The organism is Acidisoma cellulosilyticum (assembly GCF_020621385.1).
In the GTDB taxonomy this organism is placed as follows: Bacteria; Pseudomonadota; Alphaproteobacteria; order Acetobacterales; family Acetobacteraceae; genus Acidisoma; species Acidisoma cellulosilyticum.
The window spans coordinates 619,691-676,228 of record NZ_JAESVA010000001.1; the positions used below are offsets into that span (position 1 = coordinate 619,691).

General features: G+C 63.6%; 54 protein-coding genes (2 of these 54 only partly in view). 26 read left to right on the forward strand and 28 right to left on the reverse strand.

The genetic code is table 11. The features are described 5' to 3' along the window. Window positions 1-329, forward strand: partial view of a D-2-hydroxyacid dehydrogenase gene (locus ACELLULO517_RS02900; RefSeq protein ID WP_227305706.1) — the end only. It extends 661 nt beyond the left edge of the window; 329 of the gene's 990 nt are visible here — the last part of the coding sequence; its start codon lies beyond the left edge, outside the window; its stop codon occupies window positions 327-329. 226 nt (window positions 330-555) lie between these two features. On the opposite strand, the gene ACELLULO517_RS02905 is transcribed toward ACELLULO517_RS02900, so the two are convergent. The 4 genes from ACELLULO517_RS02905 to ACELLULO517_RS02920 form a co-directional block, all read right to left on the reverse strand. Then, a complete protein-coding gene (locus ACELLULO517_RS02905; protein WP_227305708.1) occupies window positions 556-1,299 on the reverse strand; it encodes an SDR family oxidoreductase in 744 nt (247 codons plus the stop codon). A gap of 30 nt (window positions 1,300-1,329) precedes the next feature. Further along, on the reverse strand, window positions 1,330-2,778 hold the full coding sequence (gene pyk, locus ACELLULO517_RS02910) for a pyruvate kinase (protein WP_227305710.1): 1,449 nt from the start codon (window positions 2,776-2,778) through the stop codon (window positions 1,330-1,332). A gap of 153 nt (window positions 2,779-2,931) precedes the next feature. Beyond that, window positions 2,932-3,249: a DUF167 family protein gene (locus tag ACELLULO517_RS02915; protein ID WP_227305712.1), complete on the reverse strand. Its 318-nt coding sequence runs from the start codon at window positions 3,247-3,249 to the stop codon at window positions 2,932-2,934. A gap of 38 nt (window positions 3,250-3,287) precedes the next feature. Beyond that, window positions 3,288-3,713, reverse strand: a complete 426-nt coding sequence (locus ACELLULO517_RS02920; RefSeq protein ID WP_227305713.1) for a GNAT family N-acetyltransferase — start codon at window positions 3,711-3,713, stop codon at window positions 3,288-3,290. A gap of 155 nt (window positions 3,714-3,868) precedes the next feature. On the opposite strand from ACELLULO517_RS02920, the gene ACELLULO517_RS02925 reads away from it, so the two are divergent. The 4 genes from ACELLULO517_RS02925 (at window position 3,869) to ACELLULO517_RS02940 (ending at window position 8,375) form a co-directional block, all read left to right on the forward strand. After that, entirely contained in the window at window positions 3,869-5,725 is a 1,857-nt protein-coding gene (locus ACELLULO517_RS02925) for a tetratricopeptide repeat-containing sulfotransferase family protein (RefSeq protein ID WP_227305716.1), read from the forward strand. Window positions 5,726-5,846: 121 nt separating this feature from the next. Then, window positions 5,847-7,466: an electron transfer flavoprotein-ubiquinone oxidoreductase gene (locus ACELLULO517_RS02930; protein ID WP_227305717.1), complete on the forward strand. Its 1,620-nt coding sequence runs from the start codon at window positions 5,847-5,849 to the stop codon at window positions 7,464-7,466. A gap of 24 nt (window positions 7,467-7,490) precedes the next feature. After that, window positions 7,491-7,796, forward strand: a complete 306-nt coding sequence (locus ACELLULO517_RS02935; RefSeq protein WP_227305719.1) for a DUF1244 domain-containing protein — start codon at window positions 7,491-7,493, stop codon at window positions 7,794-7,796. 306 nt (window positions 7,797-8,102) lie between these two features. After that, window positions 8,103-8,375: a DUF2312 domain-containing protein gene (locus ACELLULO517_RS02940; RefSeq protein ID WP_227305721.1), complete on the forward strand. Its 273-nt coding sequence runs from the start codon at window positions 8,103-8,105 to the stop codon at window positions 8,373-8,375. A gap of 47 nt (window positions 8,376-8,422) precedes the next feature. Here ACELLULO517_RS02940 and ACELLULO517_RS02945 read toward each other — a convergent pair whose 3' ends face one another. Further along, window positions 8,423-8,902 carry a peroxiredoxin gene (locus ACELLULO517_RS02945; protein ID WP_227305723.1) on the reverse strand — a complete coding sequence of 160 codons (480 nt, stop codon included), beginning with the start codon at window positions 8,900-8,902 and terminating at the stop codon, window positions 8,423-8,425. Window positions 8,903-9,048: 146 nt separating this feature from the next. On the opposite strand from ACELLULO517_RS02945, the gene ACELLULO517_RS02950 reads away from it, so the two are divergent. Continuing rightward, on the forward strand, window positions 9,049-9,717 hold the full coding sequence (locus ACELLULO517_RS02950) for a YqgE/AlgH family protein (RefSeq protein WP_406566225.1): 669 nt from the start codon (window positions 9,049-9,051) through the stop codon (window positions 9,715-9,717). 131 nt (window positions 9,718-9,848) lie between these two features. On the opposite strand, the gene ACELLULO517_RS02955 is transcribed toward ACELLULO517_RS02950, so the two are convergent. Together ACELLULO517_RS02955 and hisD are read right to left on the reverse strand one after the other, a co-directional pair. Continuing rightward, window positions 9,849-10,304, reverse strand: a complete 456-nt coding sequence (locus ACELLULO517_RS02955) for a MarR family winged helix-turn-helix transcriptional regulator (RefSeq protein ID WP_227305725.1) — start codon at window positions 10,302-10,304, stop codon at window positions 9,849-9,851. A 230-nt stretch (window positions 10,305-10,534) separates the two neighbouring features. Next, a complete protein-coding gene (hisD, locus tag ACELLULO517_RS02960; RefSeq protein ID WP_227306061.1) occupies window positions 10,535-11,848 on the reverse strand; it encodes a histidinol dehydrogenase in 1,314 nt (437 codons plus the stop codon). 164 nt (window positions 11,849-12,012) lie between these two features. Here hisD and ACELLULO517_RS02965 point away from each other — a divergent pair, with 164 nt between their 5' ends. Beyond that, entirely contained in the window at window positions 12,013-12,816 is an 804-nt protein-coding gene (locus ACELLULO517_RS02965) for an SDR family NAD(P)-dependent oxidoreductase (RefSeq protein WP_227305727.1), read from the forward strand. A 490-nt stretch (window positions 12,817-13,306) separates the two neighbouring features. Here ACELLULO517_RS02965 and rbfA read toward each other — a convergent pair whose 3' ends face one another. The 5 genes from rbfA to rimP form a co-directional block, all read right to left on the reverse strand. Next, the gene (rbfA, locus tag ACELLULO517_RS02970; RefSeq protein ID WP_227305729.1) at window positions 13,307-13,702 is read right to left on the reverse strand and encodes a 30S ribosome-binding factor RbfA; all 396 of its coding nucleotides are present in this window, start codon (window positions 13,700-13,702) and stop codon (window positions 13,307-13,309) included. Beyond that, window positions 13,699-16,398, reverse strand: coding sequence for a translation initiation factor IF-2 (gene infB, locus ACELLULO517_RS02975; RefSeq protein WP_227305731.1), 2,700 nt, complete (start codon window positions 16,396-16,398; stop codon window positions 13,699-13,701). The genes rbfA and infB overlap by 4 nt, the downstream gene beginning before the upstream one ends. A 2-nt stretch (window positions 16,399-16,400) precedes the next feature. Further along, window positions 16,401-17,141: an RNA-binding protein gene (locus ACELLULO517_RS02980; protein WP_406566226.1), complete on the reverse strand. Its 741-nt coding sequence runs from the start codon at window positions 17,139-17,141 to the stop codon at window positions 16,401-16,403. Beyond that, complete coding sequence (gene nusA / locus ACELLULO517_RS02985) at window positions 17,104-18,627, reverse strand: transcription termination factor NusA (RefSeq protein ID WP_227305735.1); 1,524 nt, start codon at window positions 18,625-18,627, stop codon at window positions 17,104-17,106. The genes ACELLULO517_RS02980 and nusA overlap by 38 nt, the downstream gene beginning before the upstream one ends. A 78-nt stretch (window positions 18,628-18,705) precedes the next feature. Further along, window positions 18,706-19,239, reverse strand: a complete 534-nt coding sequence (rimP, locus tag ACELLULO517_RS02990) for a ribosome maturation factor RimP (RefSeq protein ID WP_227306062.1) — start codon at window positions 19,237-19,239, stop codon at window positions 18,706-18,708. Window positions 19,240-19,551: 312 nt separating this feature from the next. Between rimP and ACELLULO517_RS02995 the strand changes: the two genes are divergently transcribed. Both ACELLULO517_RS02995 and ACELLULO517_RS03000 read left to right on the forward strand, forming a co-directional pair. After that, the gene (locus tag ACELLULO517_RS02995; RefSeq protein WP_227305737.1) at window positions 19,552-20,163 is read left to right on the forward strand and encodes a YbhB/YbcL family Raf kinase inhibitor-like protein; all 612 of its coding nucleotides are present in this window, start codon (window positions 19,552-19,554) and stop codon (window positions 20,161-20,163) included. A gap of 70 nt (window positions 20,164-20,233) precedes the next feature. Continuing rightward, on the forward strand, window positions 20,234-21,442 hold the full coding sequence (locus tag ACELLULO517_RS03000) for an acyltransferase family protein (RefSeq protein ID WP_227305739.1): 1,209 nt from the start codon (window positions 20,234-20,236) through the stop codon (window positions 21,440-21,442). On the opposite strand, the gene trmB is transcribed toward ACELLULO517_RS03000, so the two are convergent. The 5 genes from trmB to ACELLULO517_RS03025 form a co-directional block, all read right to left on the reverse strand. Then, complete coding sequence (gene trmB / locus ACELLULO517_RS03005) at window positions 21,393-22,013, reverse strand: tRNA (guanine(46)-N(7))-methyltransferase TrmB (RefSeq protein WP_406566227.1); 621 nt, start codon at window positions 22,011-22,013, stop codon at window positions 21,393-21,395. The genes ACELLULO517_RS03000 and trmB overlap by 50 nt on opposite strands. A 77-nt stretch (window positions 22,014-22,090) precedes the next feature. Further along, window positions 22,091-23,278: a methionine adenosyltransferase gene (gene metK / locus ACELLULO517_RS03010; protein WP_227305741.1), complete on the reverse strand. Its 1,188-nt coding sequence runs from the start codon at window positions 23,276-23,278 to the stop codon at window positions 22,091-22,093. A 94-nt stretch (window positions 23,279-23,372) separates the two neighbouring features. Further along, window positions 23,373-24,134 carry a 4-hydroxy-tetrahydrodipicolinate reductase gene (gene dapB / locus ACELLULO517_RS03015; protein ID WP_227306064.1) on the reverse strand — a complete coding sequence of 254 codons (762 nt, stop codon included), beginning with the start codon at window positions 24,132-24,134 and terminating at the stop codon, window positions 23,373-23,375. Between the two features lie 27 nt (window positions 24,135-24,161). Beyond that, on the reverse strand, window positions 24,162-24,884 hold the full coding sequence (gene phbB, locus ACELLULO517_RS03020; RefSeq protein ID WP_227305743.1) for an acetoacetyl-CoA reductase: 723 nt from the start codon (window positions 24,882-24,884) through the stop codon (window positions 24,162-24,164). A gap of 129 nt (window positions 24,885-25,013) precedes the next feature. Then, window positions 25,014-26,072 (reverse strand): glycosyltransferase family 4 protein, encoded by a 1,059-nt coding sequence (locus tag ACELLULO517_RS03025; RefSeq protein WP_227305745.1) that lies wholly within the window; start codon window positions 26,070-26,072, stop codon window positions 25,014-25,016. Window positions 26,073-26,304: 232 nt separating this feature from the next. Here ACELLULO517_RS03025 and ACELLULO517_RS03030 point away from each other — a divergent pair, with 232 nt between their 5' ends. The 3 genes from ACELLULO517_RS03030 to ychF are packed head-to-tail and all read left to right on the forward strand — an operon-like array spanning window position 26,305 to window position 28,714. Next, the gene (locus ACELLULO517_RS03030) at window positions 26,305-27,003 is read left to right on the forward strand and encodes a 50S ribosomal protein L25/general stress protein Ctc (RefSeq protein ID WP_227305747.1); all 699 of its coding nucleotides are present in this window, start codon (window positions 26,305-26,307) and stop codon (window positions 27,001-27,003) included. 38 nt (window positions 27,004-27,041) lie between these two features. After that, a complete protein-coding gene (gene pth / locus ACELLULO517_RS03035; protein WP_227305749.1) occupies window positions 27,042-27,620 on the forward strand; it encodes an aminoacyl-tRNA hydrolase in 579 nt (192 codons plus the stop codon). Then, window positions 27,620-28,714: a redox-regulated ATPase YchF gene (gene ychF, locus ACELLULO517_RS03040; RefSeq protein WP_227305751.1), complete on the forward strand. Its 1,095-nt coding sequence runs from the start codon at window positions 27,620-27,622 to the stop codon at window positions 28,712-28,714. Before pth ends, ychF begins: the two co-directional genes overlap by 1 nt. Before the next feature lie 289 nt (window positions 28,715-29,003). Here the strand turns inward: ychF and ACELLULO517_RS03045 are convergent, their stop codons facing one another. From ACELLULO517_RS03045 to ACELLULO517_RS03055, 3 genes are read right to left on the reverse strand one after another with little or no spacing between them, the layout of a single operon-like run. Beyond that, window positions 29,004-29,609, reverse strand: coding sequence for a pyridoxamine 5'-phosphate oxidase family protein (locus tag ACELLULO517_RS03045; protein ID WP_227305753.1), 606 nt, complete (start codon window positions 29,607-29,609; stop codon window positions 29,004-29,006). An 11-nt stretch (window positions 29,610-29,620) separates the two neighbouring features. Next, complete coding sequence (locus ACELLULO517_RS03050; protein WP_227305755.1) at window positions 29,621-30,571, reverse strand: NAD-dependent epimerase/dehydratase family protein; 951 nt, start codon at window positions 30,569-30,571, stop codon at window positions 29,621-29,623. Window positions 30,572-30,580: 9 nt separating this feature from the next. Beyond that, window positions 30,581-31,555 carry an alpha/beta hydrolase family protein gene (locus ACELLULO517_RS03055; RefSeq protein WP_227305757.1) on the reverse strand — a complete coding sequence of 325 codons (975 nt, stop codon included), beginning with the start codon at window positions 31,553-31,555 and terminating at the stop codon, window positions 30,581-30,583. A 109-nt stretch (window positions 31,556-31,664) separates the two neighbouring features. Here ACELLULO517_RS03055 and ACELLULO517_RS03060 point away from each other — a divergent pair, with 109 nt between their 5' ends. The 11 genes from ACELLULO517_RS03060 (at window position 31,665) to ssuD (ending at window position 42,729) form a co-directional block, all read left to right on the forward strand. Then, window positions 31,665-32,735 (forward strand): helix-turn-helix domain-containing protein, encoded by a 1,071-nt coding sequence (locus ACELLULO517_RS03060; protein ID WP_227305759.1) that lies wholly within the window; start codon window positions 31,665-31,667, stop codon window positions 32,733-32,735. Between the two features lie 59 nt (window positions 32,736-32,794). Then, window positions 32,795-33,322 (forward strand): gluconokinase, encoded by a 528-nt coding sequence (locus ACELLULO517_RS03065; protein WP_227305761.1) that lies wholly within the window; start codon window positions 32,795-32,797, stop codon window positions 33,320-33,322. An 11-nt stretch (window positions 33,323-33,333) separates the two neighbouring features. Continuing rightward, a complete protein-coding gene (gene pncA / locus ACELLULO517_RS03070) occupies window positions 33,334-33,957 on the forward strand; it encodes a bifunctional nicotinamidase/pyrazinamidase (RefSeq protein WP_227305763.1) in 624 nt (207 codons plus the stop codon). Window positions 33,958-34,112: 155 nt separating this feature from the next. Beyond that, entirely contained in the window at window positions 34,113-35,150 is a 1,038-nt protein-coding gene (gene recA, locus ACELLULO517_RS03075; RefSeq protein WP_227305765.1) for a recombinase RecA, read from the forward strand. Continuing rightward, window positions 35,134-35,595 carry a cytidine deaminase gene (locus ACELLULO517_RS03080; protein WP_227305767.1) on the forward strand — a complete coding sequence of 154 codons (462 nt, stop codon included), beginning with the start codon at window positions 35,134-35,136 and terminating at the stop codon, window positions 35,593-35,595. Before recA ends, ACELLULO517_RS03080 begins: the two co-directional genes overlap by 17 nt. Before the next feature lie 106 nt (window positions 35,596-35,701). Continuing rightward, window positions 35,702-37,135 carry a threonine synthase gene (gene thrC / locus ACELLULO517_RS03085; protein ID WP_227305769.1) on the forward strand — a complete coding sequence of 478 codons (1,434 nt, stop codon included), beginning with the start codon at window positions 35,702-35,704 and terminating at the stop codon, window positions 37,133-37,135. Beyond that, the gene (locus ACELLULO517_RS03090) at window positions 37,132-38,397 is read left to right on the forward strand and encodes a M16 family metallopeptidase (RefSeq protein ID WP_227305771.1); all 1,266 of its coding nucleotides are present in this window, start codon (window positions 37,132-37,134) and stop codon (window positions 38,395-38,397) included. The genes thrC and ACELLULO517_RS03090 overlap by 4 nt, the downstream gene beginning before the upstream one ends. Further along, window positions 38,394-39,722, forward strand: a complete 1,329-nt coding sequence (locus tag ACELLULO517_RS03095; RefSeq protein ID WP_227305773.1) for a TldD/PmbA family protein — start codon at window positions 38,394-38,396, stop codon at window positions 39,720-39,722. The genes ACELLULO517_RS03090 and ACELLULO517_RS03095 overlap by 4 nt, the downstream gene beginning before the upstream one ends. A 74-nt stretch (window positions 39,723-39,796) precedes the next feature. Beyond that, window positions 39,797-40,726, forward strand: coding sequence for a TIM44-like domain-containing protein (locus tag ACELLULO517_RS03100; protein ID WP_227305775.1), 930 nt, complete (start codon window positions 39,797-39,799; stop codon window positions 40,724-40,726). Window positions 40,727-40,852: 126 nt separating this feature from the next. After that, window positions 40,853-41,425 (forward strand): HdeD family acid-resistance protein, encoded by a 573-nt coding sequence (locus ACELLULO517_RS03105; protein WP_227305777.1) that lies wholly within the window; start codon window positions 40,853-40,855, stop codon window positions 41,423-41,425. A 104-nt stretch (window positions 41,426-41,529) separates the two neighbouring features. Beyond that, window positions 41,530-42,729: an FMNH2-dependent alkanesulfonate monooxygenase gene (gene ssuD / locus ACELLULO517_RS03110; RefSeq protein WP_227305780.1), complete on the forward strand. Its 1,200-nt coding sequence runs from the start codon at window positions 41,530-41,532 to the stop codon at window positions 42,727-42,729. A 105-nt stretch (window positions 42,730-42,834) separates the two neighbouring features. On the opposite strand, the gene clpA is transcribed toward ssuD, so the two are convergent. The 3 genes from clpA to ACELLULO517_RS03125 form a co-directional block, all read right to left on the reverse strand. Further along, a complete protein-coding gene (gene clpA, locus ACELLULO517_RS03115) occupies window positions 42,835-45,168 on the reverse strand; it encodes an ATP-dependent Clp protease ATP-binding subunit ClpA (RefSeq protein WP_227305782.1) in 2,334 nt (777 codons plus the stop codon). Between the two features lie 189 nt (window positions 45,169-45,357). Continuing rightward, window positions 45,358-45,690 (reverse strand): ATP-dependent Clp protease adapter ClpS, encoded by a 333-nt coding sequence (gene clpS / locus ACELLULO517_RS03120; protein ID WP_227305784.1) that lies wholly within the window; start codon window positions 45,688-45,690, stop codon window positions 45,358-45,360. A gap of 513 nt (window positions 45,691-46,203) precedes the next feature. After that, on the reverse strand, window positions 46,204-46,827 hold the full coding sequence (locus ACELLULO517_RS03125) for a phasin family protein (RefSeq protein WP_227305786.1): 624 nt from the start codon (window positions 46,825-46,827) through the stop codon (window positions 46,204-46,206). On the opposite strand from ACELLULO517_RS03125, the gene ACELLULO517_RS03130 reads away from it, so the two are divergent. Together ACELLULO517_RS03130 and ACELLULO517_RS03135 are read left to right on the forward strand one after the other, a co-directional pair. After that, the gene (locus tag ACELLULO517_RS03130) at window positions 46,826-47,026 is read left to right on the forward strand and encodes a hypothetical protein (RefSeq protein ID WP_227305787.1); all 201 of its coding nucleotides are present in this window, start codon (window positions 46,826-46,828) and stop codon (window positions 47,024-47,026) included. The two genes, ACELLULO517_RS03125 and ACELLULO517_RS03130, sit on opposite strands and share 2 nt — an antisense overlap. 120 nt (window positions 47,027-47,146) lie before the next feature. After that, the gene (locus ACELLULO517_RS03135; protein WP_406566228.1) at window positions 47,147-48,364 is read left to right on the forward strand and encodes a D-alanyl-D-alanine carboxypeptidase family protein; all 1,218 of its coding nucleotides are present in this window, start codon (window positions 47,147-47,149) and stop codon (window positions 48,362-48,364) included. Window positions 48,365-48,369: 5 nt separating this feature from the next. Here ACELLULO517_RS03135 and ACELLULO517_RS03140 read toward each other — a convergent pair whose 3' ends face one another. The 5 genes from ACELLULO517_RS03140 to ACELLULO517_RS03160 are packed head-to-tail and all read right to left on the reverse strand — an operon-like array spanning window position 48,370 to window position 55,454. Then, a complete protein-coding gene (locus ACELLULO517_RS03140; protein ID WP_227305789.1) occupies window positions 48,370-49,803 on the reverse strand; it encodes an FAD-binding oxidoreductase in 1,434 nt (477 codons plus the stop codon). 24 nt (window positions 49,804-49,827) lie between these two features. Continuing rightward, the gene (locus tag ACELLULO517_RS03145) at window positions 49,828-51,321 is read right to left on the reverse strand and encodes a Ppx/GppA family phosphatase (RefSeq protein ID WP_227306066.1); all 1,494 of its coding nucleotides are present in this window, start codon (window positions 51,319-51,321) and stop codon (window positions 49,828-49,830) included. Window positions 51,322-51,324: 3 nt separating this feature from the next. Beyond that, window positions 51,325-53,568 (reverse strand): RNA degradosome polyphosphate kinase, encoded by a 2,244-nt coding sequence (locus tag ACELLULO517_RS03150; RefSeq protein ID WP_227305790.1) that lies wholly within the window; start codon window positions 53,566-53,568, stop codon window positions 51,325-51,327. A 9-nt stretch (window positions 53,569-53,577) separates the two neighbouring features. After that, the gene (locus tag ACELLULO517_RS03155) at window positions 53,578-54,321 is read right to left on the reverse strand and encodes a P-loop NTPase family protein (protein WP_227305792.1); all 744 of its coding nucleotides are present in this window, start codon (window positions 54,319-54,321) and stop codon (window positions 53,578-53,580) included. Next, on the reverse strand, window positions 54,318-55,454 hold the full coding sequence (locus ACELLULO517_RS03160) for an AI-2E family transporter (protein ID WP_227305794.1): 1,137 nt from the start codon (window positions 55,452-55,454) through the stop codon (window positions 54,318-54,320). The genes ACELLULO517_RS03155 and ACELLULO517_RS03160 overlap by 4 nt, the downstream gene beginning before the upstream one ends. A 183-nt stretch (window positions 55,455-55,637) precedes the next feature. Here ACELLULO517_RS03160 and purM point away from each other — a divergent pair, with 183 nt between their 5' ends. After that, window positions 55,638-56,538, forward strand: the 5' portion of a protein-coding gene (gene purM / locus ACELLULO517_RS03165) for a phosphoribosylformylglycinamidine cyclo-ligase (protein WP_227305795.1). It continues 176 nt past the right edge of the window; the window shows 901 of its 1,077 coding nt (coding positions 1-901); its start codon is at window positions 55,638-55,640; its stop codon lies beyond the right edge, outside the window.

Below are 56,538 nucleotides of genomic sequence, written 5' to 3' on the forward strand. Positions count from 1 at the left end.
TCCTGAATAAGGACCGCATCGCCCTGATGCCGAAGGGCGCCTACGTCATCAATATCGGCCGCGGCCCGCTGATCGACCAGGACGCGCTTTGTGATGCTCTGGACGATGGCTTTCTGGCGGGCGCCGTTCTCGATGTCTTCGATCCCGAGCCGGTGCCGGCGGATGATCGCGTCTGGACCACGCGCAACATGATCATGACGCCGCATGTCTCGGTCGATGACGCAATCAGCTACGTGCCGCGCTCGCTCGACATCTTCTTCGCCAATCTCGCTGCTTTGGAGACAGGCAAACCGCTGCTGACGCCGGTCGACTTTTCGCGGGGATATTAGAGTCCGTCAGGTTTACTTGGAAACGCCACCAAATCTGTCGTGCGCGGGCCTAGCCGGCCGCACCCCGACCCGCGCATCTACCCGGCGGAGCAAGCGACCGGCCGGCTGGCGCCGCGGCGGGTAGGTCCGGGGCGCGTAGCCCGCGCAACAAGTGCGCGGATGACAAATTATCTATTAAAACCTGACAGACTCTAGGGTTTCGCTCGCGGCGTCAGCCAGACCGCGCCTACCGTCCGCCGGAGACAGTCACGACAGTCCCGGTGACATAGGACGAAGCCGGGGAGATCAGCCACAGCACCGCCTCGGCAATCTCCTCCGCCTCGCCGACACGCGCCATGGGAATGCCGGTTTTCTGCGCCTGCTCGCGCATCTCGATCGTGGTCATGTCGGTGGCCGTCATGCCCGGTGCGACGGCATTCACACGGATGCCGTCGCGCGCCACTTCATTGGCCAGACCTTTGGTCAGGCTCTCCACCGCGCCCTTGGTCGCCGCATAGGGCACGACACCGGAGAGACCGCCGAGGCGCGCCGCGACCGATGAAACATTGACGATGGAACCGCCCGCGCCGCCATGGGCTTTGGACATGCGGCGCACGGCTTCCTGCGCGCAATAGATTGTGCCGTAGACATTGACGGCGAAAAGCCGCTCGATATCGGCCTGCGGCTGGTTTTCGAGCTTTGCGTTGGCGCCGATCAGGCCGGCATTGTTGACCAGACCACCGATCGGGCCGAGTGCGGCTTCGGCGGCCACGAACATCGCCGCGACGGCTGCCGGGTCAGCCACATCACCGCCGACCGCAACCGCCTGTCCCCCAGCCGCTTTGATCTCAGCGACGATGGCCTCGGCGGCATCCGCCCGGCTCGCGTAGTTCACCGCGACGGCATAGCCCTTCGTCGCCAGAAGACGACAGATGGCGGCGCCGATGCCCCGGCTCCCCCCGGTCACAAGAACGGCTGGGAGCTGGGTCATCGGAACCTCCTTCAGAGAGACAGAGACGGATTAAACTTTGGCGACATGCACCATATTGGTGCCGCCGGACTGGCGGAAGGGCACGCCGGCGACGACGATGATCTTCCCACCCGGCTGCGCCATATTTTCCTTGCGGGATTCCTCGCGCGCCTGATCGGTCGCTTCGGTGAAGGAATCGATTTCCGTCGCGACGACCGCATGCACGCCCCAGACGACCGCGAGGCGGCGGGCCGTCTCGGCGCTCGGCGTCAGACCCAGGATCGGGCAATCGGGGCGTTCGCGCGCGACGCGCAGCGCCGTCATGCCGGTATCGGTGAAGGCGGCGATGGCCGGCGCCTGGATTGTGTGGGCGACCTGACGCGCCGCGGAGGCGATGGCGTCGGACGCCGAGCCTTCCGGCTCCGGCCGGGACGCATCGGTGATCTGACGCCAGCCGGCATCCTGCTCAACCCGCGCCACGATCCGGTCCATGATATTAACCGCCTCGAAGGGATATTGGCCGGCGGCCGTCTCGGCCGAGAGCATCACCGCATCCGCGCCGTCGAAAACGGCGGTCGCGACGTCGGAAGCTTCGGCGCGGGTCGGCGCCGGAGCGGTGATCATGCTTTCCAGCATCTGGGTTGCGACCACGACCGGCTTGCCCATCTGGCGGGCAGTGCGGACGATGCGCTTCTGCGCCAGCGGCACTTCCTCGGGCGGGAGTTCGACGCCCAGATCGCCGCGCGCGACCATGACGGCATCCGCCAGGCGGATGATCTCGTCCAGATTGTCCAGCGCCTGCGGCTTTTCGATCTTGACCATGATCCAGGCGCGACCGGCAGCGATTTCCTTCGCCTCGATCACGTCCTCAGGGCGCTGCACGAAGGAGAGCCCGATATAATCGACGCCCGCATTCAGCGCGAATTCAAGGTCGATCCGGTCCTTCTCGGTCAGCGCCGGGATGGGCAGGACAACGTCAGGGACGTTGACGCCCTTACGGTCGGACAGCGGTCCGCCGAAGATGACCTCGGTTTCCAGGTGATCGTCGCGCTTATGGGTCACGCGCAGGCGCAGCTTGCCGTCATCCAGCAGCAGATGGCTGTTGATGGCGGCGGCGGCGATGATCTCGGGATGGGGCAGATTGACCCGGCGGGCGTCGCCCGGCGTCGGGTTAAGGTCGAGGCGGAAGGCCTGGCCGGTCTGCAGATGCACCTTGCCGCCGGCGAAGCGGCCGACGCGGAGCTTCGGGCCTTGAACATCCGCCAGAATGCCGATCGGACGGTCAAACCGCTTCTCGATCTCGCGGATGGAGGCGATGCGCGCCGCGTGATCCTCATGGCTGCCATGGCTGAAATTCAGACGGAAGACATCGGCGCCGGTCTGGAACAGGCGGGTGATGACTTCGGTCGTCGAGCTAGCCGGCCCGAGGGTCGCGACAATCTTCGTGCGGCGGTGGCGGCGCAGCCGCTGTGAAGCGATCGGCGTACGAGAGAGCGACATTCCAGGCGTCCCAGCTTGATTGATGCGGGGCGGAAGACCCCCGACTGAATTGATAAGGGGCGACAAGCCCCACACTGACGATATTCGCCTCGGATGGAAGCGCTCCCATACCATCGGCGTCGGGCGCCATCAGCCATGAGAGGGGGGCACTAATCAACCCCCCGTCAGAGCAACCCAATCCTTAAGCTTTGCGATAAGCGCAGGGCCATCCCCCTCAATGAACAATATCTTAAATCTCGCGGTCTCCCCCGACCGGATGGAAATACTGGTTTTCCGCAAGCCCAAAGCCTCGGCCAGATAGCCGATCAAGGCCTTGTTCGCGGCCCCCTCGACCGGCGGCGCCGATAGCCGCAATTGCAACATCGGCCTGCCGTCGGCGCCTTGCACGATTCCATCGAGGCCGTTGCGGCTGGCGCGCGGGGTCAACCGCACCGCCAGCCGCACGCCACCCTTTTCAGCGGCGAAAGGCATTGCCGCGGCTGTCATCCGCCCCGACTCAGCAAAAACTCTCAACCATAGCTATGCGCGTATTGGATGAAGCCGGAGCGTTTGGCGACTTTGTTATAGAGCGCCTGGGCCGTGCTGTTCGTCTCATGCGTATGCCAATAGACGCTTTCGCAACCGGCGGCCTTGGCCGTGTCACAGCAATGGGCGATCAGCGCCCGGCCGACCCCGGTGCCGCGCATCGCCGGTAGCGTGAACAAGTCGTTCAGGTAGCAGAGATCGCCGACCGTCCAGGTGTTGCGGTGATAGAGGAAATGAACAAGGCCGACCGCCTTCTCACCGTCCCAGGCGAGGGCCGCGAAGACCGGTTCCGCCGCATCCAGCATCCGCGACCAGAGCGTATCGGTCACAAGGTCCGACAGGCTCACCTCATAGAAGGTCTGATAGCCGAGCCAGAGCGGCATCCAGGCATCCCGGTCTTCTGGCCGCATGGGGACAATCCGCACTGCACTCATCCGATCATTCCTTTTCTCATGTCTGCTTGGCGCGAGCTTAGGGCGAGTGATCAGACGACAGAAGAGGACGCATCGACAAGAACGCGCGGAAATATTATTTCTATATCGAATCTATATATTGAGGGGCCGTCATGGACGGGGACTGTGTTTGCGGCAGCGGACTGAAACGGCTGCGCTGTTGCGGCTGGCGCCTGTCCGACCTGAGCGGCGCGACCGCCGTCGCCCGTTTGCAGCCTTTGGTCGAAGCAGCGGCCCGCCTGATCGCGTCCGGACAGGATGCGGAAGGTGAATGTCTGCTGCTCGACGCGCTGGACCTCGCCCCGGATTGCCTGCCCGCCGTGCTGGAACTGGCAGCGCTGCGGCAAAGACAGCAGAATATCCCAGCCGCCGCGGTGCTATGGCGGCGCGTCTTGCGGCTTGCCCCCAATCACCTGGGCGCCACGCTCTCGCTCGGGATGAGCCTGTTCGGCCAGGCCAGGCTCAGCGAAGCCGAGGCCCAGGCGCGCAACGCCATCCGCATCGCACCGGACAGTGCAGCCGCCCATAATCTGATGGGCATGATCCTGACGGAGGCCAATCGCCCGCAGATCGGCGAATACCATTACCGCCGCGTCTTGGCGCTGTCGGGCAGCCGCGACCCGATCCTGCTCGCGAATCTCGCCTGGAATCTGAAAACCCAAGGCCGGATGGAGGAAGCCCGCAGGCTGTATCACGAATCCCTCCGCACGGCGCCGACGGTTCGGCAGACGCTCCTTGGCTTCGCCCGGCTGGAAGAGGCAGACCGCCGTTTCGATACGGCCCAGGCGGTGCTTGATATCAGCGATATCGCCTATCCGAACGATGCACAGGCGCAGCTGGCCCGCGCCGTCATTTTGGGCCGCATCGGCAAACGCTCGGAGGCGATTGCGGTGATCGACGGGCTGGCCGGGCGACATGACACTGGCCTCGGCCCCGCCAGGCTCGGCCCCGCCGGGCTGGGCCCTGCCGAATTGCTCGAAAAAGGCCGGCTGCTCGACAAGCTCGACCGGTTCGACGACGCCTGGACGGCCTTTGCCGACGGCAAGCGGCGGGCCATGGCGCTTTCCGGTCAGACTTATCTGAACGAGGCGGCGGCCGCGATGATCGCGCGGCTGCGCGGTTTTTTCACGGCCTCCCGCCTGGCACTTCTGCCCCGAGCGACCTTGCGGGCGAACGAGGCACAGCCGATCTTCATCCTCGGCTTTCCGCGATCCGGCACGACTTTGGTGGAACAAAGCCTGTCCGCCCATCCCGCGATCGCGGCGGGTGACGAACTGCCCTTGATCCACGATTTGACTGAGACGCTGCCAAGGCTGCTCGGCAGCCCCCTCGGCTATCCCGATGCGCTCTCGGAACTCTGGATGGGCGATCAGCGTGCGGGGTTGGACCTGCTGCGCGACGTCTATCTGCAGCGCGCCCGTCAACTCGGTGTCGGTCGCACCCTGCCGGGGGAACCCGCGCCGCGGCATTTCACCGATAAGATGCCGCTGAACGAAACCCATCTCGGGCTGATTGCTCTGATCTTTCCGGCGTCACCGTTGATTCATGTCATCCGCCATCCGCTCGACATCATGGTCTCGGCCTTTTCCAACCATTTCACGCATGGCTTCTGCTGTGCGACAGCGCTGGAAACGGCCGCCCTGCACTACGCCCGCATTGTCGATCTTGTTGCCCACTACCGGGCGGAAATGCCCGAAGCCCGGTACCTTTGCGTCCGCTACGAAGACATCGTCGCCCAGCAGGAGGCAAGCATTCGCGGCCTGCTGGAAGCGATCGGGGAAGATTTCGACCCAGCCTGTCTGACCTTCCACCAGAACCAGCGCTACGCCCGCACGGCGAGCTACGCCCAGGTGACAGAGCCGCTGTATGATCGTTCGGTCGGCCGCTGGCGGCAGTATCGCCGTCAATTGGCGCCGGTCCTCCCTATCCTTGCGCCCGCGATGGCGCGGTTAGGCTACGACGTTTCCTGACCGGTTCCTTGGCTATCCTGATCAAGTCATAGCGGCACCGCTTGCGCAGCATGGGGCCGAGAGGCATCACTCTCTGCATTCAGAGTAAATTGCGACGGATCGGACGGGGCTCGGAAAGACTATGCAGCGCGAATCGATGGAATTCGACACGGTGATCGTGGGTGCGGGACCGGCGGGGCTGGCGGCGGCCATTCGCCTCAAGCAGCTGGAGCCCGACGCCACGGTCTGCGTCGTGGAAAAAGGTAGCGAGGTCGGCGCCCATATTCTGTCGGGCGCGGTCATCGAACCGCGCGCATTGGAAGAGCTGCTGCCGAATTGGCGGGAACTGGACAGCCCGTTGCAGACGGAGGCGAAGGACGACCGCTTCTACTTCCTGACCGAGACGAAAGCCTTCCGCCTGCCGACGCCGCCGCAGATGCATAATCATGGCAATTACATCGTCAGCCTGGGCGATGTCGTGCGCTGGCTGGGCGCGCAAGCCGAAGCGCTGGGGGTTGAAATCTATCCCGGCTTCGCCGCCGCCGAGATTCTGGAAGAGAATGGCCGCATCGTCGGCATCGCGACCGGCGACATGGGCATCGGCAAAACCGGTGACGCCGGGCCCAACCATCAGCCCGGCATGGAACTGCGCGCGCCCTATACGCTGTTTGCCGAGGGCTGCCGTGGCAGCCTGTCCAAACAGCTCATGGCCCGCTTCAAGCTGCGCGACGGCGTCGATCCGCAGACCTACGGCCTCGGCATCAAGGAGCTGTGGGAAATCCCGGCCGCCAAGCACCGGAAAGGATTGATCGAACATACCTTCGGCTGGCCGATGGATAACGAGACCTATGGCGGATCCTGGCTCTATCACCTGGGCGACAATCTCGTCTCCTACGGCTTCGTCATCGGGCTCGACTACAAGAACACTTGGATCTCCCCCTTCGAGGAAATGCAGCGGCTGAAGGCGCATCCGCATGTCGCAAAGCATTTCGAGGGCGGGCGGCGCATCGCCTATGGCGCGCGTGCGCTGAGCGAGGGCGGCTTGCAGTCGATCCCGCGTCTCACCTTTCCCGGCGGTGCGTTGCTGGGTGACGCGGCGGGCTTCCTCAACGTGCCGAAGATCAAGGGCACGCATGCGGCCATGAAATCCGGCATGATGGCAGCCGAGGCTGTCGCGGAAGCGCGTGCTGCGGCCAAAGCCGAACCCACAAGCTTCACCGACAAGCTGAAGGCCAGCTGGCTGCATACGGAACTCTCCGCCGTGCGCAATATCCGGCCGTCCTTCGCGAAATTCGGCAATTTCGGCGGATTTCTTTATTCCGCCGTCGACACCATGCTGTTCCGCGGCCGCGCCCCCTGGACCCTCCACCACACCCATAGCGATAACGAAGTGCTGCTTCCGGCATCCGAGGATCGCAAGATTGCCTATCCCAAACCTGACGGCGTGCTGACCTTCGACCGCCTGTCTTCCGTTTTCGTAAGCAATACCAATCACGAGGAAGACCAGCCGGTGCATCTGCGTCTGCGCGATGCCTCGAAATGGCTAACCGAGAATTGGGAGAAGTATCAGAGTCCTGAAAGCCGCTATTGTCCGGCCGGGGTTTATGAGGCCGTGGGCATTGCCGAGGGCAATCCGCATTTGCAGATCAACGCGCAGAACTGCGTGCATTGCAAAACATGCGACATCAAGGACCCCACGCAGAACATCGACTGGGCCGTGCCGGAAGGTGCCGGCGGCCCCAATTATCCCGGCGGCATGTGACCGCCCGTGAAGGGAGTACAGGCGATGGACGATAACACGCGCATCTCGCTGGAGGCGGCTGCCTTCCGCAGCCTTGTCGAGCATCTGCAGACCCGAACGGATGTGCAGAATATCGACCTGATGACTCTCGCCGGATTCTGCCGCAACTGCCTATCGCGCTGGTATCGGGAAGCGGCGGAAGCCCGCGGTCTGCCGCTGACGGATGCCGCCGCCCGCGAGCATGTCTACGGCATGCCCTATAAGGAATGGCAGGAGAAGTTCCAGAAGCCCGCGACGGAGGCACAGAAAGCCGCCTTCGCGGCAGCCGAGAGCCAAAAGCCTTCAGCCTGAAAACTTTGATCGCGCGACATCGGCTGATGTCTTCCGATTAATGATGATCGATCAAAAATCCTCTGCCATTGCGTCATGCCACCCCATGATCGCGGCGAAGTGGGTCCCGTTTGATATGAATTTTGTTATTGATCAATAATGACCCCGCTGATCTCAGCGGGTCCGTGACGATGTGAATTTTCGGTTCGGCCGCGTGCTTGGTCGAAGGCAGACAATCGTGATCCGCTTCCCTGATTGACCCCGGACCACTCGGCGGGTTACCTCGCCCGCCCAGATTAGCCTTTCTGCATTCCAAGGAGTTCGCCCATGGCGTTCGATGCCACTGAGACTACCGACGCCGCTTCCCAGGGCAATATTGCGGCCGACCGCCTGCGCAGCATCATCGAGCGTATCGAGCGCCTGGAAGAGGAGCGCAAGGCGCTCTCCAGCGATATCAAGGACATTTATGCCGAGGCCAAGTCGGCCGGCTTCGACGTCGCGGTGCTGCGTCAGCTCATTCGTATCCGCAAGCAGGAGCCGAACGAGGTTGAGGAGCAGGAGACCCTGCTCGACGTCTACCGCCGCGCGCTGGGCATGTGATCAAGGGATCTGGCCAGGGGCAGCGCCCTGGCCAGATCCTCTGCCGCTTACAGGGCCGCGAGAACCGCCTCGGCCTTGCTTGCCTCGAAAGCACCGCCTTCCTCGACGCCCAGGAAAGTCACGACGCCATCCTTGGCGATCAGCGCGTAACGCTGCGAGCGCATGCCCAGGCCGCGCGACATCAGATCCAATTCCAGGCCCATGGCGCGGGCAAAGTCCCCTGAACCGTCGGCCAGCATGACGACCTTGCCTTCGACGCCCTGATCCTTGCCCCAGGCGCCCATCACGAAAGCGTCATTCACGGCGATACAGGCGATGCTATCCACGCCCTTGTCGAAGAATGCCTGGGCGTTCTCGACGAAACCCGGCAGGTGGCGGGCACTGCAGGTGGGCGTGAAGGCGCCGGGCACCGCGAAAAGCACAACCGTCTTGCCGCTAAAAATCGCATCGGTCGTCGTCTGCTCGGGGCCGCCGGCCGCCGCTGCCGTGACCGTCACGTTCGGAATCCTGTCACCGACCTTGATCATGCGTGTCGTCCTTTGTGGAAGAGGAGACAACTCCTCTAGCCCCCGACAGGCGGCCTGTCACCTGGACTTACCCCGGGTCAGGCGCAAAGCTTGAAGCGGCCCATTGCGCGCTTGCGCAGGCCAACCAAAAGGCCAAATACTATGGGATGAGCAGACGCCCGAAATCCGAGACAGCCGCCCAGGTGGCCGCAAGCGAAGCCGATACCGCCCCCGTCGTCCCGGAGCAGGCGAGCGAGCCGACTGACCTTGCCCATCGCGCAGCCGATCGGCTGGCGGGCCAGATTTTGATCGCGATGCCGAGCCTGACGGACCCCAATTTCAACCAAACTGTCATCCTCGTCTGCGCCCATGGCCAGGACGGGGCGATGGGTCTGGTGCTCAACCGCTCGGTCGAGAAGCCGAATTTCAGCGGTTTGATGAAGCAGCTCGATATCCAGCCGAACCCGCCGGCACGCGAAATCCGGCTTTGCGCCGGCGGCCCTGTCGAGAATGTCCGCGGCTTCGTTCTGCATACGGCGGATTGGATGGCCGAGAGCAGCCTGGTCGTTGACGGCGGCTATGGACTGACCACCAGCCTTGACGTGCTGAAGGCGATCGCGGAGGGCGAAGGCCCGCGGCAGGGCCTGCTAGCCCTCGGCTATGCCGGCTGGGGACCAGGACAGTTGGAGGCGGAACTCAGCAGCAATGCCTGGCTGTCGGTTCACCCGGATGAGGGTTTGATCTTCGACGCCGATAATGCATCACGCTGGCGCCGCGCTATGGGCAAGCTTCATATCGACCCATTGCTGCTGTCGCCCACGGCGGGACATGCTTAGACGCCCGCTACGGTAGGGTGTCGCGGCCCGCGACGCTGGCTTTAACGCCAAAAAGAAACGCCCAGCCTACTCGGCTGGGCGTTTCTTGTTTTACGGCAAAACAGGCTGAGAGGCTGCCCGTCCCCCGGGGATCACTCGCTGGCGGCGGCCTTGGTCCGGCGCGTGCCTTTCGGTGCCGCATCGGTGAGCCCGGCGGCCGCCTTGGAGAGAGAGGTCAACAGGCTGATCAGCATATCGACTTGCTTCGGCGAAAACTCCGCCAGCAGCTGCTGTTCACGGGTGATGGCCGCCTGCGCGATACGATCATGCAGACGACGCCCCTTCGCCGTCAGCGCGGTCGCGCGCGACCGGCCGCTTGTGTCGCGGGACAGAACAAGACCCTGCTCTTCCATCCGCGCGAGGCTGCGGCTGACGGCCGCCTTGTCGAGACCTGCGTTCTTGCAGAGGATCGGAGACGTGATCCAAGGATCCGCAGCCAGAGCCACCAGAATATGCCATTCCGACAGACCGATGGTGTAGTGCTTCCGATAGAAGCGCGATGCGCCACCTTCGAGCTTATTGGCAACGGCGCGCACCAGACCTGGCACATACCGGTCTGCCGCGATAACCGTCCCCGCAGAAGCCTTGCTGGTAGCTGCAGATTCTGTAGCGCGAGACGTTTCAGCGCGCTTTACTTTAGAAGTCTGACGTTCGAGCACGAGCTATTTCCCCTCATTTTGAGTAGTCGCTCTCTCAAATATATCAATCAGAGAGAGGTTAAATCGAAATATGGTCTCTCAACCCGCCGCTAGGGTGAAAGCCAAGTAATCCTTAACACTTAGGACAGTAGTGCATCCCGCTTAGCTGACACCGCAAGCGCATGTCCAGAAAACCCTTCGTACTCTGCCAAGGCTTTTGCGTGTTGAGCGAGGTTATCATAACCTGATTTCGTTACATAACCAACAGAAGATCGTTTCATATAGTCGAAAACCGATAGCGGTGACGCCGTACGCGCGGCACCGCCTGTCGGCAGCACCGCATTGGGCCCCAGGAGATAGTTGCCCAGGGTTATCGGCGTATGAGGACCCAACAGTACTTCCCCCGCATTTTTTATGCGTCCGAGCACAGACATTGGTTGTTCTGTCAGAATCTCCAGATGCTCCGGCGCATAGGCGTTAACAAATTCGACCGCCTGGTCAAAGTCGCGCGTCAAGATCACCCCGCCACGGGGACCGGTAAGCACGGCGCGCGAGAAGGCCACACGTCCTGCCTCCATATCCGCCCAATGCCCGGGCAGGGCGGCAATCGCTTCCCGCGCGACGCGCTCGCTCGACGTGACGAGCCAGGCTGAGGAATCGGGACCATGTTCGGACTCGATGATCAGATCGAGCGCTGCCAAAGCGCCGCTGATGCTGTCATCGGTCAGAATGATGGACTCGCTCGGCCCCGCCGGCACGCCGGGATCAATCCGGGTTGAGAGCAAGCGCTTTGCGGCCACAACCCAGGGGCTGCCGGGACCGACGATTTTGTTGCAGCGCGGCACGGTTTCAGTGCCATAGGCAACCGCCGCGACACCTTGCGCGCCACCGCACTTATATATCTCTTTTATGCCGGTCAGCCTGGCTGCCACCAGCGTTCCTGCGTCAACCAGCCCATCGGGTCCGGGCGGCGTGACGATAATCGGCCGCGCAACGCCCGCGACGATCGCGGGCACCGAGGTCATGATCGTGACGCTGGGAAAGGCTCCCTTGCCGCGGGGGACATAACAAGCAACCGACGCGATCGGCAGGAAACGATCTCCGGCCCAGGCACCGGGATGGATTTCCTTCAGCCACATCTCCTCAGGGCGCTGTGCTTCATGGAAGCGCCGGACAGCGTCGATCGCCACTTCAATTGCGCGCACGACAGTCGGCGGAACTTTGTTGAAGGCATCCTCAACATCCGCATCCGTCGCCCGCAGAGATGCGAGGTCCCCCTCAACTTTGTCGAATTCCCGTGCGAATCGACGAAGCGCGGCATCGCCTTCCGTCCGCACCGCCTCGATAATATGCGCCGCTCCATCAAGGAACTGCGAAAGATCCGCTTCCGTGCGGGTCAAAAGTTCAGCCGGAATAGCCTCACGATTGGAAATATCATGAAAATTCACCGACACCGATGTCAACCCAACCTCACCATTAACCTGAACGACAGGATCCGGAGACAAATGCCCGCTTAAGACAGCGCCGAATCGCCCATGCCGTATTAATGCCTACTCTTGATCGCGAAAGCACGGCATGTTTTCCAGGTTAGCGCTTTTTAACCGCGTTGATCCCGAGCTTGTCCCTTATCAAATGGTTGAGGCTAGCCGCCATGAACTGTCCAAGCTTCTCACTTGATAACAAAACCGCCCTGGTCACCGGGGCATCACGCGGCATTGGCCAGGCCATCGCTTTGGCCTTGGCCCAGGCTGGCGCTGAGGTGATTGTCACCGCGCGCGACAAAAGCAGCCTGGAGGAAACCGCGGCGCTGATCGCAGAATCCGGCGGGATATATCACGTTGACATCTTAGATGTATGCGATCCCGAAAGTATCGCGGCCTGTTTCGAAAAGGCTGGTTCGCGACTTAACATTCTCGTTAACAACGCCGGTATAGAGGAAGTGCGGCCTTCCCTCGATGTTGATTTACTACTTTGGGACAGGATCTTAGGAACGAATCTCCGCGGCGGTTTCTTCTGCGCTCAGGCGGCCGCAAGCCGGATGATCAGGGAGAATAAGGACCCGCGCGGCGGCGTGATACTTAACCTTTGTTCTCTGACCTCCGAAGTTGGCATTCCAACCGCCGTTCCATACGGCGCCTCCAAAAGCGGTCTCCTCGGCATGACCCGCGCGCTCGCCGCGGAATGGGGGCCCATGGGCATTCGCGTCAACGGAATCGGTCCCGGCTATTTCCAGACCGCTATGACAGCGCCTTTCTATGCCGATGCCGATTGGCAGGACCGGATGCTGGGTAAAATCCCGCTCGGTCGCTTCGGGCGCATGGAGGATCTGATGGGGGCAGCCGTTTTCCTCTGCTCGGACGCCGCCGCCTATGTCACCGGTCAAGTGCTCTATGTTGACGGCGGAACACTCGCGGCACTTTAGCCTGACTACGCAGTCACGTGCGAGCGCGACTGAATCTCACCTTTTTTCGATACCAAAACATCCATCGACCTATCAAACACTTTAGCCTCGAATGATTATTTATCCGACTATTGACTGATCTACCGAATGATGCGCGCCTTGACCGCGCAGGATGCCACCGCAAAGGACGACGGGATAAAGCCAAAGCCCCCGCCAAGCCCCCATCATGCCGCCAGAACCGCTGCACGCGCGCCACAGTCCTTCCCATGGAAGACGACCTTACAGAGCACGAAAAAGGCCGCCTGCGGGATGTGCAGGCGGCCTTTCAAGGCAGTTTGAGGACGAAGGTTGAGCGCCGCGTACAGCCCGATACCTTTGGGCCTGCTTAAGTCAAAGCCTGAGCCTGCTCTAGAGCAGATCCCGGTCAGATGGAATCATCTGCCGGGTAAAGATGCTCGCAAAAACAATAAACTAGAGCGGCGCCTGTGAGCGTAAGCGAACAGGAAACGCTCTAGCCGACGGTCTCGCTGTCGCCGTTCAGGTCGCGGACGACTTCCGGGCGATGGAGCAGGCTGTTAACCTCCATGGCATAGTCGATCGAGGTATCGGCCATGAAGGAGATCATAGGGGCCACCCGCAGACGCATCGAGCGCGCCAGCTGGCTGCGCAGGAAGGGCGCGACCCGCTTCAGGGCGGGCAGCAGCTTGTCGACATCGCTCCGCCCCAGGCGGGTGACATAGGCTGTCGCCTGCCGCAGATCCGGGCTGATGCGGACCTCCGTCACGGTGATGACGATACCGCTCAGCTCATGATCGCGGATGGTGTCGCGGGCGAAAATGTCCGCCAGAAGATGGCGGACTTCTTCAGCGACCCGAAGCTGTCGTTGAGAGGGGGCTGCCGCCTTCACGCCGGCACCAGCTCCCGCTCATAGCATTCCACCATGTCGCCCTCGCGCAGGTCCTGGAAGCCCGCGAAGGAGAGACCGCATTCATAGCTGCGGGCCACTTCCTTCACATCGTCCTTGAAGCGCTTGAGCTGGGACAGATCGCCGGTGTGGATGACCACGTTGTCGCGCAGCAGGCGGACACCCGCACCGCGGCGCACCACGCCCTCGGTAACCATGCAGCCTGCGACCTTGCCGGACTTGGTGATGTCGAAGACCTTACGGATCTCGGCATAGCCCAGGAAGTTCTCGCGCACCTTCGGGGCCATGCGGCCACGAACCAGCTTTTCGACGTCATCCGCCACATCATAGATGATGCTGTAGTAGCGGATATCGACATTCTCGCGCTGCGCGAGTTCACGGGCCTGCACCGTCGCACGGACGTTGAAGGCCACGATAACGGCGCTGGAGGCCTTGGCGAGCTGAATATCGCTCTCCGAAATCTGACCGACGCCGGCCAGCAGCACGCGGACCTTGACTTCCTCATTGGCGAGCTTGAGCACGGTCGCCTGAATGGCTTCAGAGCTACCCTGCACATCCGCCTTGATGACGACGCCGACTTCCTTCTGCACACCGGCCTGAATGCGGGCCAGCATCTGATCCAGCGTGCCACGACCGGCAATCTGACCGGCCGCCGCCTTGTCGCGCAGCTTGCGCTGGCGGAACTCGGCCACTTCACGGGCGCGGGGCTCGTCGTCGACGACTGTGAAGGTCTCGCCGGCAGCCGGAACGGCGGAAAGGCCGAGCACTTCCACCGGCATCGAGGGGCCAGCGGTCTTCACATTGGCGCCGTTCCAGTCGATCAGCGCACGAACACGACCGTATTCAGCACCGGCGACAAGAATATCGCCGGTCCAAAGCGTGCCCTTCTGCACCAGCACCGTCGCAACCGGGCCACGGCCACGATCAAGCCGGCTTTCGATGACGACACCTTCGGCGTCGCGAGTCGGATTGGCCTTCAGATCCAGGACTTCGGCCTGAACCAGGATGGCGTCCTCAAGCTTGTCGAGACCGGTGCGCTTCAACGCGGAGACGTGAATCTCCTGCGTATCGCCGCCCAGGCTTTCGACCACGATCTCATGCTGCAACAGCTCGTTGCGCACGCGCTCGGGATTGGCGCCGGGCTTATCCATCTTATTGATAGCGACGATGATCGGCACATTGGCGGCCTTGGCGTGGCTGATCGCCTCGATCGTCTGGGGCATGACCCCGTCATCGGCGGCCACCACCAGGATCACGATATCGGTGACACTCGCGCCGCGAGAGCGCATGGCCGTGAAGGCCGCATGACCCGGCGTATCGATGAAGGTGATCTTCTCGCCACGGGCGGTCGTGATCTGATAGGCGCCGATATGCTGGGTAATGCCACCCGCTTCGCCCGCCGCCACAGTCGTGTGGCGGAGCGCATCGAGCAGGCTGGTCTTGCCGTGATCGACATGCCCCATGATGGTGACGACCGGCGGCCGCACCATCAGATCTTCTTCGTCGTCGACCTCGCCTTCGAGGCCGATTTCGACGTCGCTCTCGGAAACGCGCTTCACGCGGTGTCCGAATTCCTGAACGATGAGTTCGGCCGTGTCGGCATCGATCGACTGTGTGATCGTCGCCATCACGCCCATTTTCATGAGCGCCTTGACCACTTCACCGGCGCGGGCGGCCATACGATTGGCCAGTTCCTGAACCGTGATCATTTCCGGCAGCACGACGTCGCGAACGACCTTCACCTGATCGGTGCGCAGACGCTCGAGCTCGGCCTGACGGCGCTCGCGGTCACGCTGGCGACGCATCGAGGCGATGCTGCGCACGCGTTCGTCATCACCCTCGATGGCGGCTTGGACATTGATCTTGCCGGTACGACGCCGATCGTCCGTGCCCTTCTTGGGGGCGACGACGGGCGGCTTGCGCGCCGGCAGCACAGTGCCACCGGGGCGACGAACCGGACGCGATTCCTCATCTTCCTCACCGGCACGACCGGCGGGCTTCAGGCGCAACGTCTCGGCCGGGGCGCGCGGCGGCTGAGCCGGACGGGCAGCGGCGGGTGCGCCGCCTGCCGGGTTCGGCACCTGACGCTGCGGCTGCGGTGACGATTGCTGCGCACCGCTGGCCGCGACCGGACGACGTACCGGTTGCTCTTCCGCGGCCGGTTTGCGCTCGATCTGCTCGGCGACGCGACGGTCAGCCTCTTCGGCGGCCTTGCGGCCGGCCTCTTCCTTCTCAAGACGGGCCTGTTCCTCGGCCGCCTTGCGCTCTTCATCCTCGCGGCGGCGCGCTTCTTCGGCAGCCGACAGGATCATGATCTTTTCGCGTTCGCGGGCTTCCGCCTCACGCTTCGCGGCGTCGCGCTTCTGATCTTCCAGCACACGCTGGCGGATCGCGAGCTCGCTCGCGGTCAGCGCGCGTCCGGCGCCCCCCGGACTCTGCCGGCCACCGCCCTGCGGACGGCCACCGCCGCCCGAGGCTGACGGACCGGGAGAGGGAGAGGTCGGCGGCGGTGCGCCAGGCGCCCGCTTTTTCCGCACTTCAACCTGTACTACCTTGGAACGGCCATGGCTGAAGCTCTGGCGCACGGAACCCGCGTCCACGGTCCGCCCCAGTTCCAAACGACCCGCGGGTCGCAGGGACAATCTAGCCTTGCCGTCTTGGTCTTTCGTATCGCTCAATGTCATCCGCCCGGTTGATCAGCATCGGCCCTGGTGCGGCTCATACCGGCCAGGCGCTCACTCTCAGTCAGCAGCATCGTCGCCAGCCGCCCAGCTGATACCGCTATATGCACAGCCTGGTCTCGCCCGAAGATCTGCCCCAATGCCACTGCGGGCAGAGGGGTGACGACGGGAACCACGCGTCCATTTAACAATCTGGCCCGTTCGTCGGGGCTGCCGTCAGAAGCCTGAACAACAACCGCCGCGCGATCCGCGACCAGCCACTCTCGCGCTTTGGTAAATCCACTCACGGCCTGACCAGCGCGTCGGGTCATGCCTAAAATCTCAATCACTCTTCGCTTGAGCGCTGCCTCGATGATGGACGGCAATTCGACCGGCACCAGCACCTCCGTCCGTGCGACACGGGCGAAAGCTTTTCGAGCGAGAGCGGTATCTAACACATCCCGACGCGCGCTCAACCACATTCCCCGTCCGGGCAGCTTTGCCGAGAGGTCAGGGACAATGGCACGGTCGGGCCCCAGAACGAATCGGATCATCACCGAAGGGGATTGACGTTCACGCGTCACGATGCAGCGACGGAGGGGCCCATGCTCCTCCATCATATCTGCATCATCGTCTTCCGCGGCCGGGACAGGAACCGATAGCGCGGTCCCCGCCAACGGCGGCGTCAGTGCGGCGGCTGGCGCCGTCAGACGATCGGGATACTCATTGTGCGTCGGGCTCAGAGCTGCCGTCCTCCGCAAACCAATGCGCCCGCGCCTGCATGATGATTTCGTTCGCCGTTTCCTCATCAAGGCTGGCGCCGACGATTTCGATCAGCTCGTCGGACGCGAGATCGGCCAGATCGTCGAGCGTTTTCACGCCCTTCTCGCCGAGCGCCACCAAGGTCTGCGCGCTGAAGATTTCAAAAGAGGCGACGTCGTCCGTCACGCCCAATTCCACGCGCTTGTCTTCCAACTCGCGGTCGCGACGGGTGATGAATTCCTCGGCGCGGCGAATAAGCTCGCCGCCGACATTCTCATCAAACCCTTCGATCGAGGCAATTTCGTCGATCGGCGTATAGGCCAGTTCTTCCAGCGTCGTGAAGCCTTCGGTCACCAGCAGGCCGGCGATGACGTCATCGACGTCGAGCGCTTCCACGAACAGGCCGGAGCGGCGGCGGAACTCTTCCTGACGACGCTCGCTTTCCTCGGCCTCGGTCAGAATGTCGATATCCCAGCGCGTCAGCTGGCTCGCAAGACGGACATTCTGGCCACGACGGCCGATGGCGAGCGACAACTGGGTATCGGGCACCACGACTTCAACGCGCCCGGTCTCCTCCTCCATCACCACTTTGGTGACTTCGGCCGGTGCCAGCGCATTGACGACAAAGGTCGCGGCCTGCGGGCTCCAGGGAATGATGTCGATCTTCTCGCCCTGCAACTCCTGCACCACGGCCTGAACGCGGCTGCCGCGCATGCCGACGCAGGCGCCGACCGGGTCGATCGACTGGTCGCGGCTGATCACCGCCATCTTGGCGCGGCTGCCGGGGTCACGGGCGACGGCCTTGATCTCGATGATGCCGTCATAGATTTCGGGCACTTCCTGCGCAAAAAGCTTGGCGAGGAAGCCCGGATGCGTGCGGGAGAGGAAAATCTGCGGGCCGCGCGGTTCTTCCCGCACGTCATAGATGAAGGCGCGGACGCGGTCGCCGTTGCGGAAGCTTTCACGGGCAATGAGTTCGTCACGGCGCAGCAGCGCCTCGGCCCGACCGAGATCGACCATGAGGTTGCCGTATTCGGTGCGCTTCACGACACCGTTCACGATTTCGCCGACGCGGTCCTTGAATTCGGAGAACTGGCGGCGACGCTCATACTCGCGCACGCGCTGGACGATGACCTGCTTCGCCGTCTGGGCCGCGATACGGCCGAAATCGATCGGCGGCAGCGGATCGATGATGAATTCGCCGAGGCCGATGCCGGGCTTGAACTTCAGCGCGATATGCAGCGGGATCTGGGTATCTTCGTTCTCGGCCTTCTCGACCACTTCCGTCCAGCGCGACAGACGCACATCGCCACTCTTGCGGTCGATCGTCGCGCGGATGTCTTTCTCATGGCCGTATTTCGCACGACCAGCCTTCTGGATGGCCTGCTCCATGGCTTCCAGAACTTCTTCGCGGTCGATGGACTTTTCGCGCGCGACGGCGTCGGCAACCAGCAGAAGCTCAGGACGGGCTATCGCGGTATCCATGGGCGGGGCCTCTCAGAAACGTCTAAAGCTATGATCCGGCTCAACGATCGACAGCGCTGGATCAGTCGGTAAAGGCAATCAGTGCAGGTCCGGCGGAGCCGAGCCGGCGGTCGCTTCGATCAACGCATCGGTCAGAACCAAGCGTGCCGTTTTAATATCGATCAGCGGAAACTGGACCGCGCTGCCATCATCGAGACGGAGGCTCGCCTGACCGTCAGCGGCGCCAAGGACGACACCAGAGAACCGCCTGCGGCCATCGGGCGTCGGCACGGTCATTTCCACCTTCGCTGCATGGCCGGAAAAGCGGTTCCAGTCACGCGCCCGCGTCAACGGCCGATCAATCCCGGCAGAGCTTACCTCTAAAGTCCAGGCGCCTGGGACAATATCTTCAACGTCCAGCACGGCACCGATCTGATGGCTGATCGTCTCGCAATCCTCGACAGTAATCTGAGTGCCGTCGGCGCGGTCGGCCATGATCTGCACGGTCGGGCGTTCACGGCCCAGCATGCGGACGCGCACCAGCTCAAACCCCATCTCCGCGATGCGGGGCAGGATGATATCAGCCAGACGGGCGTCGAAGCCCGTGTGGTGCGGTATGTTATCGGCGTTCAAAACGACATCGGTCACAGCAAAACAGGCAGCCTTTTGGGCCACCCCCGTCCAAACCAGCGGTAAAGGGAAGAATAGCGATATAGGGGGCATGGTTCGGTGGCGCAAGCGAGAAGCGGCCCCTGCAGGGCAGACCCAGTCTCAGCGCGCCCTGCTCTGCTCTTGCCTGGGCCAGCTAGCGCCGGTAAACGGCTGCCCACAAACAATAAAAAAGGCGGCCACAAGGCCACCCTTTCAGTTTCTTGGATGTTTTCCCCAACTTTGCGCGGGAGTTATTGTTGCGCGAAGGATAGCCCGCAACGCAGGATCCTGCCAATGACTTTGCGTCTTCTGGGCCACCGCCTTCTGCGAACCGGCCATGTGATGAAATCATTGCTGCTTTGCACCATTGCCCTGACCGCGGCGACCGCCTTTAGCGCGCAAAGCGAGGCGGCGCCTGCACATTTCTCGCTCACCAGCCCGACCATTCGCTCGGGCAGCATGGTCCCGAGCGAGAATGTCGGACAGCGCGACGAATGTCACGGCGGCAATAAGTCTCCGGCTCTCGCCTGGTCTCACGCTCCGGACGGCACGGCGAGCTACGCCATCAGCATGGCCGATCTCGACGCCAAGGTCGGCGTCGTCTGGTTGTGGCTGATGTTCAACCTGCCGACCTCGACCGCCTCGCTGCCGGCCAATGCCGCAGCCGATGCGACGCTGATGCCGAGCGGCACCGGCCAATCCAGAAATGGCTTCGATGCGATCGGCTATAGCGGCCCTTGCCCCAAGAAGGGCGCCGTCCCGCACCACTACCTCATCACCGTCTGGGCGCTGAACGCAGGACATCTGACCTTCAAGGACGGCACGCCCGCTGAGACGGTCGCCATTTTCCTGCGCCGCCACGCCCTCGGCCACGCCAGTCTCACGCCTTATTATAGCGCCCGCTGACTGTTCTTCGGGACTAGCCGGACCAATCGTCATTTCGTAACATTATCGTTATGTTTCGAAAGAGAGATCTATGGTCGGGCGATTTCTCGCGCTGGACGGGCTGCGCGGCCTGCTCGCGCTCTATATCCTGCTCGGGCACACGATCCCCTTCCTTGATCTTCCGCCTGCGCTCGCCGGTCTGGGCGATCTTCTGTCCCATGGGCGCGCGGCTGTCGCGCTGTTCTTCGTCCTAAGCGGACTCGTCATCCTCGGGTCGATAGAAAAATTCGCAACCCTCCCGCATCCCACCGCCCGCTTCCTGCTGGCGCGGGCGGGCCGGCTGATACCCGTCTATGCGCTCGCCCTCGCCCTCGCGGCCCTGGCCCTCAGCCTCGGCGATCCCTTTCCGGCGATGGGGTGGCTGTCTCCCGGTGGCGCCGCGCATGACATTGTCGAATCGGGCTGGCCGCATTCCGCGCTCTGGCATGTCATGGCCCATGCTCTTTTGCTCCAGGGCTTATTGCCCCCTGCTTTGCTCCCCAATGCCGAATTTTCCATCCTTGGTCCCGCGTGGAGTCTCAGCACGGAGTGGCAGTTCTATGCCCTCGCGGGGCTGGCGCTCGCGTCCTTCGGTCGTCGTGTGACCAGCACCGTCGGGCTGCGGTATTGCGTGACGACATTGCTGCTGCTCGGGATTTTGGGGCTCGGTAATGACGCCCTGCCTGCCGAGTGGCAGTTCGGTCGAGCCTTTCTGCCGCAGGAAGCCTGGTATTTCGCACTCGGCATCGCAAGCTTCGGGCTGATGCGCAGGCCGGATGACAGAGCGGCGCGCATCCTTGTTGCCCTCACCCTGACGGCCAGTTGCATCATGAGCGGGGTCGGCACCAACCCGGCCGCGGTGCTGGTGCCGCTCGCCTGGGTGCTTTGCCTTATCTGTCAGAATCCCACACGCGCGCCGTCCGTCGTTCGGGCGGCATGTCATTGGGGCTACCGGCTGCTGACCTCGCCCATCCTGCTCTGGGCCGGGCGGATGTCCTACGCGCTCTACCTGACCCACGCGCCGGTACAACGTCTGCTCATGCTCTGGCTGGCTCCCCGCGCGGATGGGGATTGGCACCGCTTCACGCTGTCATTCATGGGACCAGCCATCGCACTGCCCCTGCTCGTCGCACTGGTCGTGCATCACAGATGGGAGGAACCGGTGCGGCATTGGAGCCAGAGGCGGGCGACCGCAAAAGACGCGTTTCGGCTTAGGCCTTACGCGTCAGACTCCAATACATCGGCTGCCGGCCAGCCGTGAGGGCCTTGGCCTCATACCGCGTCGGCGGCCAGCCATCCGGCCGCTCAAGCGCGGGCGGCGGCACGTCGAACGCGTCCTGGCCAGCGAGAACCTCGGCCGTCCAATCCTGATAGGTCGGGTCGTCGGTCGCGATGCGCCAGATGCCGCCCGGACGAATCACCCGCGCGGCGATCTCGATATTCGTGGGGTGCATGAAGCGCCGCTTGGTATGGCGCGTCTTCGGCCAAGGGTCCGGGAACATCAGATAAAGCCGGGACAACGTGGCGTCCGGCAGCTTGCTCAGAAGCTGGCGCGCGTCCTCGTCCCATAGGCGCAGATTGACGGGCAGAGGCGGAATGGCCTCGGTCCCGTCATCCGGCACAAGGGCCGAGAGCATCGAGCAGATGCCGTTCTCGAAAACCTCACAGGCAATCAGGCCCACCCGCGGGTTGGCTTCGGCCAAGGCGCGCGCGTGTTCGCCGCCACCGAAACCCACTTCAAACCAGACTTCCTGGGGAGAATGCGCAAAAGCGCCCGCCGGGTCGGCAGAACCCGCCTCCGGCAGGCGAAGCAGCGGCAGCACTTGCTCCATGAGCCAGAGCTGCCGCGCCCGCAACGGGTGGCTACGCTGCCGGCCGTAAAGACGGTCCGGCTGAGGCTTGGTCGTAATCAGCGGCCGAAGGCGGACTTCAGGGACGACACGAGATCGGTGCGTTCCCAGGTGAAGGTGCCCTTCTCCTCGTCCGGCGTGCGGCCGAAATGGCCATAGGCCGAGGTCGGCGCGTAGATCGCACGGTTGAGGTGCAGATGCTCGCGGATACCGCGCGGCGACAGGTTAACCAGTTCGCGCAGCGTCTTTTCAAGCTTCTGCTCGCTCACATCGCGGCCCGTGCCATGCAGATCGACATAGACGGACAGTGGATGGGACACGCCAATGGCGTAGGAAATCTGCAGCGTGCACTTCTCGGCCAGGCCAGCGGCCACGACATTCTTGGCCAGATAGCGGCAGACATAGGCGGCCGAACGATCAACCTTGGTCGGGTCCTTACCCGAGAAGGCGCCGCCGCCATGCGGGGCCGCACCGCCGTAGGTGTCGACGATGATCTTGCGACCGGTCAGGCCGCAATCACCGTCCGGACCGCCGACGACGAAGGTGCCTGTCGGGTTGATGTAGATTTCGGATTCGTCGGGCATCCAGCCTTCCGGCAGGCTCGACTGAATGATCGGAAGCAGCATGCCCCGCACCTTCGACAGGCTGACGCCTTCGTCATGCTGGGTGGAGACGACGACGCTGGTGGCGCCGACCGGCTTGCCGTCGACATAGCGCAGCGTGACCTGGCTCTTGGCGTCGGGCTGCAGGCCTTCGACGCTCAGGTCCTTGTTGCGGCGCAGTTCGGCGACGCGGCGCAGAATGAGATGCGAGTAATAAAGCGGCGCCGGCATCAGCTCTTCAGTCTCGCGGCAGGCATAGCCGAACATGATGCCCTGGTCGCCCGCGCCTTCGTCCTTGTTGCCGGCAGCGTCGACGCCGACCGCGATATCGGCGGACTGGGCATGCAGAAGCACATCGACCTGCGCATTGCGCCAGGAGAAGCCCGCCTGATCATAGCCGATGTCATGCACCGCCATACGCGCCAGATGGGCGAGATATTCGGCGGTGATGCTGTCCGGGCCACGGGTCTCGCCCGCAAGGACGATGCGGTTCGTCGTCACCAGGGTCTCACAGGCGACACGCGCATAAGGGTCGGCCGCGAGATAGGCGTCGAGCACCGTATCGCTGATCCGGTCGGCAACCTTATCGGGGTGGCCTTCAGAAACCGATTCTGACGTGAATAGATACTCGCCGGTATCGCGCATAACGTGCTCCATGCTGACGGAGGAATCTCCTCACCCACCGGCGAGGGAGAGGGGATTTCGCCTAAAGCGGCAAGCGGGTCAACCCTTTGCGCCGTCAGGCCAGACCCAGAACGTCTTTCATGGAATAAAGACCGGGCGGCTTGTCGCTTACCCAATGGGCCGCGCGCACGGCACCGGTGGCGAAAGTCCTGCGGTCAAAAGCCCTATGTGTAAGAACGATTTGCTCATCTGCGCCGGCAAAGAGGAGGCTATGCTCCCCGACGATCTGGCCGCCGCGCAAAGCCGCGAAACCGATTTCACCTGTGACGCGCGGCCCGGTATGCCCGTCCCGTCCGCTCTGCATGACATCGGTCAAATCGACCTTACGACCGGCGGCAACCGCCCTGCCGATGCCGATCGCGGTACCGGATGGCGCGTCAACCTTCTGGCGGTGATGCATCTCGACGATCTCGGCATCGTATTGCTCCGCCGGCAAAGCCGCCGCCATTTGCTCGGCGAGCGCCAGAACCAGCGTGACGCCGGCTGAGAAATTGGCGGCATAAACCACGGGAATCCAGCGCGCCGCCTGGGCGACGATCGCCTCCTCCGCGGCCGACAGACCGGATGTGCCCAATATCCAGGGGGTACCGGCCGCGATCAGCACCTCGGCATGCGCCTCGGCCGTGCCGGCACGCGTGAAATCAATCACCACGTCGCTCGCTTCCGCGAGTGCCGCGACAGTCTGGAAAAGCGGCACCGGGCTGTCCGCCGGCGTCGCATGCCGCGTGCCGCCGACAAGCGCGGCACCGGCGGTCGCGACCTCTTCCACCAGCATCTGCCCCATCCGGCCAGAGATACCGGCAATTCCAATCCGCAAAGACATAAAGATATAAGTATCCGTTGATCAGTACATGTGTTGGCCACCGTTGATCGACAGCGTCGATCCGGTGATGAAACTGCCTTCGTCCGCCGTCAGAAAGGTAACGCCGCGGGCGATATCCTCGGCCTGACCCAGCCGCCCGACAGGAATGCGGGCAATGATCTTACCCAGCACATCCTCCGGCACGGCGCGGACCATATCCGTATCGACGTAGCCAGGCGCGATGGCATTGACGGTGATGCCGAAACGGGCACCTTCCTGGGCTAGCGCCTTGGTGAAACCGTGAATGCCGGATTTGGCGGCGGCGTAGTTGACCTGACCATATTGGCCGGCCTGGCCGTTGATGCTGCCGATATTGACGACGCGGCCGAATTTCTTCGCCTTCATGCCGTCGAAGGTCAGTTTGCACAGATTGAAGCAGGAGCCGAGATTGGTATCCATCACGGCATCCCACATGTCGCGCGTCATCCGCGTCATGGTGCCGTCTCGCGTGATGCCGGCGTTATTGACCAAAATCTCGATCGGGCCTTGCTGTTCCGTGATCTGGGCAACAGCCGCTTCGCATTCCGCGAAATCGCCGGCGTCGAATTTCAGCGTGACGATCCCTGTCGCTGCCGAAAAAGCCTCGGCCTTCTCGACATTGCCGGCATAGCTCGCAATGACGGTACGGCCGGCTTCCTTGAGAGCGATGCTGATGGCCGCACCAATACCGCGCGTGCCACCGGTCACGAGTGCAACTCTCGACATGGTCTTTCTCCTCGCCTCACTTTTTTGGCACCCGCCGGACGGAAGGTCCGCGGATGCTTCAGCCTGGAACCAAGTCTAGGCTGAAAACGTAAGGATGCTAGCCGTCATTTCGGCATCGCGCTGCGCATATCAATGTGACCAGCGGCCGACATCGGCGACCCTTGCGCGATAGACGATATAGACGGTCCAGATGATCGGGGGGATCAACGGCACCGGCACGATCATCGGCTTGTAATGGCTCGGCACCGCCAGGAAGACCCAGGATGATGCCGCGCCGAACAGCGTGAAGCCCCAATAGATCAAAGTGATCGCCCATGGCGCCATGCCCGATCGATGGGCGATCTGGAACAGATGTCCGCGATGGGCCTGGGTAATGTTCTCGCCGCGCAGCAGCCGGCGGACCAAGGTGAAGGCGACATCATACAGCGCGCCCGTCAGCATCATCGGCACCAGCACGAAGGAGAGGTCGGCGCCTTCGAAGCGGGAGGAGGCGACCGCCAGCATGGCCAGCACGAAGCCGCAGAACTGGCTGCCGACATCGCCCATGAAGATCCGCGCACGCGGATAGTTGAAGGGCATGAAGCCCAGCACGCCCGCCGCCAGCAGCGCCGCCGCGAAATAGGTGAACCAGCCATTGGCATGGGCCGCGAAGATGCTGAGGAAGACGCAGGTAATGAAGGTGATGCCGGAAGCGAGACCGTTCAGCCCGTCGATGAAATTCATCGCGTTGGTGGCGAACAAAATCCAGCACAAGGTAAAGGGAATGGCGAAGGGGCCGACATCGACGCCGCCTATATAAGGCAGGTGATAGGCGACGACATAAAGCCCGGTTAGCACCGCCGTCAGCGCGGCAGCCACCTGGGCGCCAAGTTTGATGATGAATCGGTAGTCGTAAATGTCGTCCAGCAGCGCGACCAGGGCGATCGCGAAGGACGACAGGATCATGCCACGGAAATAAGGGTCGGCCAGGCGGGCGAAGCCGGCGAAGCGATACAGGATCAGGATCCCGACCAAGTAGGCGAGTACGATGCCGACACCGCCGAGCTTGGGCGTAGGCGCGTCATGCGCCTTGCGCCCTTCGGGGTGGTCCATCACGGCCAAGGCGATCATGGCCCGGACGCCGCAGGCGGAAGCAATCGCCAGGCAGGCCAGGAAGATCAGGTGAATGGTAACGGCGTGAAGGGTCATCGGTTACGGTTTTGAACGGCGGCGGACCATGACGGAAGGCCCGGCCCAGAGCAAGACGGCGCCCAGTAGGATTTCCGTCATTCTTTACAGTATCATCAGGCTCTGCACCTGAAACGGGCGGGCGGCATGCGTGCGGGAAAGCTTGCCTCCGCCCCCCGCATCGGTTAAACGCCCGCCCCTAACGTCGGCACCCCTGGAGGCCGGCGTTTTACGCATTTCCAAGGAGCGAGTTATGGCCAATTTCACGTCTATTTCGGCCGAGCTGCGCGAGCGGGCAGGTAAGGGGGCAGCGCGCGCGACACGCCGGGCGGGGAAAGTTCCCGCCGTTATTTACGGTGCGAAGCAAACGCCGACCCTGATCTCCCTCGAGCCGCGCGCGGTCATCAAGGAGCTACATCGCGGTGGCTGGCGGTCCCGCCTGTATGAACTGGATCTCGGCGCCGACAAGGCCCGTGCCCTGATCCGTGACGTTCAGTTCCACCCCGTCACCGACCAGCCCGAGCATGTCGACTTCCAGCGCCTGGCGCCGGGTGAGTTGATCCGCGTCGCGGTTGCCGTGTCGTTCGAAGGCGAAGCGGTCTCCCCCGGCCTGAAGCGTGGCGGCGTGCTGAACGTCGTGCGCCACACGGTTGAAGTCTATGCCGATCCTGAGACGGTGCCCGAGCATTTCGTGGCCGACCTCAGCACGCTCGACATCAACGACAACGTGCGCTTCTCGGACCTCAAGGGCACCGAAGGCACGCGCGCGACGATTCTCGACCGCGACTTCGTCATCGCGAGCGTCGCTTCCGTGACGCAGAACGCGGCCGACGCGGCTGAAGAAGCGGCTGCCGCCGCTGCTTCCGCTGCTGCTGCCGCCGCCAAGGGTGGCAAGAGCGGTGGCAAGCCGGCCGCCAAGCCGGCCGCCGCTGCGCCCGCGAAGAAGAAGTAAGACTGCGACGCTAACCGGAACGGGGGCCGGGTCTGCCCATGTTACTTTGGGTGGGGCTCGGCAATCCCGAGCCGGGAATGGCTCGACAGCGCCATAATATCGGCTTCATGGCGCTGGATGTGATCGCGATCCGCCACGGCTTCGGGCCGTGGCGGCCGCGTTTCAAAGGCCTGGTGGCGGAGGGTCGCGTGGGCAGCCAAAAGATCCTCGCCCTCAAGCCCATGACTTATATGAATGCCTCAGGCCAATCGGTGCAGCAGGCGCTCTCCTTCTTCAAGATCGAGCCCGCTGACCTCACCGTCTTTCATGACGAGCTGGACCTTGTGCCTGGCAAGCTGCGCACGAAGCGCGGCGGCGGGGCCGCCGGTCATAATGGCTTGCGCAGCATCGACCAGCTGATCGGCACGCCGGATTATGGTCGCGTAAGGCTTGGCATCGGCCATCCAGGCCATAAGGACCGGGTCCATGGCTATGTGCTGAGCGACTTCCCGGCCGCCGACAAAAGCTGGCTCATCCCCTTTCTGGACTCGGTCGCCGACCGTGCCGGGACCTTGGCCGAGGGCGAGCCGGAAAAATTCATGACCAGCGTTTCCGAAGACATGCGGAAGGTACAGTAATGGGCTTCAATTGCGGCATCGTCGGTCTGCCCAATGTCGGCAAGTCGACCCTTTTCAACGCCCTGACGGCGACCGCCGCCGCCCAGGCCGCGAATTATCCCTTCTGCACGATCGAGCCGAATGTCGGCCGCGTGGCCGTGCCCGATAAGCGCCTGCAGCCGCTGGCGACCATCGGCAAGTCGCAGAAAATCCTGCCGACCAGCCTGGAATTCGTCGATATCGCGGGTCTCGTGCGCGGCGCGTCCAAGGGCGAAGGCCTCGGCAACCAGTTCCTTGCCAATATCCGCGAGACGGATGCCATCATCCACGTGCTGCGCTGCTTCGAGGATAGCGACATCACCCATGTCGAGGGTGACATCGACCCGGTGCGCGACGCCGATGTGGTCGAGACCGAGCTGATGCTGGCTGATCTGGAAAGTCTGGAGAAGCGGCTGCACGGATTGCAGAAGCGCGCGCGCGGCGGCGACAAGGAGAGTGCAGCGCAGCTCGTTCTGGTCGAGCCGATCATCGCGGCGCTGACCGAGGGCAAGCCCGCCCGCACCGCAATCCCGGTGGCGGACCGCAAGCTGGCCGAGCGTCTGCAACTGCTGACCGCCAAACCCGTCCTGTACGTCTGCAATGTCGAGGAAGCGTCGGCCGCCACCGGCAATGCCTTCTCGGCCAAGGTCGCTGCCATGGCGATCGAAAAGGGGGCGGCGCATGTCGTGGTATCGGCGGCGATCGAAGCCGAAGTCAGCCAGCTGCCGGAAGAGGATCAGGGCGAATATCTGGATGGCCTGGGCCTGACGGAAAGCGGCCTCGCGCGGGTTATCGCCGCCGGCTACGGGCTGCTCGGCCTCAGCACCTATTTCACCGTGGGTCCCAAGGAAACGCGGGCCTGGACGATTGAAAAGGGCATGAAGGCACCGCAGGCAGCGGGCGTCATCCATGGCGATTTCGAGCGCGGCTTCATCGCCTGCGAGACGACCGCCTATGACGACTACATCGCCTACAAGGGCGAAGTCGGCGCGCGCGAAGCCGGCAAGCTGCGGATCGAGGGCAAGGAATACGTGGTCAAGGACGGCGACGTTCTGCTGTTCCGGTTTAACGTCTGAGCTTGGTGCCTGAGCGCGCTATCGCGCGCTGAAACCGGCACCGGCCCGCACCCCCACCCGGGGGTGCGGGCCGGTGCCGCTTCTGAACCTGCGGATGCAGGTTCGATCTAGAGTCTGTCAGGTTTTAATAGATAATTTGTCATCCGCGCACTTGTTGCGCGGACCTACCCGCCGCGGCGCCCAGCCGGCCGATTGCTTGCTGCGTCAGGTAGATGCGCGGGTCGGGGTGCGGCCGGCCAGGCCCGCGCACGACAGATTTTTTGGCGTTTCCAACTAAACCTGACGGACTCTAATACAGCGTCGCCCTGGTGCGTTCCGGCAGGTCACGGTCATAGCCTGCGCCGTCGAACACCCCTTGCGAGATATGCTGCAAAATCTGCCCCGCGCTCGGCAGTTTTGACCGCTCCACATGACGCGCCGGGTCCCACAAGGCCGAACGCACGAAAGCCTTCGCGCAGTGGAAATAGACGCTCTCGATCGTTACCAGAATAACGGTCTTCGGCGGCTTGCCGCCCACCGCAAACTGCGCGAGCAGATCAGCATCATCCGAAATCACCGCGACACCGTTGACACGCAGCGTCTCCCCCACGCCGGGGATGATGAACAGCAGCGAAATGCGCGGATCGCGGATGATGTTGCGCAGATTGTCGATGCGGTTATTGCCCGGCCGGTCGGGGATCGCGAGTGTGCTGTCATCCAGAATCCGCACGAAGCCCGGCGCATCGCCCTTGGGTGAGCAATCAAGCCCCTCCGGCCCCACCGTCGCCAGAATGATCATCGGCGCGGCTTCCACGAAGGCGCGATAATCCGCATTGAGCTGCGGGATCTCCTTTTGCAGCGAGCGCGGATTGGCCGGTCCGTAGATCGCTTCCAGCGCCTCTATCGTCTCGATCATGGGGATGATCCTTACGGTTCTTTCGGCGAAGTATAGGACGGGTCATGGGCGAAGGGCAGCGGCCCGCCCGATCTCAATGCCGCGAGGACGGACGCGAAATCTGTCTGCGGTCGGAATCCCATCACGCGCTCGGCGGCGGCGGCATCATAGACCCGGCCGATCGAGACCGGCAGGCGCCAGCCGCGCGCCGCGTACAGCGCTGTCGCTTCGGGGAAGTAGCGGGCGATGACGGATGGCGCATCCCGTTTCAGCGCTTCCGCATCCGCCCGCTGAAAGGGCGTCGGCGCCGAGAGGATAAAGGTGCCTAAGCCGATCTCCGGCGCGCGGGTGAGTGCCACGACATGCGCTTCCGCCGCGTCTTCCACCGTCAGGCGCCGGTGCAGGAACTCATTCGCTTTCATATTCTCGCCGCTTAGGTCGCGATGGGTATCGTCGTCTTCCGGGAAAAAGCGTGCCGTCCGCAGGGTGACGCAGTGGAGTCCGTGTTCAAGGTGGAAGATGCGGCATAGCCCTTCGGCGGCGAGCTTGGTGACGCCGTAGATATTGCGCGGCGCCAGCGGCCCGGTGTTTTCGTCCAGCCACACCGCATGCTCTGCCGTCTCCCGCCGGATGGCGTCCGAGATCATCAGCGAGGTGGTGGAGGTCGCGATGAAACGGTCATGCCCGGCGGCGACGGCGGCCTCCAGCAGGTTCAGCGTGCCGGTGACATTGGCGTCGATGAAGGCCTGGGCCGGATAGCGGATGATATCGGGCTTGTGCAGCGCGCCGGCATGGATGACCGCCTGCGGACGGTATTCCGCAAAAACGCGATCGACCAGCGCGCGGTCGCCCACCGAGCCGAGCACCTGGGTGTCCTGCCCCGGCGCGACATCGAGGCCGATGACCTCATACCCAAGACCGGCCAGCCGGGGCGCCAGAAAGCGCCCGAGCCAGCCGGAAGACCCTGTCAGAAGAAGGCGCATCTGTCCTCATCAGTGCTGGGGGACCAGTGTCGTCTGGAAAAACGCCAGGATCGCACGGTTCATCTCGGCATGGAACGCGACGCGGTCAAAGCCTGTCTTGTCTGTGCAGATCGGCGCGGCCAGACGCGCCAGATCGGGACCGCAGGGGGCCAGGAAATCGAAATGCCCGGCGCCTTTCACGACATGCAAGTCAGCCGGGGCCGGCAAGCCCTGCGCCATCTGTGCGACTTCGCCCGGCACCACGCCGTCACCGCCATACTCGGATTGCCAAAGCTGCAGCGGCACAGCGATAGCCTTGAGGCCTGCGGGGGCAAAGATGCGGCTCAGAACCGGATCGGCCAGCACGGCGGCACGAATGCGCGGATCATGCGGCAGCGGTTCCGGCAGTCGCTCGCCTTGCCGCAACTGGGCGCACATCTTCAGATGCGGATAGCCGGCGCAAATCGCCGTCAATCGATCGAAATCCGGATTGCCGCCGATCAGCACAAGCCCGGTGAAACCGCCGCGCGAGAAGCCGAAAAAGCCGATGCGCGCCGGATCGATCCGCGCATGGTCAGGCCAGGCCGCAAGCATGAAATCGATTAGGCGCCTGATGTCTTCCGGGCGGCGGCTCCAGACTTGCAACTGGTCAGCCGCACTGCGATCCCCGGCCCTACCGCCATCCACCGGATGATCGATCGCCGCCACCACGAAACCGGCATCGGCCAGCGTTTCCGCCAAATCATGATGGCCGAAGGACCAGCCGCCGACACCATGGGAGATGACGACCAGCGGCATATGCTGGCCGAGGATGGGGCAGTCCTTATTGCCGGGAAAATTGATCGGACCGGCCTTGATCGTCCCTACGGGGGCCGCACAGGGTGTCCACACCGCGCCGGTCATGGGCGGTCCGTCGGCATCGGCCGGTACGGTGATAAAACGCACGCCCGCCGCATGGGCCGTCAGCGGCAGCAGCGCGCACAGGGTCAGAAAAAGCCATCGCATCGGAAACCTCCTGGTTGAGAGGTCGCCAGGATGAGCGGCTGCCCGGCAATCGCGACCGCGATCCGGTTTTAGGTCGTCCCGGATCGCGATCTCGGCCATAAATCCGCCCATGCCGCTGGTGCCGCTCCCCTTCGTCATTGCCTTTCTTCTCGGCATCCTGCTGGTCCGTCTGGTGCGGAGCGATCAGGCCCGGGCGAGCCCTTGGCTGGCGGCGATGGTCGCTGCCTATGCCGCCCAGGCTGTGCTTCTCGGCCTGCATTGGGGATACGGCCTGCGCGGGGTGCTCCCGTTTCAAAGCGTTCTGGCGGCCGCCCTTGCCCCCTTTTCCTGGCTCGGCTTTCGCAGCTTTGTGGCGGTCAACCGGCGTGTCGCGATCCATGCGCTGCCGCCCCTGCTGGTTGCTGGACTTTGGGTCTGGGCGCCCTGGCTCATCGACCGCGCCCTCACCCTGATCTTCCTCGGCTATGGCGTCGCATTGCTACGGCTTGCCAGGCGCGGGCCCGACGCACTCGGCCGCGCCACGCTCGACGGCGCCATTTCGGTGTCGCACGCGCTCTGGGTCACCGGCTTCACGGTCATCGCCTCGCCGGTCGTCGATCTTGCGATCGGCCTGGACCTGATGCGGGATCAAGGTCGTCACGCGGGCTTGATCTCGGGTGCGTCGAGCCTGATCTCGATCGCGCTGCTCGGCTGGGTCGCGGCCCTGGCCGGCAAAAGCGCCCCGGCTCCGGCTCTGGCACCCGTCACAACGCCCGAGCCCGTGCCGCTCTCGGTCGCGGAAACGGAAGCGCCCGTCCCGGCAAGCGGCGACATCGACACCGTCGCGGCCCTGGACGCGCTGATGCGCGAACGCGCACCGCATCACGATCCGAATCTGAGCCTGGAGCGGCTGGCGCGCCGCATGGGACTGCCGGCCCGCAGCCTGTCCGGCGCCATCAACCGCGTGCGTGGAATGAACGTGTCGCAATACGTCAACGAACACCGGGTGGCGGATGCATGCCGCCTGCTGACGGAAACCAGGACGCCCATCACTCATATTTTTCTCGACGTCGGATTCCAGACGAAATCCAACTTCAATCGGGAATTCCTGCGCATCACGGGTGCAAGTCCCAGCGCCTGGCGGCAGCAGGCGGTCGGGCCTGCGTCACCCTCCGATGGACAGAAGACCGCGGACTGCTAGAGAGTTTCCGGGCGGGCCGGCCGTCAGCCCGTATTATTGACGCCGATCGGAGCCGCATCTTGCCGGATACCCACCCAGCCTCTCCGCGCCTCACTGCCCTGATCTTCATGGGCGTCTCCGGCAGCGGCAAATCCACCATCGCGGGCGACGTGGCGCGCCGTATCGGCTGGCCCATGATCGAGGGAGACGAGATGCATCCCCCGGCCAATATCGCGAAGATGAGCCAAGGTATTCCGCTCAACGACACCGACCGCGAGCCTTGGCTGGAAGCAATCGCCGCGCGCATCGACGAATGGCGCCGCGCCGGCCAGCAGGGTGTCATTACCTGCTCCTCCCTGAAACGCGCCTATCGCGATATCCTGCGCAGCGGCCATGCCGATGTGCATTTCGTTTATCTCCAGGGCAGTTACGAACTGCTGCTGGACCGCATGCAGCATCGGAAGGGCCATTTCATGCCCGCCTCCCTGCTGCGCAGCCAGTTCGATACGCTGGAAGAGCCGGGCGCGGATGAGGCAACCGCCGTTTCGATCGACCAGCCGGAACCGGCGATCGTGGAAGATGCGCTGACGCAGCTGCATCTGGGCTGAGGAGGATCACCATGTCCAAGAACCGTGCCCTGATCGTCGTCGATATGCAGAATGACTTCATGCCCGGCGGGCCCTTGGGCGTCACCGGCGGGGATGAGATCATCGGGACGATCAACCAGCTCGCCCGCCAATTCGAGAATGTGGTGCTGACGCAGGACTGGCATTGCCCGGGCCATATGTCTTTCGCCTCCAGCCATCCGGGACGCGATATTTTTGAGACTTTCGAGGCCTTCTACGGTCCGCAGGTGCTCTGGCCCGACCATTGCGTCATGGGCACGCGGGGCGCGGATTTTCACCCGAAGCTCGATATCCCCCATGCCGGCCTGATCCTGCGCAAGGGCTATAACCGCGACGTCGACAGTTACTCCGCCTTTCTGGAAGCCGACCGGAAGACGCGCACCGGGCTGGACGGTTGGCTTGCCAGCCGCGGCATCACGGAAATCGTCGTCTGCGGCGTCGCGACCGATTTCTGCGTCGGCTGGACGGCCTGTGACGCCCGCCATTTCAACCTCTCCGTCGCCATGGTGGATGAGGCCAGCCGGGGTATCGATCTCGAAGGGTCTTTGGACCGCGCGCATCGAAACATGGACATCGCAGGGGTCGATATCGTAACGATATCGCAACTGATCGGATAAGTTCAATAACGGCCCTGGTGGCACCGCCCAGAGCGGAGTTGCCAAATTGTTCTTATTCGATCAGAGTCCAAACTATGATCGGCTGCGACTCGAGTCGCAGCGCCCAACTTCCCCTGATTGCCACCTGCCTAGATGACGCCCTGAGAGGGACGATAATGGAAAAGACCAAGGCTTTAGATGCAGCTCTCGTTCAGATCGAGCGGGCCTTCGGCAAGGGCTCCATCATGCGGATGGGCTCCAAGGGCACGGATGAGCAGATCGAGGTCATCCCCTCGGGCTCCATCGGGCTCGACCTCGCGCTCGGCATCGGCGGCCTGCCCCGCGGCCGCATGATCGAGATCTACGGTCCTGAAAGCTCGGGCAAGACCACGCTCGCCTTGCACGTGATCGCCGAAGCGCAGAAGCGTGGTGGCACCTGCGCCTTCATCGACGCCGAACATGCGCTGGACCCGATCTATGCCCGCAAGCTGGGCGTCGATGTCGATAATCTCCTCATCAGCCAGCCGGATGCCGGCGAGCAGGCGCTGGAAATCGCCGATACGCTGGTCCGCTCCGGCGCGATCGACGTGCTGGTCATCGACAGCGTCGCGGCCCTGGTGCCCCGCGCCGAGCTGGAAGGTGAGATGGGCGACAGCCATGTCGGCCTGCATGCCCGCCTCATGAGCCAGGCGCTGCGCAAGCTCACCGGCTCGGTTTCGAAATCCAAGACCACCTTCATCTTCCTCAACCAGATCCGCCTCAAGATCGGCGTCATGTTCGGCAATCCGGAAACGACGACCGGCGGCAATGCGCTGAAATTCTATGCCTCGATCCGGCTCGATATCCGGCGCATCGGCCAGATCAAGGAGAAGGAAGACGTCGTCGGCAACCAGACGCGTGTGAAGGTTGTGAAAAACAAGCTCGCTCCGCCCTTCCGTCAGGTTGAGTTCGACATCATGTATGGCGAAGGTATAAGCAAAATGGGCGAGCTGATCGACCTCGGCGTGAAAGCCGGTCTGGTCGAGAAGTCGGGCTCCTGGTTCAGCTTCGACAATCAGCGCATTGGCCAGGGGCGGAACAATGCCCGCCAGTTCCTGCTGGATAATTCCCAGCTGGCGGCTGCGTTGGAATTGAAGATTCGCGAACAGGCGGGCATCGTGGTGAATGCGATGATGACCGATCCTACGGGAGACGAGCTTGAGGCTGCTGAATGAAGCCGCTGAACCGGCTGAGCCTGAAATCCCCGTCGAAACACTGACGGACCAAGACCATGAACTGATTGCGGCGGCCCGCGCCGTTCTGGTCAAGCACTACCGGCCTTTCTGGCACATGGTCTCGGCTGCCATCCGCAGCCGGGACGGTCAGATATGGACCGGCATCCATCTGGGTGCGACCGTCGGCCGCATGCAGATCTGTGCCGAGCCCATCGCACTCGGTCGCGCCATTCTGGACGGCGACGGCACCATCGAAAGCGCGGTCGCCATCCGCCATCCGAAGGCGGAGGAGATGGATCAAAGCCTCGCCGTCGTCTCCCCCTGCGGCGCCTGCCGGGAGATGATCCTGGACTACGATCCGGACGCCCGCGTCATCGTGCCCGGCATCATGGCGCCGATCAAAATGCCGATCCGGTCGCTGCTGCCCTTGCCCTACCGGCGGTGAGGCAGCGGGTCGATCCGCGCAACAAGGGCGCGGATGACGATATTGGATGCTGGGCCATGCTTCCATGGCGCTGGCGAAGCCCCCCTCTTTACGATAGCTGAGACGGATGCGTTATTTTTCGACACGCGGCCAAGCCGAGCCGCGAGATTTCGGTGGTGTTCTGCTCGCGGGCCTGGCCGAGGATGGCGGGCTCTTCATGCCTGAGAGCTGGCCGGAGCGCTCGGTCGCCGAATGGCGCGCCTTGCGCGACCTGCCCTATGCGGAACTCGCCGCCCAGGTGATTCACCCCTTCATGGGTGAGACGATCAGCCTAGATGTGCTCCGCTCGCTGTGCGAGCGCGCCTATGCCGGCTTCGATCACCCCGCGCGCGTGCCCATGGTGCAGCTCGACAGCGGGCTATGGGTGCAGGAGCTGTTCCACGGCCCCACCCTCGCCTTCAAGGATATGGCGCTCCAGCTTCTGGGCCAGCTTTTTGAGCATGTTCTGACCGAGCGCGACGAGACCGTCACCATCGTCGGTGCCACTTCGGGCGATACCGGCTCGGCCGCCATCGAAGCCTGCCGGGACCGCAGCCGCATCAAGATCGCGATCCTGCATCCGGAGGGCCGCACCAGCGAGGTGCAGCGCCGGCAGATGACGACGGTCGCCGCCCGCAATGTCTTCAATATCGCGGTCGCAGGCACCTTCGACGACTGCCAGGACATGGTGAAGGGCCTGTTTGCCGACACTCAGTTCCGCACGGATATGAAGCTGACCGCCGTCAACTCCATCAACTGGGCAAGGATCGCCGCCCAAATCCCCTATTACGTTGCGGCCGCGCTCGCCATGGGCGCGCCGGACCGCGAGGTCGCCTTCGCCGTGCCGACTGGCAATTTCGGCAATGTGCTGGCTGCCTGGGCCGCGCGCCGCATGGGCCTGCCGATCTCGAAACTCATCATCGGGTCAAACCGCAACGACATCCTGACCCGCTTCCTGGCTGCCAATGACATGACGGCCAAGGGGGTCGAGCCCAGCCTGTCGCCCAGCATGGACATTCAAGTCAGCTCCAATTTCGAGCGTCTGCTGTTCGAACTGGTGGACCGCGACCCGCAGGTTACCGCGCAGCTGATGCAGGATTTCCGCAGGACCGGTCGCATGCCGGTGCCGGATGCGGCCTGGAAAAAGGCGACGGCCCTGTTCCAGGGCCTGGCGCTGAGCGACGCTGAAACCTCAGCCGCGATTCGTAAGATCCACGACACCACCGGCTATCTTGCCGATCCGCATACCGCCATCGGCATCGCCGCCGCCGAGGTCGCTGCCCTGCCTGCGCCCGCGCCGGTCATCGCCATGGCGACCGCGCATCCGGCGAAATTCCCCGACGCGGTGGAAGCCGCGACCGGCATCCGCCCTTCCCTGCCGCCGCGTCTTGCCCATTTGATGACGGGTGAGGAGCGCGTCACCCGTGCGCCGAACGACCTCGCCTCCGTCGAAACCCTGCTCCGTGCCTTCGTTGGCCGTAACGACGGCCAACCCACCGACCTTCGGGATAATGCCGCATGAGCGATGCGATCCGCGTAGAAACCCTGCCCTCCGGCCTGACCGTCGTCACCGAGGAAATGCCCCGCGTCGAGACCGTCTCCTTCGGCGCTTATGTCGCCGCCGGCACAAGGCACGAACAGGCCTCTGAAAACGGCGTCTCGCACTTCCTCGAACATATGGCCTTCAAAGGCACGGAAACGCGTACGGCGGTGGCCATCGCCGAGGAGATCGAGGCGGTCGGCGGCCATATCAATGCCTATACCGCCCGCGAGCAGACCGCCTATTACGTGAAGCTGCTGAAGGAAGACATCGCGCTGGGCGCCGATATCATCGGCGATATTTTGACCCATAGCAGCTTCGAGCCGGAAGAGCTGGAGCGCGAGCGCGGCGTCATTCTGCAGGAAATCGGCCAGGCGAACGACACGCCGGACGACATCATCTTCGACCATTTCCAGGAAGCCGCCTTCCCGAACCAGCCCATGGGCCGGCCGACGCTCGGCACGGAAGACGTCATCCGCTCCATGCCGCGCCATGCGCTGACCAACTACATGCGCGCCCATTACGGCACGCGGAATGTCGTCGTCGCCGCCACCGGCAAGCTGAAGCATGATGAGGTGGTGCGGCTGACGGAGAGGCATTTCGCCGATCTGCCGACCTCGCCGGTGCCGGCCGCCGTCCCATCCGAATACCGTGGCGGGGAGTTCCGCGAGGCCCGCGATCTGGATCAGGTCCATATCGTGCTGGGCTTCCCCTCCGTCTCCTATACCGACCCCGATTTCTACGCATCGATGATGCTGTCCTCGGTTCTGGGCGGGGGCATGTCCTCCCGCTTGTTCCAGGAAATCCGGGAAAAGCGCGGCCTCGTCTATTCGGTCTATGCTTTCACCGCACCTGCCGCCGATTCCGGCCTGTTCGGCATCTATGCCGGGACAGGCGAGAGCGAGGCGGAGGAGCTGATGCCGGTGACGCTGGAAGAGCTGCGCCGGGTCCAGCATGATGTGACCGAGGTCGAGCTGCAGCGCGCCCGCGCCCAAGCCAAAGCCAGCATCCTGATGTCGCTGGAAAGCACCGGCAGCCGCTGCGAACAGCTTGCCCGCCAGTTGCAGGTCTATGGCCGCATCATGCCGGTGCAGGAAATGGTCGACCAGATCGAATCCGTGCGGACGGAAGACGTCTGCCGCGCCGCCGCCCGCATCTTCCGCGCCAAGCCGACGCTGGCCGTGCTTGGGCCAGGCGGCAAAGTACCGGGCCTGACCACCATTTCGGAAACCCTCGCGGCATGAATACCGATACCGACAAGCTCGCCGATCTTCTGGCGGTCGCCCGCCGCGCCGGGGCCGACGAGGCCGATGCCGTCTATTTCGCCGGCACGTCGCTGTCCGTCAGCCGCCGTCTGGGCCAGATCGAGCATGTGGAACGGTCCGAGGGCCGTGACCTGGGCTTGCGCGTTTTCGTGGGGGAGCGGTCCGCCATCGTCTCGGCTCCCGGCCTCGATCCCGCGAAATTCGCCGATATCGCCGAGCGCGCTATCGCCATGGCGCGGCTGGTGCCGGCCGATCCGCTGAGCGGCTTGCTGGATATCGGGCCGATCCCCGCGCTTGACCTCGACATGGCCGATACGGCGGAGCCTGACGCGGCGACGCTCGGCCTGCGTGCGGGCCTGGCCGAGGATGCGGCGCTCTCCGTTGCCGGCATCACCAATAGCGAAGGGGCGGATGCCAGTTACAGCCGCAGCGAGGCGGTGCTGGTCACCAGCCGTGGCTTTGCCGGCCATTACCGCCGCACCGGCTATTCGGTCTCGGCCACCGCACTGGCCGGCAGCGGCACCGACATGCAGCGCGACTATGACTATACCAGCGCCGTGCATCAGTCGGACCTGGACGATCCCGTGCGCATCGGCCTCAGTGCCGCCGAGCGTGCGCTCGCCCGCCTGAACCCGACGCGCCCGAAGACCGGCAAGCTGACGGTCATCTATGACCCGCGCGTCTCCTCCAGCCTCATCGGCCATCTGGCTGGTGCCGTGAACGGTGCCGGCATCGCGCGCGGCACCAGCTTTCTGCGCGAAAAGATGGGCCAGCAGATTTTCGCCCGCGGCATCACCATCCGCGACGACCCGCATCGCCTGCGCGGCCTGCGCTCGCGCCCCTTCGACGGCGAAGGTCAGCCGACGGCGCCGCTCGACCTGATTGCCGACGGCATGCTGATGACCTGGGTGCTGGACGGCCGCACGGCGAAGCAGCTTGGCCTGAAGACGACCGGCAATGCCGCGCGCGGCACATCCGGCCCGCCCAGCCCCTCGACCTCGAACCTCTATATGGCAGCCGGCACGGTGACCCCGGCCGCGCTGATGGCGGATATCAAGGAAGGGCTTTACGTCACTGAGCTGATCGGCTCCGGCATCAACGGCATTACGGGCGACTATAGCCGTGGTGCGGCCGGCTTCATGATCCGCGACGGCGTGCTCGCCGAGCCGGTGGCGGAGATCACCATCGCCGATAATCTGATCGAGATGTTCGCGCGCCTGATCCCGGCCAATGATCTGCGCTTCCTGCGCGGCACCGACGCGCCGACGATCCGGATTGACGGCATGACGATGGCCGGAGCCTGAGCCCGGGGGCCTAACAAAAGCCCTACCCCTCACCATATCGTGAGTCTTATCACCAATAGGAGTTTGCGCGCGTCATGCGCCGGTTTCTGATGATTACCGCTGCCCTCATCCCGCTGATGGGGGCTGTCGGGATCGATACCGCCGATGCGAGGCTGGGCGGCGGCCATTCCATGGGCAGCCGTGGCAGCTTCAGCTATCGCCCGCCACGGCCGACCTCCATCGCGCCGGGGGCCGCGCCCTTCGAGCGCAGCCAGGCGCCGGCCGCTGGTCTCAACAACCGTGGTTTTGGTGCCCAGGGCGGCAATTTCGCCCAGCGCCGGCCCTTCATGACCGGGCTGATGGGCGGCCTTATCGGCGCCGGCATCTTCGGCCTGCTGTTCGGCGGCGGGTTCATGCATATGGGGCTTGGTTTCGGCGGCCTGTTCGGCGTGCTGATCCAGCTGGTCATCCTGTTCTTCATCGTCCGCTTTCTGTTCCGGCTATTCGCCGGGCGTCGGTCGAGCCAGCCGTCCATCTTCGGAGCGATGGGCAGACAAGGCATGGGCCGCCAAACCGGCGGCATCGGGCCAGGGCAGGAAGCGATGGGACCCAGCGTGCAACCCTTGCAGCTGACGCCGGCAGACCGTCAGGCCTTCGCCCAATGCCTCGCCTATGTGCAGCAGGCCTGGGGTGCCGGTGATCTGCGTGCCATCTCCCAGGCCGCGACGCCGGAGATGATGGGCTATTTCCAGGATCAACTGAATACGCTCAGCCGGCAGGGTCTGCGCAACCGCGTCTCCGACGTGCAGATGGACGGCATGGAACTGTCTGAAGCCTGGAGCGAGGGCGATACCGACTTTGCCACCGTCGCCATGCGCTTCTCGATGATCGACGTCACCGAAGACCGCACAGGGCGAATTGTGGATGGTGACCCCAATGTCCGCGCGCTGGTCAGCGAAATCTGGACCTTCACCCGCCGCCGGGGCAGCCACTGGGTTCTGGCCGCCATCCAGCAGACGAACTGACCGAGATGAGAGCCGCCCGGGCAGGGCGGCTCTTTTGACTATTGGGCGAAAACCCCGCGCCGCGCATGGTGCAAAGCCCTGATCTGCCATAAGAATTCGGCTTCGCAATTAACGGAGCCTCTCCTCATGTCCGGTTTTGGTCTCTCCCCCAGTCTGCCCAAGCCCGGCGCAGCGCCCGCGCATCGCTGGAGTTGGTTTGTCGCCCTTGGCATCATCCAGATCATCGTCGGTGTCCTGTGCTGGATCGATGTCGCGGCGGCCAGCATCGCGGGCGTTGTCATCCTCGGCGTGCTTCTGCTCATCGGCGGCGTCTTCCAGATCGTCCACGCATTCACGGTGCGCGGCTGGAGCGGCTTCCTGCTCTATGTCCTGATCGGCATCCTGTATGTCCTCGGCGGTTTCCTGCTGATGGATGAGCCCGTGCGCGGATCGCTCATCATCACCATCGTCATCGCCGTGATGCTGATCGTCAGCGGCATCGCGCGGCTGATCGTGGCGGCGACGCACCGGCACATGCAGGGGCTTTGGCTCGTCATTCTCAGCGGTATCGTCAGCTTTGCGGTCGGCATCATGCTCTATGCCAGCCTGCCCTGGTCCAGCCTCTGGGTTCTCGGCACGCTGATCGCTATCGAATTGGTTTTCCACGGAATCGCTTGGGTGCAATTCGGCTTCGCGCTGAAGCGCAGCCACACCGCATGATGATTATTATACCATAAAAAATGGTATAATAAATTAAACGCTTCTCCTGGGCGGGGATGATCCTTATATCTCATGACTATTGAGGCGATAGGAGCATTCCCATCATGACGAGCAACGGCACAAGTTCATCCGGTGCGCCGCCGGCCAGCGAAGCCGACGTTCTCTGGTTTCTGCCCACCCATGGCGACGGCCGCTATCTGGCCTCCGATATCGGTGCCCGGCATGTCACAATGAATTACCTGAGCCAGGTGGCGCGCGCCGCCGATGAGCTCGGCTATTTCGGCGTGCTGCTCCCGACCGGCAAATCCTGTGAGGATTCCTGGATCGTCGCCTCGGCCATGATCCCGCTGACGGAACGTCTGCGCTACCTTGTCGCCGTCCGTCCGGGCCTCTCCGAACCCTCCATGACCGCGCGCATGGCAGCGACCTTGGACCGCCTCTCCGGCGGCCGCCTTCTCGTCAATGTCGTCGCCGGTGGTGACCCGAGCGAGTTGAAGGGCGACGGCGTCTGGCTGGACCATACCCAGCGGTATGAGGCGACGGACGAGTATCTGACCGTGTGGCGCCGCATGCTGGCGGGTGAGACTTTCGATTTCACCGGCAAGCACATCAAGGTCGAGGGCGCGAAGCTGCTTTATCCGCCGGTGCAGGCGCCGCATCCGCCGCTTTATTTCGGTGGCTCCTCCGGCCCCGGCCAGGCGGTCGCGGCCAAGCATGCCGACGTCTACCTCACCTGGGGTGAGCCGCCCGCCGATGTCGCGCTCAAGATTGCCGCCGCGCGTGAGGCTGCCGCGGCCGAAGGCCGCACCATGAGCTTCGGTATCCGTCTGCATGTCATCGTGCGCGAGACCGAGGACGAGGCCTGGGCCGCCGCCGACAGCCTTATCAAGCATGTCGACGACAAGGCCATCGAGACGGCGCAGAAGGCTTTCGCGAAATTCGATTCGGTCGGGCAGCGCCGCATGGCGGAACTGCATCGCGGGCGCCGGGACAATCTCGTCATCAGCCCGAATCTCTGGGCCGGTGTCGGTCTTGTCCGGGGTGGTGCCGGTACAGCGCTGGTCGGCAGCCCGCAGCAGGTCGCGGATCGCATGAAGGAATATATGGCGCTCGGCATCGACCGGTTCATTCTGTCCGGCTATCCGCATCTGGAAGAATGCTACCGTTTCGCCGAGCTCGTCTTCCCGCTGCTGCCGCTGAAGAAGACGACCGGCGTCGATATGGGCGCTGCGCGCAATGCCGGACCTTTCGGCGAGGTCATCGCCAATGTCGCCGCCCCCTCGCGACTCGCGGCCGCAAGCTGACGAGATAGGTCGTCCGCGCAAGCGTTGCGCGGACGCCGACGAATAAGAAAAAGGGCTGCCGGGTTTCCCCGGCAGCCCTTTTCAATTCAGTCGCGCGGACGAGGATTACTCGACCTCTTCCGGCTCTTTCTCGGTGCCACCACCCTCTTCGCTGCCGGGACGGCCAGCGACAGGCGTCGGCGCCTCGGTCATGTCGAAGTCGAGCTTGCCGTCCTTCATACCGACCTTGACCGACCCGCCCTTGGCGAGGCGGCCGAACAGCAGCTCCTCCGCCAGAGGCTTCTTGATATGCTCCTGGATCACGCGGGCCAGCGGCCGCGCGCCATAAAGCTTGTCGTAGCCACGCTCGGCCAGCCATTCCTTGGCGGCAGAGGAAAGCTCGATCGTGACATTGCGGTCGGCGAGCTGCGCCTCAAGCTGCATCACGAACTTCTCCACCACACGGGCGACGACTTCCTGGCCGAGCGCCGCGAAGGGGATAACCGCGTCCAGACGATTGCGGAATTCCGGGGTGAACATGCGCTTGATGGCATCCTCATCCTCGCCTTCCCGCATATCCCGGCCGAAGCCGATGGCAGCCTTGGCCATGTCGGCAGCACCGGCATTGGTCGTCATGATCAAGATGACGTTGCGGAAATCAACCGTCTTGCCGTTGTGATCGGTCAGCTTCCCATGATCCATGACCTGCAGCAGGATATTGTACAGATCGGGATGTGCCTTCTCGATCTCATCCAGCAGCAGCACACAATGCGGGTGCTGGTCGATGCTGTCCGTCAGCATGCCGCCCTGGTCGAAACCGACATAGCCCGGCGGCGCGCCGATCAGACGCGAGATCGAATGCCGCTCCATATATTCGCTCATATCGAAGCGAACGAGTTCGATGCCGAGGACGCTCGCGAGCTGACGGGCGACTTCCGTCTTACCGACGCCGGTGGGGCCGCTGAACAGATAATTGCCGATCGGCTTTTCCTGATCGCGCAGCCCGGCGCGGGACAGTTTGATCGCGGCCGCCAGCGCATCGATCGCCTGATCCTGGCCGAAGACCATGGAGCGCAGATCGCGTTCCAGATGACGGAGCGTTTCCTTGTCATCGGCCGAAACCGCCTTGGCCGGGATGCGCGCGATCTTGGCGACGATCTCTTCCACATCGCGCAGCGTCACCGTCTTGCGGCGCTTATGCTCGGGCAGCAGCATCCGGCTGGCGCCGACTTCGTCGATCACGTCGATCGCCTTGTCGGGCAGCTTGCGGTCATGGATGTATTTCGCGGAGAGATCGACCGCCGCGCGAATGGCCTCATCCGTGTAGCGAACCTTGTGGTGCTTTTCGTAAACGGTTTTCAGGCCGCGCAGAATTCGCACCGCATCATCCGAGCTCGGCTCCGGCACGTCGATCTTCTGGAAGCGCCGGACGAGCGCCCGATCCTTCTCGAAGTAATTCCGGAATTCCTTATAGGTCGTGCTGCCGATGCAACGCATGGTGCCGGCGGCGAGTGCGGGTTTCAGCAGGTTGGACGCGTCCATGGCGCCGCCGCTGGTCGCACCGGCCCCGATGACGGTGTGGATTTCGTCGATGAACAGAACCGCGCCGGGCTGGGCTTCCAGCTCGGTCACTACGGCCTTCAGCCGCTCCTCGAAATCGCCGCGATAGCGCGTGCCGGCCAGCAGCGCGCCCATATCGAGCGAGAAGATGATCGATTTGGCCAGCACTTCCGGCACATCGCCGTCAACGATGCGCTTGGCGAGGCCTTCCGCGATGGCCGTCTTGCCGACGCCCGGATCGCCCACATAAAGCGGGTTGTTTTTGGTACGCCGGCACAGAATCTGGATCGTGCGTTCGATCTCATTTTCACGACCGATGAGCGGATCGATCTTGCCGGCCTGCGCTTTCTTATTGAGATTGACGCAGTAGTTGGAGAGCGCGTCCTGACCGCGGCGCGCGGTCTTCTCCTCCTGGTCCGGCGTATCGGCGGCGGCAGCCTTTTCCTGGCGCGGCGCGTTCTTGCCGGGGGACTTGGCGATGCCGTGGCTGATGAAGTTGACGGCATCGAGCCGCGTCATGTCCTGCAGCTGCAGGAAGTAGACGGCGTGGCTTTCGCGCTCGCTGAACAGCGCGACCAGAACATTAGCGCCGGTCACTTCGTCGCGGCCGGAGGACTGCACATGAATGGCCGCGCGCTGGACCACACGCTGGAAGCCGGCCGTGGGCTTCGGGTCGCCGGGGCGGTCCGTCGCCAGACCGGCCAGGTCCTTGTCGAGAAATTCGGTCAGGTCCGCGCGCAGCTTGTCGAGATCGACACCGCAGGCGCGGAGAACGGTCGCGGCATCGGTATCCTCGGTCAGGCCGAGAAGCAGATGCTCAAGCGTTGCGTATTCGTGTTTGCGCTCGCTGGCGAGAGAAAGCGCACGGTGGAGAGTCTGCTCGAGGTTACGGGACAACATGCCGACGCTCCTTTTATCTAGTCGTCACTGCCGTCCTTGCGTCTGCCGGGGAATCTGCCGAGGCATAAGCCTGAGGAGGGCAACGGAAGTCTGTCATCTGCGTCGGCCCGATTCCTTCAATGAAGCGAAGCGGTCGACGGGGTATCCTGCACCAATAATTTGTGCTGACGCATTAACTTTTGCTCAGAGTCACTCTTTTTCGATGGTGCATTGGAGGGGGTGCTGATTCTGCCGGGCCAGGTCCATGACCTGGGTCACCTTGGTCTCGGCAACCTCATACGTGAACACGCCGCAGACGCCGACGCCCCGGCGATGGACATGCAGCATGATGCGAGTCGCCTCATCGCGGGTCTTCTGGAAAAACCGTTCAAGCACATGCACCACGAATTCCATGGGCGTGTAGTCATCATTCAGCATGAGGACCTTGTACATCGCCGGCTTGCGGGTCTTGGTGCGGCTTTTGACCACTACCCCCGTGCCGGGACCGTCTCGTCCGCCATTGCGCCTGTCGCTGTCGCTCATCGCGCCTTCGCCAATCCTTAATTATCGAACGCGAACCCTACTGCCGCTATCGCAAGCAACCAAGCATTCCGATCCGCCCTCAAGGGCAGAGCAGCTTCGCCCCAGAACCATAGAGGCATGAGATACCGCCGGAGAAGAGGGAGATTGTTATTCGCCGAACGGTTTTGAAGACGTCGGCGAGACGCGTTTCTGCTGCCCTGCAAGGGAAGCTTAGCTCGCGAAACAGTGTGCACCCAAATCGTCCGGTCACCCGGCTAGAGTTTGTCTGATTTTAACTGAAGCTTGTCCCTAATACCGTCATGCCCGGCCCCAGAGCCGGGCATCCATTCGTTGGGGCGCCCAAGGACTGGATGACCGGGTCAAGCCCGGCCATGACGGGGCAAGGGGTCGTTTCCACCTAAACCTGACGGACTCTAATCCGGCGCCGCGATACTCGCCGCCAAAAAACAAAAGGGGTCCGGGCTGCTTGCCCGGACCCCTTTTGCCTGCTTAGGCAAACGAAGGCTTTGCGTATCAGGCCGTCTTGCCGAACTTCTCGACGGCGATCGTCATGCGGCCCGAAATCGGCGAGATCGCCTGCTCAGCCAGCTTGAAGGATGCGTCGGTGTATTTGTTGGATTCGGCGACGCTCTTTTCCATCACGGACCGCGCCAGGCCGACCTGAAGATCGACCGCTTCCTTGAGTGACTTCACCGTCGTCATCGCCTTGAAGGCAGCCATGGCTTCTTCGTAGGAAGACTGGGCGGAGCTGGCCATCTGCTTCGAGAGATCCTGCAGACCGGCGGACCAGATCTGACCGGACTTGATGAAAGCTTCGACATTACCCTGGCTGAACGCCAGCATTTCCTCGGCCGTCTTCATGGTATTCGTCATCCCTTGATTGAACTTCAGCTTCTTATCCTCGACATGCGAGGAGATTTCAGCCGCACTCTCTTTGGCGGCATCCACGACCTGCTTCACAGCGACGTCCACGGCTTGCTGGGTTTCCTCGGCAGCCTCAGACATCACAGCCGTCACTTCGGACGCCGTAGTCGCGACATCATGAGAGGCTGTTGCCGTGATCTCATGAATCGTCTCTTGAACATCGTCACCCGCCTCTCCCATGATAGGGCTGGTAGCGGTTGATCTTTTAGCCATGCCGGACACTCCCTCGGTTTTCTCCGCGCCCAAGGCCTTCAAGGCCCTTGAGCGCCGCAAAACCGCTCGTGTTGCGTTGCAGCAATTTGGATTTAGCCCTGTCAGCAACTCGATTCAAGGTTTTTGTGCAGCGCACAACAATCTTCTTTCGGAACAAATGTTGCCGCAGATCGCACGTCATCTCAGATTCACCGTCTAACTATTTGCAATTCCGATGAATCTGCGCCAAAGCAGAGGCTCGATGCCGAGTGGTGGCGGTATCGCGGGATAGCGGCAGGAAGCGCGGATGGTTCGCAAGCACGGGTTTTTGAAGGCTCGCATGGCAAGATTTGTCATGCTGGGTTGCAGCTTGGCGATGCTTGCCGCCGGTATCGCACCCGTCCGTGCCCAAGGATTGCCACCGATGAGCGCCATCCTCATCGATGCCCGCAGCGGTCAGGTTCTCTATCAGCAGAATGCCGACGAGCCCCGTTTTCCCGCCAGCCTGACCAAACTCATGACCCTTTATCTGCTCTTCGAGGCGTTGCGCGACCATCGCATCACCTTCGACGAGATGATGCCCGTTTCCGTGCACGCGGCCTCGGTCGAGCCGGTCAAGCTCGGCGCGCTGCCCGGTTCACGCATCACCGTTCAAGAAGCGATCCTGGGCATGGTGACGCTTTCCGCCAATGACGCGGCGACGATCGCCGGGGAATTCCTGGCGGGTGGCGATGAAACCCGTTTCGCGGCCCTGATGACGCTGAAGGCGCATACGCTGGGCATGGACGACACCGTCTTCCGCAATGCGTCCGGCCTGCCGAACCCGAATCAGATCACGACCGCACATGATCTGGCCATCCTGGCGCGGCGGCTGATCGTGGACTTCCCGGACGATTATCACTTTTTCTCGACTGCCAGCTTCCTGTTCCATGGCCGCGTGATCTTCAACCACGACCATCTGCTGAAATCCTATCCGGGCGCGGACGGCATGAAGACCGGCTATACCAACGCCGCCGGCCATAACCTCGTGACCAGCGCCATGCGCGGCGGCGTGCGTCTGATCGGCGTCGTCATGGCCGCGCCGTCCAACGGCTATCGCGATCGCGAGATGGCCGGCATGCTGGATGACGGCTTCGCGCAGGAGCTTGGCGGCAGTGCCAAGCTGGCCGCCTTGCAGGCCGCCCAAGCTGCCCGCCAGACCCAGGACCAGGGGCCTGTCGTGCCAGCCACTGCCCCGCTGACGACCGCCAACCCGCGTGCCGTTGCGGCGAATGGCGGCTATGGCGGCCGCAGCGATTGGAGCCTCGATCTCGGCAGCTACGCATCCAAGGCGGCAGCCTATCAGGCGCTGCATATTGGCCAGCGCGAGGCGGGCGGCGGCGTGGTTCATCTGGCCGCCGCGCACACCAAAAAGCGCCACGTCATCTGGCACGCCTGGATTGCATCCGTCAGTGAAAGCCATGCCCGCGCCGCCTGCATGGCCATGAACCATTACGGCCGCACCTGCGCGCCCGTGCATCCGATGGGTGCAAAAAGCCGCGAACTCGCTGAGCGCTAAATCGCTCAGTCTTCCGCTTGTTCCGCCGGGAAAATCACCCGCGGATTGAGCAGCGATGCAGGGTCAAGCGCCGCCTTGATACGCTGCATCAGACCTAGCTCCACCCCGCCCCGCCAGCTTTTCATCATGCCGGTTTTCAACCGGCCGACACCATGCTCGGCCGAGAAACTGCCCGACAGGCGCTGCACGACATCCGCCACGGCGTCCATCAACGCGTCCGACTGCGCCAGAAAACCCGCGCCGTCCGCCCCTTCGGGCTGGACGAGATTGAAGTGGATATTGCCGTCGCCGAGATGCCCGAAGGGCGCGATGCGAATGCCGGGCACCAGGGCCTGACAGGCCGCCGTCGCCGCCTGCATCAAGTCCGGCAAAGCGGCGAGCGGCACCGAAATATCATTCTTGATCGAGGCGCCAGCGCGTTTCTGCGCTTCCGCATGCTCTTCTCTGATCTTCCAGAAGGCCAACCGCTGGGCGTCGTTCTGAGCCAGGGCGGCGTCGGTCAGTTCGCCGGCTTCCAGCGCCTCGCCCAACACCCCTTCCAGCATGTCGGCGAGTGACGCGGCAGCCGCCTGCGGGCCACTTGTCGCGCAATCGACGAGAATGAAATGAGGGGCGGGGTCGACCGGGCAAGCGGTGCCCTCGATCTCGGCCAGAACCAGATCGACCGAGCCGCCGCTCATATATTCGAAAGCATGCAAGGCCCCGGCATCGCGGGCGCGAAGACGGGCGAGCAGCGCAAGCGCCTGCTCGACCGAAGGCAAGGCACAGAAGGCGGTGGCGCGTGCCGTCACACCCGGTTGCAGGCGCAGCACGGCGGCCGTGATGATGCCGAGCGTGCCTTCCGACCCCACGAAAATCTGTCGCAGCGCGTAGCCGGTGTTGTCCTTATGGAGATGCCGCAGCCCTTGCCAGATCTGCCCGTCCGCCAGCACAACTTCCAGCCCGAGCACCAGATCGCGGGCATTGCCGAAGCGCAGCGTATTATTGCCGCCGGCATTGGTGGCGAGCACGCCGCCGATCTGCGCGCTGCCCTCGGAGCTGATCGACAGCGGCAGCAGCATGCCGGCTTCCACCGCCATGGCCTGGGCGGCGGCCAGCGTGACGCCGGCCTCGACCGTCATGGTAAGATCGACCGTATCGATCTCCCGCAGCGCCCGCATCCGTTCCAGGCTGAGGACGATCTCAGACCCGTCATCGGACGGCACGGCACCGCCGACCATCGAGGTATTGCCGCCCTGCGGGATGATGCTGACGCCGGCCTCGGCGCAAAGCTTGACCGCAGCCGCGACCCCCGCCGTGTCGCGCGGCCGGATGACGGCGAGCGGACGCCCGGAATAAAGCCGCCGCCAATCGCTGGAATAACCGGCGGTCTCGCCCGGATCGGTCAGGACCGCGCTATCGCCCAAAGCCACACGCAGATCGTCGAGCAAGGACGTCATCCTGGTCCCTCCCTGCGGTCCGCGTCAGGCAGCGTCGCTATGCACGCGGTCAGCCCCGGTATAGGGATCGAGCCCCAATACGGCCGCCAGACGCCCGAGCTTGCGGATGATGCTCTCGCCCGCAAAGACCCCGGCATCTTCCTTGAGATTGAGGATGAGCTTGCCGTTATCGATGGCAAGCTCCGTGCTCGCCAGCAGATCGGGCGTGCCGCCCGACAGCGTATAGGCCAGCTGCAAAGCCGCCCCCAATACTTCGGCCTGCTGGACCGAGGTCATATCGAGCAGCATACGTGCCGGCGCCAGGAAGGGCGCGTCGGGCTCGGCCTCGTAGCGCATGGCGATGGCGAGCGCGAGATAGGCCCGCGCATGGTGGTCGATCGCGATGCCGGGCTGGCGCAGCACGCGCAGAAAACCCTGTTCGGCGCGGTATTCCGGATGGTCGTGGCTGGCGACATCCGAGAACCAGCAGGCCGCTTCGCGCAGCAGGCGCTGCTCCGCGGTCTCACCCACCATCAGCGGCGCGGTCCAGGCGATCAATGCCGGGGCCAGACGCTGATCGCGGCTGAAGAGCAGCGCCATGTCGCGGGCCGCCGCCGTGATCGGCTCCGCCGCGCGCACATCGGGCGGCAGGATATGCATCAGCCAGCCTTCGCGCAGGCCGTTCGCGCTGAAAACCACGCGGGACGCCCCCGTGACGCGCAACAGGCGGCGCAGCACCACCGCAGCGAAAGGCAGATCGTCGATACGCCGGCGCGGCAGGCCGGGCAGGCGTTCCAGCGCACGGCGGCTGGCGCCGGCGACGACACCGGCCAGATCCCGCGCTTCGTCACGAGCGATGGTATAGTGGTGCAGCATATTGAGCGGGTAGCTTGTCTGGGTCATGTGGATGCGCGCCAGCGCGCGGAAGGCGCCGCCGACAAGATAAAGATCCTGCCCCGCCCCTTCGCCCAGCCAAGGCACCCGCGCGGTATCTTCCTCGACGATGATGCGCGCCCGCGTCAGATCGCCGGCAGCCCGGTCAGCCAGGCGGATGACGCCAAGCCGCATCGTCTCGCTTTCGATCGCGCGGCCACCGATCAGGCGGACGGCTTCCAGAGAGCCGCCACCGATATCGAGCAGAATGCCTTCGGCGGTCGGAATGCCGCACAGCACGCCGGCGGCGGAATAGGCTGCCTCCTCCTTGCCGGACAGGATGCGGATGGGCACGCCCGGCATCAGCGACTGCAGACCGGCCACGAATTCCGGACCGTTGGAGGCATCGCGCACGGCGGCCGTCGCCAGCACTTCGAAGGGATTGGCCCCCATGGCGCGCGCGACCGCATGATAGCGGTTCATCACCATCAGCGCCTGCTGCACGCCTTCCTCGTTCAACCGGCCGGTCTGCTGCAAGCCACGGCCGAGCCGCAGCACCGCCTTCTCATTGAAAATGGTGACGGGGTTCCGGGACAGTCCCTCGAAGACAACGAGCCGGACTGAATTCGAGCCCAGATCGACGACGGCAGAGCGGGGTAAGGACAGCGGTCAGTCCCTCATTCCATGGGGTTTGCGGCCGACATGCTGTAGCAGCGAGGGACCATGAAGGGCAGAGCCCCGCCCCGACAGCGAGGGGTTGGTCATGAAGTAATTATGCGCCGAAATCGGCTTGCGCCCGCTTTGCACACGGCGCCAGCTCATATCCGGCCCCAGCTCCCAGGACTGCATATTGTCCTTGAGATCGACGACCATGATCTGGTCGAGGATCTGGGCGTGAACCGTCGGATTGCGGATCGGCACCAGGGTCTCGACGCGCATGTCCAGATTGCGGGCCATCCAGTCCGCGCTGCTGATGAAGACGCGCGCATGCCGGTTGGGCAGCGCGTGTCCATTGGCGAAGGCGATGATCCGCGCATGTTCCAGAAACCGCCCGACGATGGATTTCACCCGGATATTCTCGGACAGGCCCGGCACGCCGGGGCGCAGGCAGCAGATGCCGCGAATCACGCATTTCACCGGCACGCCAGCGGCCGAAGCCTCGTACAGAAGGTCGATCATCCGCTCATCGACCAGCGCATTGACCTTCAGCCAGATGCCGCTGGGCTTGCCGTCGCGCGCGGCCTGGATTTCATCCTGGATCAGATGGCTCAGGCGCTTGCGGGTCGTCAGCGGACTATAGGCGATGGCGTCCATCTTCTCGGGCTTGGCGTAGCCGGTCATGAAATTGAACAGCCGGGCGGCGTCGCGCGTCAGATCCGGGTCACAGGTGAAGAAGCTGAGATCGGTGTAAATCCGCGCCGTGATCGGGTGATAATTGCCGGTGCCGAAATGCGCGTAGGAGCGCACGCCGCCCGATTCGCGTCGCACCACCAACGATAGTTTGGCGTGGGTCTTCAGCTCGGTGAAACCGAAGACGACCTGCACGCCCGCCGCTTCCAGCGTGCGGGACAGGCGGATATTCGCCTCCTCGTCGAAACGCGCGCGGAGTTCGACCATGGCGGTGACGGTCTTGCCGGCTTCCGCCGCCTCGATCAGCGCCTTGACGATGGGGCTATCCTTGCTGGTGCGGTACAGCGTCTGCTTGACGGCGACGACCGCCGGGTCCTGCGCGGCCTGGCGCAGGAACTGCACCACGACGTCGAAACTCTCGAACGGATGATGGACGATGATGTCCTTGGCGCGGATGGCGGCGAAGCAATCCCCGCCGAAATCGCGGATGCGTTCCGGAAAGCGTGGCGTATAGGGCGTGAACAGCAGATCGGGCCGGTCATCCACGATCAGCTGCTTGAGGTCGACGGTGCCGAGAATCCCGGCTTCCTCGAAAATCTCCTCCGGCGGCGCGGCAACGGCGTCACGCACCAGCTGCTTCAGCTCCTCGGGCATCGACGCCTGCAGCGTGAGGTTGATGGCGACGCCGCGACGGCGACGCTTCAGCGCGGTCTCGTAGGACAGGACCAGATCGGCCGCCTCATCCTCGAACTCGACATCGGTGTCGCGAATGACGCGGAACAGGCCATGGGCTTCCCGCGCATAACCGGGGAAGAGGTGTTCCAGGAACATGCCCACGACATGTTCCAGCATCACGAAGCGGATCGGGCCGCCGGGTTCGGTCGCCGGCAGGCGGATGAACCGCTCCACCTGTCCGGGCAGCGGGATCAACGCCCGCATGACATGCCGGTCATGGTTGGAGACCAGCAGCAAAGCGAGGACGAGGCCCATATTCGGGATGAAGGGGAAAGGATGCGCGGGGTCGACCGCCAGCGGCGTCAGCACCGGAAAGATGCGATCCATGAAGAAAGCGTCCAGCCAGGCGCGGTCGGCGTCGGTCAGCGAGCCGATATCGGCGACGACGAGACCGGCAAGCGCCAGTTCCGCCCGCACCTTGTTCCAGGCACGCTGCTGATCGGCGATCAGCCGGCGGGCGCGCGTATTGATCTGCGCCAGCTGCTGCGGCGGCGTCAGCCCATCGGGAGAGATTTTGGCGACGCCGGCCTTGGCTTGGCCGACGAGACCGGCCACGCGCACGGAATAGAATTCGTCGAGATTGGAGCCGCTGATGGAAATAAAACGCAACCGCTCCAGCAACGGGTGGTGGCGATTCTCCGCCTCCTCCACGACGCGATGATTGAAATCGAGCCAGGAAAGTTCACGATTGATGAACCGCTCCGGCGAATCCAGCGGGATGGTGTCCGCGACTGATGCATCGTCACGCGACGCATCATCAGGCTCGGCCGCGACCGGAACCGATTCCGCAACAAGGGTGGCGTGGAGGTCTGCGTCTTCTGAGGTCATCTTTGCAGTCTAAAGTAGAATGCGCTCGTTTGGGGAGTGTTCCTGAAATGACTTATTCGAAACATCACACCCATCCTCCCCGATTGTCTCTACCAGGGAGGCTGCCATGGCGCGGGTGACGCGCCCGCCGGAGGCCATTGCCTGCCGATCAAGCCGGGCGGCGGCCTCGCGCAAAGCCGCCGCATGTCGCGGCAGACGCGCCAGCAACCAGTCCTGCAGACTTTCCCCCAGAACAAGCTGACGGTCGGAGAGTAATCGGGCCAGCAGCGCGCGCAGCAGCGGATCCTCGGCCGGTTTGACGGCAACCGCCGTCATGGCCCGCAAGCGGCTGGCGAGATCGGGCAGCGTCACGCGCCAGCGCGCGGGGGCGATGCGGCCGACCAGCAACAGTGGCCGGCGCATCTCACCGGCCAGATTCATCAGATGTAGCAGCGCCGTCTCATCCGGCACCGCGTCCGCATCGTCGATCGCGATGGCGGGCGAGCCGGCGAGTTCGGGCAGACGGCGGAGCATGGGCCCGTCCAACAGCAGCGCGCCGTTCCGTTCCGCCCAAAGCTGCAAAAGATGTGTCTTGCCGCAGCCGGCCTCGCCATACAAAGCGAGCCGGCCAGCCGGCCAGCCGGGCGTGCGCCCAAGCCAAGCCCGCGCCTCCTCGTTAGAGGGTGCCGCGATGAAGTCCTCCACACGGAAGCGCGGAATATAGGCAAAGGGCAGAGCGAGCTGCCTCAAGGAATCATCGCCCTCGGCGGTCATGGCTTCAACCTATCGTCGCCGGGCGGCGGATCAAGATAAAGGGGGCTGTGCAGATACCGCCTGATCCAGAAACGCGCCAGCACGCCAAGCGCCGCCGTGACCGGCACCGCAAGCAGAACGCCGAGGAAGCCGAAGGCCGCGCCTCCGGCCAGCAGCGCGAAGATCACCAGCACGTCGTGCAATTCCACGCGATTGCCGAGCAGGCGGGGGTAGATGACATAGCCTTCCAGAATCTGGCCGAGGACGAAAACCGCGATGACCAGAAAGACGCCGTTCCAGTTCGGGAATTGCGCGACCGCGAGGCCGATGGAGGTCACCGCCCCGGTAATGGTCCCGACATAGGGAATGAAGGAGAGCAGCCCGGCCGTCATGCCGACGATGAGGCCGAGATCGAGGCCGACGATGGTCAGGCCCAGCGAGTAGAAAGCCGCCAGCATGAGGCAGCACAGCAACTGCCCGCGCAGCCAGGCCGAGAGGATGCGATCGACCTCCAACACCTGCAAGCGGATGATGCCGGCATAGCGGAGCGGCAGCAGCGCATCGGCTTTGGCCACCAGACGGGGCCAGTCGCGCAGCAGATAGAAGGCCGCGATCGGCGTCACCACGATCAGCGTCAGCGCATTGACGATAGCGAAACCGCCGCCAATGACCCGGCTGAGCGCGCCGACCGCGAAGGGGATCATCGCACCCGCATGGGTCGCGACGATTTCCCGAATTTTGCTGTCGACGAAATCGGCGCCGAGATGCTTTTGCAGATGCGACAGCGTGCCATTGGCCCAGGCCTGCACCTCCACCACATATTCCGGCACCCGCTGCAGCAGCAGGCCGATCTGCGACAGGATGATGGGGTAAAGCAGCAGCACGAAGGTCAGCCCGCCCGTGATCAGCGCCAGGACCAGCAGCACGGCCGCCAGCCAGCGCGGCGCACCGGCCCGCGCCATGCGGGTCGCGACCGGGTCGAGGAAATAGGCGATGCCGAGCGCCGCTACGAAAGGCAGTAGAATCGCCGAGAACAGATAGAAAAACAGAACCAGCAGCAGAATCAGGCCGATAGCGAGGGCGATGCGGTGGTTACGGGCCGTCCTCTCCCGCTGTTCAGGCAAGGGCGAAGCCGGCGGCGGCAGATCCGTCATCGGCTCTCGCCCCTTCTGGTACGCGTTCCCGCCATAGCGCTTGCGCGGAAAGCCTTGGTTGCGTCACGAAGACGGCTGTGTTTGTTTCCGCGCCTCGTCAAACGACTTTCCCGAACTGCTCGGCGCCGCGCCGCCCGTCGCGGCATTGCCCGAGCTTAAACGCCTAGCGCATCGAGGGCCTGAATGACCATAGCGGCAAATCCCGGCAACGGCGTGACCTACGCAGAAGCCGGTGTGGACATCGAAGCCGGCGACGCGCTGGTGGACGCCATCAAGCCGCTGGCGAAGGCGACCAACCGCAGCGGCGTCATGGGCGGATTGGGCGGCTTCGGCGCGCTGTTCGATCTGAAGGCCGCAGGCTTCAAAGACCCTGTTCTCATCTCCTCGACGGATGGCGTCGGCACGAAGCTGAAAATTGCGATCGACCACGGGCTGCATGACACGGTCGGCATCGATCTTGTCGCCATGTGCGTCAACGATCTGGTCGTCCAGGGTGCGGAGCCGCTGTTCTTCCTCGATTATTTCGCGACCGGCAGCCTGGATGTGGCCTCCGCCAAGCGCGTCATCGGCGGCATCGCCGAAGGCTGCCGCCTGTCCGGTTGCGCGCTGGTGGGCGGTGAGACCGCCGAAATGCCGGGCATGTATCAGGCCGGCGACTATGATCTGGCGGGCTTCACCGTGGGTGCGGCCGAGCGCGAAAACCTGCTTCCGCGCGACGTGAAGCACAGCGATGTGGTGCTGGGTCTGGCGAGTTCGGGCGTGCATTCCAACGGCTTTTCGCTGGTCCGCCGCATCGTGGAGCTGGCGGGCGCGGACATGAACGGCCCCTGCCCCTTCGCCGAGGGCAAGTCCCTCGCGGAAACGCTGATGGCGCCGACCAAGCTTTATGTTCTTTCTGTCCTTGCCCTCCACCGGAAGGGTCTGCTCAAGGCAGCGGCGCATATTACCGGCGGCGGCTTGCCCGGCAATCTGCCCCGCGCTTTGCCGGAGGGCATGGTCGCCCGCATCGATGCCGGCACCTGGACGCTGCCGCCCGTCTTCCCCTGGCTCGCGAAGGCCGGCGGTGTTGCCCCGGAAGAGATGT

Coding starts and splice junctions, on each gene's coding strand:
- ACELLULO517_RS03160 (WP_227305794.1), bottom strand. CDS start 55,454: ATGACGGATCTGCCGCCGCCGGCTTCGCCCTTGCCTGAACAGCGGGAG.
- ACELLULO517_RS03125 (WP_227305786.1), bottom strand. CDS start 46,827: ATGGCTAAAAGATCAACCGCTACCAGCCCTATCATGGGAGAGGCGGGT.
- ACELLULO517_RS03055 (WP_227305757.1), bottom strand. CDS start 31,555: ATGCGATGGCTTTTTCTGACCCTGTGCGCGCTGCTGCCGCTGACGGCC.
- ACELLULO517_RS02905 (WP_227305708.1), bottom strand. CDS start 1,299: ATGACCCAGCTCCCAGCCGTTCTTGTGACCGGGGGGAGCCGGGGCATC.
- clpS (WP_227305784.1), bottom strand. CDS start 45,690: ATGAGCGACAGCGACAGGCGCAATGGCGGACGAGACGGTCCCGGCACG.
- ACELLULO517_RS03045 (WP_227305753.1), bottom strand. CDS start 29,609: ATGATCGAGACGATAGAGGCGCTGGAAGCGATCTACGGACCGGCCAAT.
- ACELLULO517_RS03095 (WP_227305773.1), top strand. CDS start 38,394: ATGAATACCGATACCGACAAGCTCGCCGATCTTCTGGCGGTCGCCCGC.
- ACELLULO517_RS02930 (WP_227305717.1), top strand. CDS start 5,847: ATGCAGCGCGAATCGATGGAATTCGACACGGTGATCGTGGGTGCGGGA.
- ACELLULO517_RS03030 (WP_227305747.1), top strand. CDS start 26,305: ATGGCCAATTTCACGTCTATTTCGGCCGAGCTGCGCGAGCGGGCAGGT.
- ACELLULO517_RS03130 (WP_227305787.1), top strand. CDS start 46,826: ATGCCGGACACTCCCTCGGTTTTCTCCGCGCCCAAGGCCTTCAAGGCC.
- ACELLULO517_RS03150 (WP_227305790.1), bottom strand. CDS start 53,568: ATGACCTCAGAAGACGCAGACCTCCACGCCACCCTTGTTGCGGAATCG.
- nusA (WP_227305735.1), bottom strand. CDS start 18,627: ATGGATACCGCGATAGCCCGTCCTGAGCTTCTGCTGGTTGCCGACGCC.
- phbB (WP_227305743.1), bottom strand. CDS start 24,884: ATGTCGAGAGTTGCACTCGTGACCGGTGGCACGCGCGGTATTGGTGCG.
- ACELLULO517_RS02950 (WP_406566225.1), top strand. CDS start 9,049: ATGAGCAGACGCCCGAAATCCGAGACAGCCGCCCAGGTGGCCGCAAGC.
- thrC (WP_227305769.1), top strand. CDS start 35,702: ATGCGTTATTTTTCGACACGCGGCCAAGCCGAGCCGCGAGATTTCGGT.
- ACELLULO517_RS02925 (WP_227305716.1), top strand. CDS start 3,869: ATGGACGGGGACTGTGTTTGCGGCAGCGGACTGAAACGGCTGCGCTGT.
- ychF (WP_227305751.1), top strand. CDS start 27,620: ATGGGCTTCAATTGCGGCATCGTCGGTCTGCCCAATGTCGGCAAGTCG.
- ACELLULO517_RS02915 (WP_227305712.1), bottom strand. CDS start 3,249: ATGCCTTTCGCCGCTGAAAAGGGTGGCGTGCGGCTGGCGGTGCGGTTG.
- trmB (WP_406566227.1), bottom strand. CDS start 22,013: ATGGAGCAAGTGCTGCCGCTGCTTCGCCTGCCGGAGGCGGGTTCTGCC.
- ACELLULO517_RS03090 (WP_227305771.1), top strand. CDS start 37,132: ATGAGCGATGCGATCCGCGTAGAAACCCTGCCCTCCGGCCTGACCGTC.
- pth (WP_227305749.1), top strand. CDS start 27,042: ATGTTACTTTGGGTGGGGCTCGGCAATCCCGAGCCGGGAATGGCTCGA.
- ssuD (WP_227305780.1), top strand. CDS start 41,530: ATGACGAGCAACGGCACAAGTTCATCCGGTGCGCCGCCGGCCAGCGAA.
- ACELLULO517_RS02945 (WP_227305723.1), bottom strand. CDS start 8,902: ATGATCAAGGTCGGTGACAGGATTCCGAACGTGACGGTCACGGCAGCG.
- metK (WP_227305741.1), bottom strand. CDS start 23,278: ATGCGCGATACCGGCGAGTATCTATTCACGTCAGAATCGGTTTCTGAA.
- ACELLULO517_RS03140 (WP_227305789.1), bottom strand. CDS start 49,803: ATGACGTCCTTGCTCGACGATCTGCGTGTGGCTTTGGGCGATAGCGCG.
- ACELLULO517_RS03105 (WP_227305777.1), top strand. CDS start 40,853: ATGTCCGGTTTTGGTCTCTCCCCCAGTCTGCCCAAGCCCGGCGCAGCG.
- ACELLULO517_RS03100 (WP_227305775.1), top strand. CDS start 39,797: ATGCGCCGGTTTCTGATGATTACCGCTGCCCTCATCCCGCTGATGGGG.
- ACELLULO517_RS03135 (WP_406566228.1), top strand. CDS start 47,147: ATGGCAAGATTTGTCATGCTGGGTTGCAGCTTGGCGATGCTTGCCGCC.
- ACELLULO517_RS02995 (WP_227305737.1), top strand. CDS start 19,552: ATGACTTTGCGTCTTCTGGGCCACCGCCTTCTGCGAACCGGCCATGTG.
- ACELLULO517_RS02935 (WP_227305719.1), top strand. CDS start 7,491: ATGGACGATAACACGCGCATCTCGCTGGAGGCGGCTGCCTTCCGCAGC.
- ACELLULO517_RS02920 (WP_227305713.1), bottom strand. CDS start 3,713: ATGCGGCCAGAAGACCGGGATGCCTGGATGCCGCTCTGGCTCGGCTAT.
- recA (WP_227305765.1), top strand. CDS start 34,113: ATGGAAAAGACCAAGGCTTTAGATGCAGCTCTCGTTCAGATCGAGCGG.
- ACELLULO517_RS03025 (WP_227305745.1), bottom strand. CDS start 26,072: ATGACCCTTCACGCCGTTACCATTCACCTGATCTTCCTGGCCTGCCTG.
- pncA (WP_227305763.1), top strand. CDS start 33,334: ATGTCCAAGAACCGTGCCCTGATCGTCGTCGATATGCAGAATGACTTC.
- ACELLULO517_RS03050 (WP_227305755.1), bottom strand. CDS start 30,571: ATGCGCCTTCTTCTGACAGGGTCTTCCGGCTGGCTCGGGCGCTTTCTG.
- clpA (WP_227305782.1), bottom strand. CDS start 45,168: ATGTTGTCCCGTAACCTCGAGCAGACTCTCCACCGTGCGCTTTCTCTC.
- ACELLULO517_RS03155 (WP_227305792.1), bottom strand. CDS start 54,321: ATGACCGCCGAGGGCGATGATTCCTTGAGGCAGCTCGCTCTGCCCTTT.
- pyk (WP_227305710.1), bottom strand. CDS start 2,778: ATGTCGCTCTCTCGTACGCCGATCGCTTCACAGCGGCTGCGCCGCCAC.
- ACELLULO517_RS02940 (WP_227305721.1), top strand. CDS start 8,103: ATGGCGTTCGATGCCACTGAGACTACCGACGCCGCTTCCCAGGGCAAT.
- ACELLULO517_RS03060 (WP_227305759.1), top strand. CDS start 31,665: ATGCCGCTGGTGCCGCTCCCCTTCGTCATTGCCTTTCTTCTCGGCATC.
- ACELLULO517_RS03000 (WP_227305739.1), top strand. CDS start 20,234: ATGGTCGGGCGATTTCTCGCGCTGGACGGGCTGCGCGGCCTGCTCGCG.